Origin of the sequence: Chryseobacterium sp. HMWF035 (assembly GCF_003094695.1) — a bacterium.
Classification (GTDB): domain Bacteria; phylum Bacteroidota; class Bacteroidia; order Flavobacteriales; family Weeksellaceae; genus Chryseobacterium; species Chryseobacterium gambrini.
In genome coordinates this window covers 1-49,016 of the sequence record NZ_QEHP01000121.1, presented here as the reverse complement: position 1 = coordinate 49,016, position 49,016 = coordinate 1, and the positions used below count along the sequence as shown (strand labels likewise).

General features: G+C 35.6%; 41 protein-coding genes and 1 tRNA gene. 13 read left to right on the top strand and 29 right to left on the bottom strand.

The window, feature by feature from the left end; translation table 11 throughout:
• Positions 1 to 25: 25 nt before the first annotated feature.
• A tRNA-Met gene (locus tag DD829_RS18055) sits at positions 26 to 98 on the bottom strand.
• Between the two features lie 101 nt (positions 99 to 199).
• On the opposite strand from DD829_RS18055, the gene DD829_RS18050 reads away from it, so the two are divergent.
• From DD829_RS18050 to DD829_RS18020, 6 genes are all read left to right on the top strand, one after another.
• Complete coding sequence (locus DD829_RS18050; protein WP_076389901.1) at positions 200 to 811, top strand: L-threonylcarbamoyladenylate synthase; 612 nt, start codon at positions 200 to 202, stop codon at positions 809 to 811.
• A 52-nt stretch (positions 812 to 863) separates the two neighbouring features.
• Positions 864 to 1,565: a CPBP family intramembrane glutamic endopeptidase gene (locus DD829_RS18045; RefSeq protein ID WP_116548011.1), complete on the top strand. Its 702-nt coding sequence runs from the start codon at positions 864 to 866 to the stop codon at positions 1,563 to 1,565.
• A gap of 4 nt (positions 1,566 to 1,569) precedes the next feature.
• The gene (yaaA, locus tag DD829_RS18040) at positions 1,570 to 2,328 is read left to right on the top strand and encodes a peroxide stress protein YaaA (protein ID WP_108411344.1); all 759 of its coding nucleotides are present in this window, start codon (positions 1,570 to 1,572) and stop codon (positions 2,326 to 2,328) included.
• Between the two features lie 8 nt (positions 2,329 to 2,336).
• Positions 2,337 to 3,482 carry a retropepsin-like aspartic protease gene (locus DD829_RS18035; RefSeq protein ID WP_108411343.1) on the top strand — a complete coding sequence of 382 codons (1,146 nt, stop codon included), beginning with the start codon at positions 2,337 to 2,339 and terminating at the stop codon, positions 3,480 to 3,482.
• A gap of 10 nt (positions 3,483 to 3,492) precedes the next feature.
• The gene (gene prmC, locus DD829_RS18030; protein WP_108411342.1) at positions 3,493 to 4,344 is read left to right on the top strand and encodes a peptide chain release factor N(5)-glutamine methyltransferase; all 852 of its coding nucleotides are present in this window, start codon (positions 3,493 to 3,495) and stop codon (positions 4,342 to 4,344) included.
• An 829-nt stretch (positions 4,345 to 5,173) separates the two neighbouring features.
• Positions 5,174 to 7,672 carry a T9SS type A sorting domain-containing protein gene (locus DD829_RS18020; protein ID WP_116548009.1) on the top strand — a complete coding sequence of 833 codons (2,499 nt, stop codon included), beginning with the start codon at positions 5,174 to 5,176 and terminating at the stop codon, positions 7,670 to 7,672.
• Positions 7,673 to 8,138: 466 nt separating this feature from the next.
• Here the strand turns inward: DD829_RS18020 and DD829_RS18015 are convergent, their stop codons facing one another.
• From DD829_RS18015 to DD829_RS18000, 4 genes are read right to left on the bottom strand one after another with little or no spacing between them, the layout of a single operon-like run.
• On the bottom strand, positions 8,139 to 8,792 hold the full coding sequence (locus tag DD829_RS18015) for a rhomboid family intramembrane serine protease (RefSeq protein WP_108409794.1): 654 nt from the start codon (positions 8,790 to 8,792) through the stop codon (positions 8,139 to 8,141).
• A gap of 11 nt (positions 8,793 to 8,803) precedes the next feature.
• Entirely contained in the window at positions 8,804 to 11,386 is a 2,583-nt protein-coding gene (locus DD829_RS18010) for a DNA gyrase/topoisomerase IV subunit A (protein ID WP_108409793.1), read from the bottom strand.
• An 11-nt stretch (positions 11,387 to 11,397) separates the two neighbouring features.
• The gene (locus tag DD829_RS18005; protein ID WP_076389887.1) at positions 11,398 to 11,874 is read right to left on the bottom strand and encodes a hypothetical protein; all 477 of its coding nucleotides are present in this window, start codon (positions 11,872 to 11,874) and stop codon (positions 11,398 to 11,400) included.
• Positions 11,875 to 11,923: 49 nt separating this feature from the next.
• Entirely contained in the window at positions 11,924 to 13,813 is a 1,890-nt protein-coding gene (locus DD829_RS18000) for a DNA topoisomerase IV subunit B (protein WP_076389885.1), read from the bottom strand.
• Positions 13,814 to 14,097: 284 nt separating this feature from the next.
• Here DD829_RS18000 and DD829_RS17990 point away from each other — a divergent pair, with 284 nt between their 5' ends.
• The 4 genes from DD829_RS17990 to DD829_RS17975 all read left to right on the top strand — a co-directional run bounded on the left by DD829_RS17990 (position 14,098) and on the right by DD829_RS17975 (position 19,238).
• The gene (locus DD829_RS17990; protein WP_108411372.1) at positions 14,098 to 14,814 is read left to right on the top strand and encodes a LytR/AlgR family response regulator transcription factor; all 717 of its coding nucleotides are present in this window, start codon (positions 14,098 to 14,100) and stop codon (positions 14,812 to 14,814) included.
• Positions 14,815 to 15,378: 564 nt separating this feature from the next.
• Positions 15,379 to 16,596, top strand: coding sequence for a T9SS type A sorting domain-containing protein (locus DD829_RS17985; RefSeq protein ID WP_108408699.1), 1,218 nt, complete (start codon positions 15,379 to 15,381; stop codon positions 16,594 to 16,596).
• A 29-nt stretch (positions 16,597 to 16,625) separates the two neighbouring features.
• Positions 16,626 to 17,894, top strand: coding sequence for a T9SS type A sorting domain-containing protein (locus DD829_RS17980; RefSeq protein ID WP_108408700.1), 1,269 nt, complete (start codon positions 16,626 to 16,628; stop codon positions 17,892 to 17,894).
• 195 nt (positions 17,895 to 18,089) lie between these two features.
• Positions 18,090 to 19,238: a methionine aminotransferase gene (locus DD829_RS17975; RefSeq protein ID WP_108408701.1), complete on the top strand. Its 1,149-nt coding sequence runs from the start codon at positions 18,090 to 18,092 to the stop codon at positions 19,236 to 19,238.
• 355 nt (positions 19,239 to 19,593) lie between these two features.
• Here the strand turns inward: DD829_RS17975 and DD829_RS17970 are convergent, their stop codons facing one another.
• Together DD829_RS17970 and DD829_RS17965 are read right to left on the bottom strand one after the other, a co-directional pair.
• Complete coding sequence (locus DD829_RS17970) at positions 19,594 to 20,358, bottom strand: SDR family NAD(P)-dependent oxidoreductase (RefSeq protein WP_108410509.1); 765 nt, start codon at positions 20,356 to 20,358, stop codon at positions 19,594 to 19,596.
• Between the two features lie 90 nt (positions 20,359 to 20,448).
• Entirely contained in the window at positions 20,449 to 21,387 is a 939-nt protein-coding gene (locus DD829_RS17965; protein WP_410493823.1) for a helix-turn-helix domain-containing protein, read from the bottom strand.
• A gap of 325 nt (positions 21,388 to 21,712) precedes the next feature.
• On the opposite strand from DD829_RS17965, the gene DD829_RS17960 reads away from it, so the two are divergent.
• On the top strand, positions 21,713 to 21,865 hold the full coding sequence (locus DD829_RS17960) for a bacteriocin (RefSeq protein WP_108409124.1): 153 nt from the start codon (positions 21,713 to 21,715) through the stop codon (positions 21,863 to 21,865).
• Positions 21,866 to 21,956: 91 nt separating this feature from the next.
• Here DD829_RS17960 and ychF read toward each other — a convergent pair whose 3' ends face one another.
• The 13 genes from ychF to DD829_RS17895 form a co-directional block, all read right to left on the bottom strand.
• Positions 21,957 to 23,048: a redox-regulated ATPase YchF gene (gene ychF, locus DD829_RS17955; RefSeq protein WP_087711593.1), complete on the bottom strand. Its 1,092-nt coding sequence runs from the start codon at positions 23,046 to 23,048 to the stop codon at positions 21,957 to 21,959.
• Positions 23,049 to 23,209: 161 nt separating this feature from the next.
• Complete coding sequence (locus DD829_RS17950; RefSeq protein WP_116548008.1) at positions 23,210 to 23,761, bottom strand: ferritin; 552 nt, start codon at positions 23,759 to 23,761, stop codon at positions 23,210 to 23,212.
• A gap of 220 nt (positions 23,762 to 23,981) precedes the next feature.
• Positions 23,982 to 25,835: an alkaline phosphatase family protein gene (locus DD829_RS17945; RefSeq protein WP_108410817.1), complete on the bottom strand. Its 1,854-nt coding sequence runs from the start codon at positions 25,833 to 25,835 to the stop codon at positions 23,982 to 23,984.
• A 188-nt stretch (positions 25,836 to 26,023) separates the two neighbouring features.
• On the bottom strand, positions 26,024 to 26,695 hold the full coding sequence (locus tag DD829_RS17940; RefSeq protein WP_116548007.1) for an HAD-IA family hydrolase: 672 nt from the start codon (positions 26,693 to 26,695) through the stop codon (positions 26,024 to 26,026).
• 6 nt (positions 26,696 to 26,701) lie between these two features.
• A complete protein-coding gene (locus DD829_RS17935) occupies positions 26,702 to 27,856 on the bottom strand; it encodes a TIGR03364 family FAD-dependent oxidoreductase (protein ID WP_108408558.1) in 1,155 nt (384 codons plus the stop codon).
• A gap of 12 nt (positions 27,857 to 27,868) precedes the next feature.
• The gene (locus tag DD829_RS17930) at positions 27,869 to 29,170 is read right to left on the bottom strand and encodes a DUF5690 family protein (protein ID WP_108408559.1); all 1,302 of its coding nucleotides are present in this window, start codon (positions 29,168 to 29,170) and stop codon (positions 27,869 to 27,871) included.
• Positions 29,171 to 29,180: 10 nt separating this feature from the next.
• Positions 29,181 to 32,006, bottom strand: coding sequence for a TonB-dependent receptor (locus DD829_RS17925; RefSeq protein ID WP_108408560.1), 2,826 nt, complete (start codon positions 32,004 to 32,006; stop codon positions 29,181 to 29,183).
• Between the two features lie 363 nt (positions 32,007 to 32,369).
• On the bottom strand, positions 32,370 to 32,939 hold the full coding sequence (locus tag DD829_RS17920; protein ID WP_108409801.1) for a helix-turn-helix domain-containing protein: 570 nt from the start codon (positions 32,937 to 32,939) through the stop codon (positions 32,370 to 32,372).
• A gap of 618 nt (positions 32,940 to 33,557) precedes the next feature.
• Complete coding sequence (locus tag DD829_RS17915) at positions 33,558 to 35,156, bottom strand: glycoside hydrolase family 10 protein (protein ID WP_317048572.1); 1,599 nt, start codon at positions 35,154 to 35,156, stop codon at positions 33,558 to 33,560.
• Positions 35,157 to 35,664: 508 nt separating this feature from the next.
• A complete protein-coding gene (locus DD829_RS17910) occupies positions 35,665 to 35,961 on the bottom strand; it encodes a type II toxin-antitoxin system RelE/ParE family toxin (RefSeq protein ID WP_076389851.1) in 297 nt (98 codons plus the stop codon).
• Entirely contained in the window at positions 35,949 to 36,134 is a 186-nt protein-coding gene (locus DD829_RS17905) for a hypothetical protein (RefSeq protein WP_076389849.1), read from the bottom strand. The genes DD829_RS17910 and DD829_RS17905 overlap by 13 nt, the downstream gene beginning before the upstream one ends.
• Positions 36,135 to 36,222: 88 nt before the next feature.
• Positions 36,223 to 38,028, bottom strand: coding sequence for a translational GTPase TypA (gene typA / locus DD829_RS17900; RefSeq protein WP_076389847.1), 1,806 nt, complete (start codon positions 38,026 to 38,028; stop codon positions 36,223 to 36,225).
• A gap of 204 nt (positions 38,029 to 38,232) precedes the next feature.
• On the bottom strand, positions 38,233 to 38,859 hold the full coding sequence (locus DD829_RS17895) for a hypothetical protein (RefSeq protein ID WP_228408239.1): 627 nt from the start codon (positions 38,857 to 38,859) through the stop codon (positions 38,233 to 38,235).
• Between the two features lie 161 nt (positions 38,860 to 39,020).
• On the opposite strand from DD829_RS17895, the gene DD829_RS17890 reads away from it, so the two are divergent.
• Positions 39,021 to 39,371, top strand: coding sequence for a winged helix-turn-helix transcriptional regulator (locus DD829_RS17890; RefSeq protein ID WP_076389845.1), 351 nt, complete (start codon positions 39,021 to 39,023; stop codon positions 39,369 to 39,371).
• Positions 39,372 to 39,578: 207 nt separating this feature from the next.
• Here the strand turns inward: DD829_RS17890 and DD829_RS17880 are convergent, their stop codons facing one another.
• The 3 genes from DD829_RS17880 to DD829_RS17870 form a co-directional block, all read right to left on the bottom strand.
• Positions 39,579 to 41,105, bottom strand: a complete 1,527-nt coding sequence (locus tag DD829_RS17880; RefSeq protein ID WP_108411138.1) for a subtype B tannase — start codon at positions 41,103 to 41,105, stop codon at positions 39,579 to 39,581.
• 363 nt (positions 41,106 to 41,468) lie between these two features.
• Positions 41,469 to 41,726, bottom strand: coding sequence for a DUF1294 domain-containing protein (locus DD829_RS17875; protein ID WP_116548005.1), 258 nt, complete (start codon positions 41,724 to 41,726; stop codon positions 41,469 to 41,471).
• 52 nt (positions 41,727 to 41,778) lie between these two features.
• Positions 41,779 to 41,985 (bottom strand): bacteriocin-like protein, encoded by a 207-nt coding sequence (locus DD829_RS17870; RefSeq protein WP_076389839.1) that lies wholly within the window; start codon positions 41,983 to 41,985, stop codon positions 41,779 to 41,781.
• A gap of 171 nt (positions 41,986 to 42,156) precedes the next feature.
• On the opposite strand from DD829_RS17870, the gene DD829_RS17865 reads away from it, so the two are divergent.
• The gene (locus DD829_RS17865; protein ID WP_108410564.1) at positions 42,157 to 42,513 is read left to right on the top strand and encodes a hypothetical protein; all 357 of its coding nucleotides are present in this window, start codon (positions 42,157 to 42,159) and stop codon (positions 42,511 to 42,513) included.
• An 85-nt stretch (positions 42,514 to 42,598) separates the two neighbouring features.
• Here the strand turns inward: DD829_RS17865 and DD829_RS17860 are convergent, their stop codons facing one another.
• The 6 genes from DD829_RS17860 to DD829_RS23805 all read right to left on the bottom strand — a co-directional run.
• Positions 42,599 to 43,117, bottom strand: coding sequence for a cytidylate kinase family protein (locus DD829_RS17860; protein WP_165796671.1), 519 nt, complete (start codon positions 43,115 to 43,117; stop codon positions 42,599 to 42,601).
• Positions 43,118 to 43,131: 14 nt separating this feature from the next.
• On the bottom strand, positions 43,132 to 44,007 hold the full coding sequence (locus DD829_RS17855; protein WP_108410562.1) for a viperin family antiviral radical SAM protein: 876 nt from the start codon (positions 44,005 to 44,007) through the stop codon (positions 43,132 to 43,134).
• 131 nt (positions 44,008 to 44,138) lie between these two features.
• The gene (locus DD829_RS17850; RefSeq protein WP_108410820.1) at positions 44,139 to 44,900 is read right to left on the bottom strand and encodes a LytR/AlgR family response regulator transcription factor; all 762 of its coding nucleotides are present in this window, start codon (positions 44,898 to 44,900) and stop codon (positions 44,139 to 44,141) included.
• Between the two features lie 43 nt (positions 44,901 to 44,943).
• On the bottom strand, positions 44,944 to 46,314 hold the full coding sequence (locus tag DD829_RS17845) for a 5-methylcytosine restriction system specificity protein McrC (RefSeq protein WP_165814886.1): 1,371 nt from the start codon (positions 46,312 to 46,314) through the stop codon (positions 44,944 to 44,946).
• Positions 46,295 to 48,598, bottom strand: coding sequence for an AAA family ATPase (locus DD829_RS17840; protein ID WP_116548003.1), 2,304 nt, complete (start codon positions 48,596 to 48,598; stop codon positions 46,295 to 46,297). Before DD829_RS17840 ends, DD829_RS17845 begins: the two co-directional genes overlap by 20 nt.
• A 59-nt stretch (positions 48,599 to 48,657) precedes the next feature.
• Positions 48,658 to 49,016: hypothetical protein (locus tag DD829_RS23805; RefSeq protein WP_165814885.1), on the bottom strand; the 359-nt coding region annotated here is incomplete at its 5' end.

Below are 49,016 nucleotides of genomic sequence, written 5' to 3'. Positions count from 1 at the left end.
ACGTTACCGACAAACGTTTACTTAGTAGCGGGAACCGGACTCGAACCGATGACCTTCGGGTTATGAGCCCGACGAGCTACCTACTGCTCCATCCCGCGATATTGGACTGCAAATATACGAATTATTTTTAAAACTCCTAATTTTTCTTTTAAATAAAGGACTTTCATGAAAACTATTTTAATATTCGTATCTTTGAGGTATGGCAAAAATATTGAAAATTTATCCGGACAACCCTCAGGAAAACCTTATCAATGAGGTAATTAAAACCTTAAACAATGGTGGATTAATTATCTATCCTTCCGATACCGTCTATGCTTTAGGCTGTAATATTTTTGATATTAAAGCGATGGAAAAGCTTGCCCAGATCAAAAAAATAAAGCTCGAAAAGTCAAAATTCTCCATTATCTGTAATGATTTAAGCCATCTTTCGGATTTTACAAGACCGATTGACACGTCTATCTTCAGATTTCTGAAAAGCCATCTTCCGGGACCTTTTACCTTCATTCTGGATGCCAATAAAAGTCTGCCGCTGGCTTACAAAGGTCATAAGACCATCGGAATCCGTGTTCCCGATCATCCGATTCCACAATTAATTGTTGAAAAATTAGGACATCCTATTGCTTCCACATCCATTAAAGATGATGATGAAATCATTGAATATTCTACCGATCCTGAACTGATCGCCGAAAAATACGATCATCTGGTTGATATCGTAATTGATTCCGGTTATGGAGATAATATGGCTTCCACAATTGTAGACCTTACTTCGGGAGAACCTGAAATTATCCGTCAGGGAAAAGGAAATATTTAATTATAAAAAAGCTTTGTCTTTTTATTTAAAATGATGGTTGAAGGTTTTTAGTATGAGTCTGAACGGAAAATATTCCTTAGGAATTCTTCTTACATTTGTTTTGCTCGCCGCAGTAATGCTGTATATTTTTCCTTTTATTACAATGATGACGGGAGAAAAAACCTTTACTGCAACTGCATTTTTATATTCCAGAATGGTGCTCTGGATAGTTTTGGCAATTACTTTTCTGTACAGTTTCTTTATCGAAAAACAATCTTTTCTGCTGTGGAAAGACAAAAACTATTCTTTCACATTTTATCTGAAAAAAATACTCCGTCTTTATTTAATTTGTGCCGTTGGTGGAGCTTTTTTAAATCTTTTCATCAAAATCATCACCCACGAAAATACGAGTGATAAAATCGCACAGCTTTCATTAATTTTTAAAAACAATTATCCATTGATTATTTTTACCTGCTTAACAGCGGGAGTGGTGGAAGAACTTCTGATGCGCGGTTATATGCAGCCGAGAATTGAAAAAATTTATAAAAATCAATACGCAGGCATTGCAGTTTCCGCTCTTCTATTCGGCATTCTTCACATGACGTATGGAACGATAAGTCAGGTGATCATTCCTTTATTCATTGGAGTTGTTTTTGCTTTGTTTTATAAAAAATATTCTAACATTAAGATTGTAATCATGTGTCATTTTATGTACGATTTTGTCTCACTGATGATCATGAATCTTATCAATTTCAAACATTTATCTGTCTTTTAACATTATGAAAATAGTAACATCCCCTGCCAAATTAATGAATGTGGAAAATTCAAGCGACCTGTTGAAAACCACCACCCCTAAATTCATTGAACAGTCAGAATTTATACACTCTTATTTAAAACAAAAATCGCCGAAATATCTTTCTGAGCTGATGGAAATTTCCGCCAAATTAGCAGACGAAAACTGGGAAAGAAACCAAAAATGGAAAGCAAAACCTTCCGCAAAAGAATCGGCTCCTGCTCTATTTGCCTTTACAGGAGAAGTTTACAGAGGTTTGGATGCCAAAACATTAGACAAAGATGCGGTAGATTATCTTCAGAAAAACCAGAGAATCCTTTCCGGATTATACGGATTGCTGAAACCTTCGGACAAAGTGATGCTTTACAGGCTGGAAATGGGAAGACCTTTTGAATTTGATGAATATAAAAATCTTTACGAATTCTGGAGAGAAAAGATAACGGAACAGCTAAATTCTGAAATGAAAAAGAATGAAATCCTCCTAAATCTTGCAAGTAATGAATATTTTAAAGCGGTTGACCGTAAAAAACTCAACCATCAAATTATCGATTTCGATTTTTACGAATTAAAAGAAGGAAAACTGAAAACCATTGTAGTTTACACGAAACATGCACGAGGTCTGGTTGCAAGATTTTGCGGACAGACCAATGCACAGACTTTGGATGATGTGAAGGCTTTCAACTACGAAGGTTATCTCATTAATGAAGAAAAATCCACTGAAAATAAACTGGTTTTTGTACGATAAACACTGAAATGATGAAAAAAAATTATTTACTTTTAACGCTTTTCTTTACCATTACCTTTTGCTATTCTCAAAAAAAAGAGATCGATTCTATCTCTTTTTCTCTGGAAAAGCAACTGCTTACATTTTCGGGAAAAGTGAATGGAAAAACGATAGAATTTGCGCTCGATACGGGAGCCGCTGTTTCCGTAAGCAATTCTATCAATAATAAAACTGCCGGAGTAGAAATTCTGGATTCCAATAAAACCATCAACGATTCCAGCAACAAAAAGATAAAGATTAAAAGCACAAAAATAGAATCGCTTTCCATAGGAAATTTTGAGGTAAAAAATCTTAAAGGAGTTACGTTTGATATGCCTTTTTTGTATTGCACCAATCTGCTGCTTCTGGGACAGGATTTCATTAAAAAATTCAACTGGAAAATAGATTTTACGAAAAAGCTTATTTATATTTCAGAAAAACCATTTCCAACGGATCGCTCTTATCATAAATGGACGGTTTACTATAACAGCAACAGACCTTTAATTGATTTTACCATTCAGAACAAAACCTTTAAAAACTGTTTGTTAGATACCGGATTTTCAGGTGTAATGGAAATTAATTCTAAAGATACGGACATCATGAATACTATTTTTGATGAAAAAAAGTCTAAAAATCAAGCCGATGAATTCGTTTCTACGAATATGGGACTGAGCGGTTTGGGAAATCCCGAATCTTACAGCACCTTTTTTGTTGATGAAATAAAACTGGATCAGACTGTAATCCGTCAATTGCCGGTAACCATTAATAAAACAAAGGAATCCAAAATTGGTATTAATTTTTTCAGCCAGTATTCAGATGTTTTAATCATGAATTTTAACGAAAATGCTTTCTACTTAAAACAGTCCGGAAAACCATTGCTTCCTAAAAAACAAATGGATGCCAAAGCTTTTTTCATCGACGGTAAGCTCACCGTAATTTCAAAAAATATGAACGAAAATTCTACGGCAAAAAACGTACAGATCGGAGATCACATCAAATCGATCAATGGTAAAAATGCATCAGAATTTACGGAATGCGAGCTGTTGCAATGGGCATATTTCAGCAAAGAAGATTATATCCTGGAAAAAGAAAACGGCGAAAAAATTGAGATTAAAAGCAGCAGCCATTTAAAATAATTGTCTAAAAATGACCATTTCAGAACTAAAAAATTACTTCAAAACAGAACTTTCCACTTTATATACAGACTCGGAATCTGCATTTCTGAGTTCAATATTCATCGAAAAAATTGTTGGGTTTGATACATTTCAGCAGCGAAGATTTGCAGAACACGAATTGCTTTCGGAAGATGAAAAAAGGCTTCTTGAAGTTATTTCGGAGCTAAAAACGTCAAAACCCTATCAACATATTTTAGGCGAAACAGATTTCTACGGAATGACATTTTTTGTGAATGAAAATGTGCTGATTCCCCGTCCTGAAACGGAAGAGCTTCTGGAATTGGCAATAAAAAAGATTAAAAGTTCAGCGTCTGATATTCAAAGTTTAAAAATTCTGGATATCGGAACAGGAAGCGGAATCATTCCGTTGGTTTTAAAAAAACATTTCCCGCAGGCGGAAGTTAGTTCTATCGATTTTTCTGAAAAAGCACTGGAAGTTGCCAGAAAAAATGCAGCATTTCATCAGCTTACTATCAATTTCATTCATGCAGATTATCTGAATTTTGATTTAAAAGAAAACTTTGATGTCATTATTTCAAATCCGCCTTATATCGGAAAAGATGAAGAACAGGAAATAGAACATTCCGTAAAAGGTTTTGAACCGACCATGGCACTCTTCTCTCCTACTTCCGATGCATTGATTTTTTACCGAAAAATTGCCGAAGATTCTAAAAAATACCTGAACAAAAACGGACTGTTATTTTTGGAAATCAATCAGAAATTAGGACCAGAAACACTGGATTTATATCGTAATGATTTTGAAGAGGCAGCATTAATCAAAGATTTATCGGAAAATGACCGATTTGTTTTTGGGAGGAAGTAAATATGAATGGTTGATGACTGTTTAAATAAAACTCTATGGAGTTTTATATGTGTAGCAATCATATTCTGGAGATGCTTAGCGTTCCTGAGCTTTAGCTAATTTAATAATGAAGAAAACAATTGGCTTTAACCAAAGCTTATCCTAAATTTCAGTTAAAGTTAATATTGATTTAAAAACTTAACAACGAGCTGAAGGTTAGCACAGAGTCTGTTTAAAGTTTTTATTTAACCACAAAAGTCACAAAAGATAACTAAACTTTTATTTAGGCTGATAATTATAAATGAAAAATTTCACCATAGTTTTTAAAAATCTTTGATTTTTATTCTTTTGAGGGCTTTGATTATTAATGAAATTCGCTTTAACATTGTCTTTTGTGCCTTTTGTGGTTAATTCTGAAATTAGTTTAAACAACTTCACAATTAAAAAACACAACATTTTGATAAATTTTAAGCGCATTTTTTGATCTTTTCATTTTAAATAAAAATTCATACAGATTCATCTTTTATTTTAGGTTTCAATCAAACTTGCGTATAAACTTTAAAAAACTTAACTGGATTTTAACCAATCTTCATTTAATTTTTCATGACAAAATAGCTTTTCAGTATTTATACTGATTTTTTGGTAATCCAAAATCATTAGCTTTAATTCAGGTTATACGATTAAACAATTTTCAACAAATCACACCAATCATTGAACAATAAAGGGTTTTAAAACTTTTTTCAAACAAATTTCACAACAAAAATATTTAATTTAAATATTTATATATATTTGTGTGTAATCGATTACACATTATTGAATTAATTTTAAATCTCTTAAAAAATTATTAATCATGAAAAAACTCTTTTCATTTTTTATTCTGGTCTTCGGCTCTTTTCTGCTGAATGCACAGGTAACGATTACACAGGCAACCGGATGGCTGGAAACAGCCTATGTAAAATGGAATCCCGTAAGCGGAGCCGACAGTTACAGAGTCTATTACACAGGCGGCGGTTTCACCAACAAAATAATTGATAATCAGTTAATCAGAAATTATGGTTCTTATTTTCGTGCGGATATTTTAGGATTAAGCCCCGGAAATTACACCATAAAAGTAGCTCCTGTTACAAATAATGTGGAAGGAAGTGCCACAGTTTCAGGTTCGGTTACCGTTCTTCCTCATGACAGAAACGGTTTTGCGCACAGCAACGGAAGAGTTCCCGGTGCTTACAATCTGGACGGAACGCTAAAAGCTAATGCCGTGGTTCTTTATATAACTCAAAATAATAAAAATACGGTTTCGCTTAATGTAACGGGAGCGACAGCGAATCCATGTGTTGGTTTGCAGACGATTCTGGATGGGTTTAAAAAGGGATATGACACCCGTCCTCTGGCTATCAGATTTATAGGAAACATTACCGATCCAAGCTATCTGTTGAACGGAGATGCGGTTGTAGAGAACAAGAATATCGCCGCAAGCTCCATCACACTGGAAGGAGTCGGTTCGGATGCCCTGATCAACGGATGGGGAATCAGAATTAAAAATGCCACCAATATTGAAGTCCGAAATCTTGGATTTATGCTGACTGATGCTGCGGAAGGAGACAATCTGAGTTTACAGCAGGACAACAGTTATATCTGGGCGCATAACTGCGATCTTTTCTACGGGAAACCGGGAAGTGATGCGGATCAGGTAAAAGGAGACGGCGCTCTGGATGCGAAAAAATCTACGTACATTACTTTTTCTTACAATCATTTCTGGGATAACGGAAAGAGCTGTCTTCTGGGTTTAAGCGAAGGAACAACTTCAGGATTGTACATTACTTATCACCACAATTGGTTTGATCATTCAGATTCCAGACATCCGAGAGTAAGGTATTATTCTGCCCATGTTTACAACAATTATTACGACGGAAATTCTAAATACGGAGTGGGCTCTACATTAGGCTCTTCTGTTTTTGTAGAAGGAAATTATTTCAGAAATGCTAAATATCCGATCCTGATCTCCAAGCAGGGAACTGATGTTGCCAATGGTGCAACCGGAACTTTTTCAGGAGAAAACGGAGGCGTTGTAAAAGCTTTTAATAATTTTATGATGGGACAGACTGCTTTCATTCCTTACAATTCTTCCACAGCAGCAAGCCATTTTGATGCTTATGTGGCTTCCTCGAGAACTGAAGTTTTAGGAACCAACATTAAAGCATTACAGGGAAACGGAACGTACAATAATTTTGATACGGATAATACTTTGTATGTTAACGCTCTGGTTCCGGATGCTCCAGCAACTGCAAAAGATAAAACGACACAATACTCCGGAAGAGTTTCCGGGGGAGATATTAACTGGACTTTCAATAACGCTGTTGATGATACTTCTGATGCCGTAAATACAGGATTGATGGGTTTGCTGCAAAATTATACGTCTTCGCTTGTATCGGTGCAGGGAGAAACTGCCGCTCCGGTAAGCTCACAGACTTTAACGATTGCCTCCAATAATGATCAGACCGTAGCTTCGGGAAGCGCAATAGCTCCGATGGTATTTACATGGGGAGGAACAGCAACGGATGCTACCGTAACGGGACTTCCGGCTTCGGGAATCAGCTTTGTTAAAAATACTACGGCAAAAACAATTACTGTTTCCGGAACACCGACTGCGGATCTGGATTTTACGATAACAACAGTAGGTTCTGCGGGAACTCCGGTTTCAGGAACAGGCAGCATTTCGATTACGCCAACAGGAACCAATCCGCAGGGAAATGAAATTCACAATTTCACAACATCCAATTTAACGAGTTCTTTCTATACGTTTACATCTGCAAATATGAATTCTACGGATGGTTCTGCAACTTATAACGGATTAACTTTAACGAAGAGATTAAAGATAGAATCTGCAACAGGAATCACTTATACAACTTCTGCTCCGTCTTCGCTTACACTTGTGTTTGATCCTAGTTTCGGCGGAACAATTAAGGTGGATAATGTTTCTTATACAGCTTCTTCAGGGATCGTGAACGTTTCAAATATTCCCGCAGGTTCGCATTCCATCACCAAAGGAAGTGTGGCAAATTTATTCTACATTAAAACAGAATATGCTTCTGCCACTATTTTAGCAACCCAAGAGAATAAAGTATCACAGAGATTAACCATTTATCCGAATCCTGTTGAAAATTCTTTCAGCATATCATCCACAGATACCGTGGAATGGATAACTATCATTAACAACGGAGGCGAAATCTTAAAGACCATCAGAGGAAATGTAAAAAATGTAGATATCCGCGAACTTAACAGCGGTATTTACTTTGTTCAGATCAAAACCAATAAGGAAATAATTAATCAGAAGATCATTAAAAAATAAATAAAATCAGATCATTAACATTTTGTTGAGCCGTCTCATTTCTGGGGCGGTTTTTTAATTTTGAATGTAAAGGTTTATTCCGGAATAACTTCTGAAATGATGCAAGACTTAATCTGCATTGAAACAAACGATTTATTATTGAAGTAGTTTAAACAATTTTATTGATAAAAATGTAAAGAAATTCAAGTCTAAAACATTCGCCATTCCCAAAAAAGACTGAATATCCAGTCTTTTGATTTCAAAATTCAGTCTTTTATATTCTTTGTTTAGCCTTTTTGCCTCACTGAAGAGTCTTTTAAGGTGGATTTTGATTCTTTTATTATTAAAATCCAGTTTTTTACACTCAATTTTCAGTATAAAAGACTGGTTTTACACTCAATTAAAAGATTTTTATCTGTCTTGAGCTTCAATAAAAAAGCAATGAACCATATAATTCATTGCTTTTAAATTTATCTGTAAGAAATCCTTATCCTATTCTTTTCTTCACAAAAATCTCATACCCCAGGTAAATCAAAGGAAGTGACATAATTCCGAGATACATTGAATTTTCAATCGCCGCCTGTGGCTGATTGGCAACTGCATAAATAAGACCGAAAAATGCACCTCCTAAATGCGCGGCGTGACCAATATTATCGTTGTGATTCGGATTCAGCATCATATAAACAGAATAGCTGAAATAAACAAGACCAAATATATATCCCGGAATTCCGATGGGAATGAAAAACATATAGATTTCTAAATGCGGAATCAGGGCAATGGATGCGAACAAAATTCCCGAAACTCCTCCACTAGCTCCAATGGCGGAATACCAAGGCTGTCTTTGATAAACAAATAGCGAAAACATATTTCCCAGCAAGATTGATCCGAAATAAATGATCAGAAAACCTAAATTTCCAAATCCCTGAATAACAACCGGACCGAAAAAATACAGGGTAAGCATATTAAACACCAGATGCATAATATCTGCATGCAGAAATCCTGAAGAAAGCAAACGTATGTATTCTTTCCTGTTTAATATGGCGCCTACACTGAATTTATATTTCTCAAAGTTGGCACTTCCCATGGGAGCTGCAAAACTGATAACAGCGGTTATGATGATGATTGCTATTAAAATATTCATTTTTTCAACATTTAATGTTCTGTATTATCGTCATTCTGAAACAGGTTTCCAATGGTTCCGTCTTCATCAAATCCCGCCATAGGTTCCGGATCTTCATAGACTTCCGGCTCTTCTTCCACAGGTTCAGGAATGTTGATGTTGATGGATTTTACCTTGAATTTTGTAAACTGGTTTCCAATGGCTTTGATTCCTTTTACGGCAATAAATTCATCGATATTCACTTCTTCCGGCTCTCGCTCTTTGCCTTTGTCTTTTGCGAAAATAATTTCGGCAGTAGCTCCGTTGGCAACAATTACATTTTCAATAAACGATTTCGAATGTTCCGAAGGCATAAAAGTCTGTACATTCGGCGTGTTTTCAAATAAAAAGCGTTTGATGAAATAAATATCTTTTTCACCATCGTAATAGATGCAGGTTACCGGCTGATTCGGACGCCATTTTTCCAGCACCAGATATTCGTCATCGAAGCGGTTTCCGAGATCAAAGGAAACTAATTTTGCTTCTCCGTTGGTGTTGATGGTTAAAATTTTATCATCCCCTTTGAAGCTTCCCAGTAAAGTTCCTCTTCCGTCTGCATTCAGTCTTCTCACCGTATCATCAAACCAGATTCTTCGCGGTGCTAATGTAGAAACGCCTTCTTCCTTCAGATCCACTTTCTTAACGGAGTATTTTGTCACCAGATTTCCTTTGGAATCACGACCTTTAATCGCCAGTTCTGAGAAATCGATGTCCATTTTATTTTTTCTGATTCTTGGATTGGGTTTCAGAAGAACTGTCACTGTTTCAGCTTCTCCGTTTGGATTTGCCGAAAAATAAAGCACTTCCGATCCTTTTTTATCCGAAGCTAAAGGATAATCTGTATTTCGTGTAACACCAGTTACGGAAAAACGCTTCATATAGTAAGGTCCTTCCCTTCCTTCGCGGTAGATCATATTGTAGACCGTCCTTTTATCGTTTTTCTTCCAGATCGCAACATGAAGAATATCTTTTCCGATAAATGTTTTTGCCTCTACTTTTACCACTTTCATGCTTCCGTCTTTTCGGAAGGTAATGATGTCGTCGATATCCGAACAGTCGAACAGATACTGGTCTTTTTTCAGAGACGTTCCGATAAAGCCTTCCTCGAAATTGGCATAGAACTTTTCATTGGCAACCGCAACTTTTGTTGCATCAATGGTATCAAAAATTCTAAGTTCAGTTTTTCTCTGTCTGTATTTACCGTATTTTTTCTGAATGTTCAGATAATAATCTATCGCGTACTGAATAAGATTCGCAAGATGATGTTTCACCTGCTCGATCTTACCTTCCAGCGCAGCAATATTTTCTTTGAATTTATCTAAATCGAATCTTGAGATTCTCTTGATTCTGATTTCTGTCAGTTTTAAAATATCTTCTTCCGTTACGGCTCTTAAAAGATGTCCGGTATGAGGTTTCAGTCCTGCATCAATGGTTTTCAGAACATCTTCCCATGTTTTTACCTCTTCAATATCGTGGTAAATCCTGTTTTCGATAAAAATTCTTTCCAGTGAAGAAAAATGCCAGCTTTCCTGAAGCTCATGAAGCTCGATCTCCAGTTCTTTTTTAAGCAAAGAAACAGTATGATCGGTGTTCATTTTCAGAATATCAGAAACATTCATGAACATCGGCTTATCGCCGACAATTACACAGGCATTCGGAGAAATGGTGACCTGACAATCGGTGAAAGCGTATAAAGCGTCAATGGTTTTATCCGGCGAAACATCATTATGAAGATGGATCAGGATTTCAACTTTATCGGAAGTATTGTCTTCAATTTTTTTGATCTTGATCTTTCCTTTTTCATTGGCTTTAATAATGGAATCAATCAGATCACTTGTTGTTTTAGAGTACGGAAGCTCCGTAATAATAAGGGTATGCTTATCGTAAGGGGAAATTTTGGCTCTGGCTCTTACCTTTCCGCCACGGTGTCCGTCGTTGTATTCGGAAACATCGAGATAACCCGCCGTCATAAAATCAGGGAAAAGCTCAAACTTTTTACCTTTCAGATACGCTACGGAAGCATTGATAAGTTCGTTAAAATTATGCGGAAGAATTTTGGTTGAAAGCCCGACTCCGATCCCTTCAACGCCCTGCGCTAAAAGCAGTGGAAATTTTACAGGAAGATCAATCGGCTCATTATTTCTGCCGTCATACGATTTTGCCCATTCCGTTGTTTTCGGATTGAAAACCACTTCGAGTGCAAAAGGCGTTAATCGGGCTTCGATGTATCTTGCTGCCGCTGCAGAGTCTCCGGTGTAGATGTTTCCCCAGTTTCCCTGTGTATCAATCAAAAGTTCTTTCTGGCCGATTCCCACCATCGCATCCGTAATGGAAGCATCACCATGAGGGTGATATTTCATGGTGTTTCCAACGATATTGGCAACTTTATTGTAACGTCCGTCTTCCAGCTCCCGCATGGAATGCATGATCCTTCGCTGAACAGGCTTAAATCCGTCATAAACCGATGGAATTGCCCTGTCTAAAATTACATAAGAAGCATAATCCAAGAACCAGTCTTTATACAGTCCTGAAACTTTTTTTAAGCTTTCGCCTTCATGCGAGTATTCTTCTGTCATTCTTTAATTTATTAACTCTTTTTCTCTTTATTGGCCTTAACGACCTTATTTAAGGAAACTTTTAAATCACTAATTTCTCTTTTGGTAAGATATGAAATTTCATATCTTAAAGTAGTGGAACCGCTGTTTTTGCTTGAGATGGTAACATAAAGCCTTTTCATAAAGAAAAGATCAATAATCTCAAATTTCTGCAGTTTATACTTCGGGAATTCATCACTTAGCGGCTTATGCAGAAAAGGAATGATATTCCGGTTTCTGAAATGAAGCGCTTCTCCGTCACTGTCATATTCAAAAATCTGCCTTCCGTTAAGATAGAAAAATACAATTAAAAATACGGGAACAATAATCAGCAGTACGCCTTCCCATCCAAGGATTTTAAATTTGTATTCCTCCAGAATATAAGCTCCGACACCTCCGACTAACAGCATAGCCAGCAAGGTAGTTATGAAGCTGTAGACCGAAGTTTTGTTACGGTTACTAAGTCTCATATTAAATGTGTTTGTGAATTTTTGTGTTTTTCTAAAATAAGAATTTTAATTAATTTTCATCTATGATCTCACTCAATATTTCTTTTTTGTCTATATCCGGATCTTCTACCACTAAATTTTCAAGAATAAAAACCTGTCTGTCTGGTGTATTTTTTCCCATATAAAATTCCAAAAGCTGATCGATGGTCTGATCTTTTCCTACCACAACAGGTTCCAGACGGATGTCTTTCCCGATAAAGTGCTTGAATTCATCAGGAGAAATCTCTCCCAATCCCTTAAATCGTGTGATCTCAGGATTTTTTCCCAATTCATTCAGCGCTTTTACTCTTTCCTGCTCTGTATAGCAATATCTTGTCTCTTTTTTGTTTCTCACCCTGAATAGCGGTGTCTGAAGAATGTAAAGATGTCCGTTTTTAATCAGATCCGGGAAGAACTGAAGGAAAAACGTGATCATCAGCAGACGAATGTGCATTCCGTCGACATCGGCATCGGTGGCAATAATTACCTGATTGTATCGAAGATCCTCAAGACTTTCCTCAATGTTCAAAGCTGCCTGAAGGAGGTTGAACTCTTCGTTTTCATACACTACTTTCTTGGTTAAACCATAGCAATTTAACGGCTTTCCTTTCAGAGAAAATACCGCCTGAGTTTCCACATCTCTGGATTTTGTAATGGATCCGGATGCAGAATCTCCTTCCGTAATAAAGATCTGGGTTTCCCCTTTTCTTTCGTTTTTCTGATCGTTGTAGTGCTGTCTGCAGTCGCGAAGCTTTTTGTTGTGCAGAGAAACTTTTTTGGCTCTTTCTCTCGCTAATTTCTGAATTCCGGAAAGCTCTTTTCTTTCTCTTTCCGAGATTAAAATCTTTCGTTGGATCGCTTCGGCAACTTCAGGGTTTTTATGTAAAAAATTATCTAATTTACTTTTCAGGAAGTCAATGATGAAGGTTCTTACGGTTGGTCCGTTCGGTCCGATGTCATTGGATCCTAACTTTGTTTTGGTCTGAGATTCGAAAACCGGCTCTTCTACATTGATGGAAACCGCTGCCACAATAGATTTTCTCACATCGGATGCATCAAAGTTTTTATTGAAAAACTCACGGATGGTTTTCACGTAAGCCTCACGGAAAGCGTTTAAATGCGTTCCTCCCTGTGTTGTGTTCTGTCCGTTAACGAATGAAAAGTACGTTTCTGTCTGCGATTTATCGGTATGCGTAATCGCAACTTCAATATCATTATCTTTCAGATGAACAATCGGGTAAAGCGTTTCGTTTTCCAGCTCCTCGTCCAGCAAATCTTTCAAACCGTTTTCTGAGAAGAATGTTTCTCCGTTGAAAAGAATTTTTAATCCGGGATTAAGATAGGCATAATTTCGGAGCATTCTTTCGATATACTCTTTTCTGAATTTAAAATGAAGGAAAATATCGGCGTCCGGAATGAAGGAGATTTCCGTTCCGTTTCTGTCTGATGTATCTTTTTCCTCGAAGTTTTCGGTGATAAGTCCTCTTGAAAATTCTGCAACTTTCATCCTTCCGTCTCTGAAAGAACGGACACGGAAATAATCGGAAAGGGCGTTAACTGCCTTTGTACCCACCCCATTAAGACCTACGGATTTTTTAAAGGCTTTACTGTCGTATTTCCCTCCGGTATTCATTTTAGAAACCGCATCCACTACTTTTCCCAACGGAATTCCACGCCCAAAATCCCGGATCGTAACTTTACCGTCGTCTAATTTTATTTCAATTCTTTTACCGGCTTTCATCCTGAACTCATCGATGGAGTTGTCCAGAATTTCTTTCAGTAAAATGTAGATACCATCATCGGCGGAAGAACCGTCTCCCAGCTTCCCGATATACATTCCGGGACGCAGGCGGATATGCTCCTGCCAATCGAGGGTTCTGATATTATCTTCGGAATAGATCGGATTTATTTCTTGTGACATATATAATTTCAGCAAACATACAAAAGTACGAAATTGAAGAAAATTATCCGAATATTTTGATTCATTTTTTTGTAAATATTCTCATAGGTATTGCATTATTAATAATGAAATTCTATATTTACATTATTCAATATCAAGTGAAAAACCTGCTTTATTTTATTTTTTTCGTTAAAATTAAAGCTGATTATGTTTGAATTTAATAATCTTAACAACATCAATAAATATTATCTTATGGCTGTCTTTCTGTAATTACCACTAAAACTGAAACCAAAAACCAAACTCACATGAAAAATAAATTGAATGCCTGTATCATTGATGACATAGATGAAGGCAAATACATTTCCCGATTACTGAAAAAGGAATTTCCTGAATTCGAAATTGACCTTCAGACGAAGTGTATTCTTTTCGATTCAGATTACTTCAGCAAAAATTCTACGGATATTTTACTCGTTGATATTCATTATTTTGACGAAAATGATCTGGAAATGCTGGAAAAACTTCAAGAAAACGATTTCTCCATCATTCTTATCACAGAATCAGAAAAATCTGCTATTCAGGCAATAAAAAGAGGATTTATCCATTACATCTTCAAACCTTTAAAAAATCTGGATTTCGTGCTCACCGTTAATAAAGCACTCGAAAAATTCAGAAAAAACAGGATCTCCCCATTTTCCGGTTTTCAAAACAAGATCAATCTTCCTACCCTCCAAGGTTTTAAGCGGGTGAATATTGACGAAATCATTCGTTGTGAAGCCGATTCCAATTATACTTTTATTTACCTTTCCGACAAAAGCAAAGTAATGGTTTCCAAAACACTGTGCGATTTTGAGAAGAACCTTTCGGAGTATAATTTTTTTAGAATTCACCATAAGCATCTCATCAATCTCGAACATCTGAAAGAATATATTAAAGGAAAAGGCGGACAGGTGGTAATGGCGGATAATTCTGTTCTGGATGTCTCCATCCGGAAAAAAAACGAATTCCTTCATAAAATGGCTTAATGTAACGTGAGTTCGATGTAAAAACAATACAAAAATATCAGTAGGAATTTATACCACTTAAATGACTAAGAAAGCAATTGGCTTTAGCTAAAACTTATACAAATTTTGGTTAGAGTCAATTTTGATTTGGAATCTTTACATCGAACTTAAGCCTGACGCAATTAACAGAACACAAAATATTGATTATCAATTAATTTATATTCTCTTTATCGAAAACGCGTTAATGTAAGAATGAATATTTTTACATAAAACCGTGATTTTTACATAACAGGAAATTCTTCCTTTACTAAAATTAAAACAATAACATTCAGTTATTTAAGCATAAAATCATCGCAACTTTTTGCGCAGTAAATACATTTATTTGCGAAAAGACTACACTTACTCAAAATCCGTTCACATTTGCTTAGTCACTTTAGTGTGAGATTATTTTATGTGATACTTTTAAAGTCTTAACTACATGTAGAAAATTTAAACAGCTAAAAAGGTGAAAACCAAAATGTATTCAATGAGTATTAATTCTTAAAGTTTTTGTTGGTTTTTGATGTATAAAATCAATTTCGCATCATGGTAAGAATGTATTTTTTAATCTTCTGTTTTCTTTTGGGAAACTTAATGCTTTTGGCACAAAATCCTCCCTGTTCAGACTTTAATGATCCTGTAAATCCTTACGGAAACTGGGCTCCGGCTGCCGCGCCCAACGGAAATGTAAGCGTGGGTGTAAGTTCTCCGAATCCCCTGGACGGATCGCAGTTTCTTGTTATAAAAGACAAGTCGGGAGGATCATGGTATCAGAACTGGAAAGATTACCAAAAGCTGGGAAACTATTTTTTAGGACAGTGTCTTTATTTTGATTTTTATCTGGATAACGACAGTGGCTACGGATTGCCCTATCATCCTTACATCACGCTTTCCGACGGTACCAACAGCGCTACATTTGTTGCAAGTGTAACGGTAACTCCCGGAAGCGGATGGGTTCGTATAAAAGCGCCTATTCAGCTTTCCAGCGGCGGTGTTCTTCCGAGCAATTCCGATGGAGCATGGACGATGAGCCCTGTGAATGCGGCAATTTTCGACAATATCATCATGAATTCTCAGGTTCTTTCCATTACTCCGGATATTACGTCTACACAACAGGAAGTGATGTATTTCGACAATATCTGTGTAAAACCTTGTGAAGGATGCAATGAATGCAATTCCAACTTTAAAATCCAGACTACAACAAGCACATCAGGAAATTACACTACGGCTCAGGTATTTCTGGAGAGTACCAATTCTCCAAGCTTATATAAAGTAGACTGGGGCGACGGAACTTCTGGAAATGTTTTAACATCCCATACTTATAATCTGCCGGGAAGCTACACTGTTTGTGTGACTCAGTTTGAAGGAGACCTGCCTAAGTGTAAAACGTGTATTTCAATCTGCGTTCCGAAACCTGCGGAAGGAGGAAATGCCAAAAATTCAGCTAATCTGAAATCTCCGCTGAAAGATGTTGCAGAGGCAGCAAGAGCAGAGTCCGGAACAGCCAGTCAACCGGATTACAATCTGGTTCCCAATCCCGCAAAAAATTATGTTGATGTACAGACCAATCTTTCCAAAAGAGGAAATGTAACTGTTAAAATTATGGATACTTCCGGAAAGATTCTGATTAACACTTCCGAAACGGTAGAAAGCGGAAGGCAAAGCATCAAGATTAATACTGAAAAACTGATTCAGGGAACTTATATTGTTGAGATACAATCTGAAAACAGTAAATCTTCGCAAAAACTTCTGATTTCGAAATAAACCGATCAACAAACACAAAATAAAAAATCATGAAAACAATACTAAAAACTGAAGGACTGCTTCAAAAAAGCTTTCAAATCATAAAATCACAAAAATTAATTTTAGCCCTTTTCATTGGTTTAATCTCACATGCTGAAGTTTCTGCGCATGCTTCTACGATTACCAGAAAATGGTGCGGCGGATTTTTTCACAGAAAATTTGTCGCTCAGGCTCAGACTTCTGTCCTTTCTTACAAAAAATATGTAACAGGGTACAACTGTATCGGTCAATTTGTAGGATACGGAAATGTGGGTTTATGGTCTTCCACCTGTTCTAATGAAAGCAAAGGATGTTCCCGTCCTCAGACAGCCATCTGCAGCAAAAGCGGAACGGTTTACGATCAGGTTTACAATGTCTGTACCCTTTCTTTCACAGGTCCGTATGCGTACAACAGCTATGCAAAAGCCGAACACCTTACCAGCGGAATTTATCTTACACAGACTTCTTCCGGCAGAGGTTCTGCAGGACTTACAGGAAGCTATACCTTAGATGAAAAGAAGTTCTCTAAACTGGTAGATAACGGAACTTCTTTTGGAGAAATTACCGGTGATGTTACGGTGAACGATAATAATCAACTGGTTGTTACTAAAATGAACGGAAGAATCAACATCACTCCTTCTGCGGATTTTTATTCTAACGTAAAAATAGTTGTTATTAAAGAAAACGTTAATATTTCGGATGACGAAGCGCTTGCAAATGAGCAGGCTGTACAAAACGGAACTTATCCTGATGTGGTGTATACCGCAACCGTACATATTTCTAAAAACGGACTTACTTACGACGGAATTTTTAAAAACGGATTTATCAGCAACCAGATTAAAGAATATGCTACCGCACAGGAAAAAGGTGTTTCTTTCAGCAATTTTTCTTCATCCGTTCCTATTAATGTTAATTTAAATGATGATGAAAAGCTTACGCTGGTAACGGTAATGGATGGCGGATTTGATATCAGTACCGCAGTGGTGCAAAAAAATGCAAATACGGCAATTGATAATACTCTTTCTTCTGACACGCCAAAACTCACTCCAAATCCTGCAAAAGATTATGTAGACGTAAATATGAACCTTGAAAAAAGAGAATTGATTACTGTAAGAATCATCAGTTCTTTGGGTAAAATAGCTGCCGAAAAATCTGAAACGCTGAACAGCGGGAAACAATCCATGAGACTCCATACGGATCAGCTTCTTCCCGGAACTTATATTGTTGAGATAAAATCGACTTCTAAAACGGCTTCGCAGAAACTGCTCATAACGAGGTAGCGCAATTCATATCTTTAAAAAAGCCATCCGAAATCGGGTGGTTTTTCTTTGAATGATTTCTTTAAAGACATTTTAAGTATTTCATTCATCCTCCAATAAAATATCTTTTTGCGTTTTGTGGTTAATTTAAGCCAATAAATCTCTCCTGATTGTAAAAAATAAATTAAATTCGATACAAGAAAAAAACAATCCTTAATGATACAACTTCCTTTGTCCAAACTTTCCAATGTAGGAACTACGATTTTCAGTCAAATGACGCAGCTTGCCAATGAAAATGAAGCCATCAATCTATCGCAGGGGTTTCCCGATTTCATGCCGGATTCCGAATTGCTGTATCATGTGGATCATTTCATTAAAAAAGGCTTTAATCAGTATGCTCCGATGGGCGGAATGATTGGTTTGAAGGAAGAAATTGCCGGAAAAATAGAAAATTCTCATCAGGCAGTGTATCATCCCGATTCTGAAATTACTGTTACTGCAGGCGGAACTCAGGCTATTTTCACTGCAATTGCGACTTTTGTAAAGAAAGAAGATGAGGTCATTATTTTTGAACCGGCTTACGACTGTTATGAACCTACGGTAGAACTTTTCGGGGGAATTGTAAAGCGTTTCGAAATGAAAGCTCCCGATTATGAAATCGACTGGAATGTGGTAAAAAGTTTAGTTTCGGAAAAAACCAAAATGATCATCCTGAATAACCCGAACAATCCTTCCGGAAAGATTTTAAAGGAACATGACATTCAGGAATTAATTAAAATTGTGGAAGGAACTTCTATCCTGATTTTAAGTGATGAAGTGTATGAAAATATTGTTTTTGACGGAAAACAGCATTTAAGCATCTGCAAATATCCCGAACTGAAAAACAGAAGCCTTTTAGTGGCTTCATTCGGAAAACTGTTTCATGTGACCGGCTGGAAAATAGGCTATTGTGCGGCTCCGAAATATCTGACGGATGAATTCAGAAAAATACACCAGTTTAATGTTTTCTCCGTAAATACACCGATGCAGCTTGCTTTGGCGGAATATATGAAAAATCCGGATCATTATAATCTGCTGAATCAGTTCTTTCAGGAGAAAAGAGATTTTTTAAGACAGGGTTTAGCCAATACTTCTTTTGAATTACTGGATTGCGAAGGAACGTATTTTCAGGCTTTAAAATATGATAAGATTTCTGACAAAAATGATCTTGATTTTGCTCACGAACTCACGATTAATCATAAAGTGGCAAGTGTTCCTTTTTCTTCTTTTTATAAAAATAAGCTGAATGAAAATGTCATTCGTCTGTGTTTTGCGAAGAAGCAGGAAACTTTGGAAAGAGCTTTGGAGAATTTGTCTAAACTGTAATTTTATTTCCCGCAGATTTAGCAAACTATACAGTTTCAAAAAAATAAAAACTGGTGACATCAAGAATTTCTGTCACCAGTTTTTTTATTTAAACATTACAAAAAGATTGTACGTAATATATCATAAAGTTTGTTTAAACTAATTTTAAATTTAACCGCAAAAAATACAAAAGACTTTAGTGGGTTTATTTAAAGTATTTCAAAAGTTTTTTTAAACTTATGTGCTCTTTTTTTCCATTTAAGTAGTAAACTTAAAAAACTAAAGTGTTTAAATCTTTTTGCATCTTTTGCGGTAAAAAAGTTGAAATAAAAAACTGGTGACATTGATAATTTCTGTCACCAGTTTTTATTTAAGATTATAAAAACATTCCACCGGAAGCTTCAATTCTCTGTCCGTTGATCCATCTTGCCTCTTCGGTACAGAGGAAAGCCACTATTCCGCCGATATCGTCGGGAACTCCTGCTCTTCCTAAAGCGGTATTATTGGCAACCATAGTATTGATATTTTTATCATCTCTTGTTCTTCCTCCGCCGAAATCTGTTTCAATAGCACCGGGAGCCACAACATTGGATTTAATTTTTCTTGCGCCCAGTTCTTTTGCCTGATATTTCGTAAGCATATCAATCGCTGCCTTCATAGAGCCATAAACGGAAGATCCGGGTAATGCAAACCTTGCCAATCCTGAAGAAACGTTGATGATTCCACCACCTTCATTCATAAAAGGCAAAAATTTCTGAGTCAGGAAAAATACTCCCTTGAAATGAATATCCACCATATCGTCCAGCTGCTCTTCACTAACCTCCGGAATCGGGCAATATAAAGCTGTTCCTGCATTGTTGATGAGATAATCGATATTTCGGCTGCCTGTATTTTCTTCAAGATGATCTCCGACCGTTTTTACAAAAGCATCAAAACTTTTCACCTCTTTTGTATCCAACTGATAAGCAATTGCTTTTTGCCCCAAAGACTGAATTTCTTCTACTATTCTATCCGCTTCTTCCTTATTGGTTCTGTAAGTTAAAATCACATCAAGACCTTTCTGCGCAATTTTAATAGCAGAATTTCTTCCTAATCCTCTGCTTCCACCCGTAATTAGGGCAATTTTTGTTCTTGTTTCCATTATTTAATGATTTATTTTAATGAGACAAAGTTCAGATAATTTACGGTTCAGGCGTTTGCTTTATTCAAACTTAAATTTGCAAAATTCAAATCATGACCGGAATTCCAAAGGAGCGAGAGATGTTTTCTTTTTGAAAAAGTTAGAGAAGTGTGCAATCTCTTCAAATCCCAAAGCATATGAAATCTCAGAAACGTTCCATTTTGTCTGTTTCAGAAGAATTTTTGCTTCCTGAACAATTCTTTCTGCAATAATTTCGGTAGTTGTTTTTCCGGTACTTTCTTTCAGTTTTTTATTTAAATAATTTACATGAACCGCCAATCGGTCTGCATAATCTTTTGCCGTTTTCAATTGCAGTCTCTGATCCGACGATTCTATGGGAAACTGCCTTTCCAACAGTTCGATAAATAAAGAAACAACACGCAGTGAAGCGTCATTTGATGTTGATAATTTTGAAGCCGGCTGCAACTTTTGCCCATAATGAATAAGCTCCAGAACATAATTTCGGATAAGATCATACTTAAAAATATAATCGGAATTAATTTCTTTTTTCATCTTATCAAACAGGAGTTCTATTTCGTCTGCCAAAGCATCATCAATTTCAAAAAGAGGAACATTTCCCGGCTGAAAGATCGGTAAATCTTCAAGCGTATTGTGTGATTTATCCTTAATAAAAAAATCTTCTGTAAAAACGCAGAAACTCCCCGACTGGAAAGGATCTTCGGGAATCCAGTGATAAGGAACTTTAGGAGTCGCAAATAAAAGTGCATTCCCTTTTATCTGAATAATTTTATCTGCATATTCCGCTCTGTTTCTACCTCTTATTAAGCTTATCTTGTAATATTTTCTTCTGTTATAAGGCATTTCGGAGGTTGTTTTGATTTTTTCAATCGTTTTGGCAATATCAAAAACATTGAAATGACCAATTTCTTTATGAAGCCCTTTCGGAAAAATAGTTTCGAGATCCGTTCCGAGTTTCGCGGTCATTTCTCTGTAAAAATCATCCAGCGACGTGTAAGAAGTATGCTGCATTTTTTCCATACCTAAGAATTTGTAAAATTCAAATGTACGGAATATTCTTTCTGAAATCCACAACAATAATTTTATAAATTTATCAAACTAAGGTGATTTATATTGAAATATTTTATAAATTAGTAATTACCAAATTAAAATTATGTCTTATATGAAAAATCAAAATTTATCAAATGGAAAAAAGCTTAACAAAAAGCAGTTAAGATCCATCAAAGGCGGACTACAGCAATGTGTTGATCCGGAAACAGGACTCTGTAAAGCATATGGCAGACGTTGTGCAGAACCGAAATGTTTTGACCTCCCTTAACCTATTAAAATCACCATTATGAAAAATCAAAATGTATACAACGGAAAGAAACTGAATAAAAAGCAGTTAAAATCTATTACTGGCGGAAAAGAAATCTGTACAGATCCTTTTACCAAAGAATGCTTTAAGTACGGCATTGGCTGTGTAGAATTAAAATGCCAGTTTGTGTAAAACTTTAATCTTCAACTTATTGTTATAAAAAACGCTCCCAAAAAAATTATTGGAAGCGTTTTTCTTTATAACTAACTTTAATACTTTATTCTTATACGTTGAATCTGAAGTGCATGATATCACCGTCTTTTACGATGTATTCCTTCCCTTCTACAGAAAGTTTTCCGGCTTCTTTTACTTTTACCTCAGAACCGTAGTTTACATAATCATCATACTTGATTACTTCTGCACGGATGAACCCTTTTTCAAAGTCGGTATGAATTACACCTGCAGCCTGCGGAGCCGTCCAGCCTTTTCCGATTGTCCAAGCTCTAACTTCTTTTACTCCTGCTGTAAAATAAGTCTGTAATTTCAATAGATCATAAGCTTTTCTGATCAATCGGTTCACTCCCGGTTCAGTAAGACCAAGTTCTTCAAGGAAAATTTCTCTTTCTTCAAAAGTTTCCAGTTCATTAATGTCTGCTTCAATCTGAGCGGCTAAAACAACTACTTCTGCGCCTTCATTTTTAGCCATTTCTTCAATTTTACCAATCCATTCGTTACCATGCTTGATGGAATTTTCATCCACGTTACAAACGTAAAGAACCGGCTTATTGGTTAACAGTTGAACATCTCCTATAATTGATTTCGTAAGATCGTCTGTTGCAAATTCTCTTGCATTTTTACCATCTTCTAAAAATTTCTGAAGACTCTGAAGTGTTTCATAAGCCAAAACATCTTCTTTTTTACCGGATTTGATGAACTTTTTAGCTTTCTCAACTGCTTTTCCTACCGTTTCAAGATCTTTCAGCTGAAGTTCGATATCAATGATTTCTTTATCTCTTAACGGATCTACCGAACCTTCTACGTGAACAATATTTCCGTTATCAAAACATCTTAAAACGTGGATAATTGCCTCACACTCACGGATATTGGCAAGGAACTGGTTTCCTAGACCTTCTCCTTTACTTGCTCCTTTTACAAGTCCTGCAATATCTACGATCTCTACAACCGCAGGCAAAACTCTCTCAGGTTTTACCAATTTTTCTAGCTCAAACAATCTGTGATCCGGTACTGAAACAGTTCCCAAATTCGGTTCGATGGTACAGAAAGGATAGTTTGCCGACTGTGCTTTTGCGTTGCTCAGACAGTTAAAAAGAGTTGATTTACCTACATTCGGTAAGCCTACGATTCCACATTTCATATTGTAAAATTCTAAGTTTAAGGTTTATTGTTCAAAGTTTTATTTAATTTAGCTCTGAACTTTCAGCGTGCAAAGATAGTCATTTTAAAGGGAGTTTCATAATAAAAAAATCTGCCAATATCTGACAGATTTTTCAATAATTTAAATTTACCTATTACTTTTTATGGGTTGTCTCCTGTAGCTTCCTGAGCCAGCGGAACACCATTCGGTGCATTTTGTAATGTTTTATCCAACGTAAATAAAGATTCATCGGTAGCTCTGTCTCCTCCTGCAATTTTCAGTTTGTCGATTAGATTCTGTGCCAGTGTTTCCTCTTCAATCTGCTCCTGTACAAACCACTGCATAAAGTTCCACGTTGCCCAGTCTTTTTCTTCAAGAGCCATATCTACGATTTTATAAATGGCAGTCGTGTTATCTACTTCATGTTTGAAAACTCCTTCAAAACAATCGGTAAGCGATTCCGGATCTGCCGGAGGTGCAGGAATTGCATCTACTTTCGGCTTTCCGCCTCTGTTTAATACATATTCCATGAATTTGATGGAGTGGTTTCTTTCTTCCTGAGCGTGTCTGTACAGGAAATTGGCAATTCCCTGATATCCTTTATCGTCTGCCCAGATTCCATACGATAAAAAGGTGTGTGAAGCGTGAATTTCTTTGTTCATCTGGTCGCTTAATGCTTTTTCAATGGAATCGGAAAGTCTTTTGGTATTCATAATAGATATTTTTTGTGATTATAAATCTATGGTACAAAAATGGTTCCGAGAAGTTTTTATTTCTAGTCAAAACATTTAAATACATTTACAAGCTCCTGAATTACATTATTTTAAGTTAATAATTTATAGTTATTCTAAAATATGAAGATAAAATTTTCATATCAAAAGAAAGCTTCCGGTATAAAAACGGAAGCCTTCTGAAGTAAAAATTATCTCTGTTCTATTGCTTTATAAATGTTTTGGTAAGCGACTTTCCTTTTCCTGTTATTTTTATGAAATAAATCCCATCCGGAAAATGACCTACATTGAATTTTTCATGGTAAACATCGTCGGAAGAATTGACTTTTTTTGATAAAACCAACGATCCTTTTGCATCAATAATTTCCAGCTTCATTTCTTTTTCCTTTGATTTGAATTTTACGTTAACTTCCTGATTCGAAGGATTGGGATAAATAATAAAATCATTCGTTGTAATCTCCTTTTCTTCAGCAGATAAGCTTCCGTTGGCACATAGCGGAATTCTGTTTACCCCATCAATTCCCCAAGATGGCTGAACGGGAATACACAGCCAGTTCAATACAGTCGGCAAATGATCTGTTTCTCTGGTTGTTGACAAATAATTATAAATTTTAAAATTATTAACTGTGTTCAGATTTCTCGCAGGAGATCCGGTAACAGTAACAGTATTAGCATTCGGGCTGGAATCTGCCAATATATTTCCCGAAGCCTCATCACATTTCCAGTTGGCAACCAATTGAGAATAATAAGGATGCGAAGCCGTAATATCCTGATTTGCCCAATTCACGATGACCTCGTTCGGAAGCGCAGATTTCCACACTCTGATGTCTCTGTAGGAAGCTGCAAGCGTTGGACTGTAGGTGTTTGTCCCATCCTGATTGATCGTAAACGGAAGTCCCGAATCAATATTTCCAATGATGTTCATTTTTGCAAAAGTTACGGGAACACCATCTTCGTACATTGTTACAAGTCCGTCTCTGTCGAAACTTACGGCAATGTGTTTCCATGTATTGAGTTCCATTTTACCGCCAACAAGATCAATTCTGTTGGTTCCGTCGCCAATATTCATTTTAAAAGTCTGTCCGGAATATCCTGAAATTACAAAACCTTTGTTCTTTCCGTTTGCCCAGTTTTTATTACTGATCATCACTGGATCACTTGTGTAGGCTACATTGGGTTTTACCCAGAATTCAATTGTGAAATCCTGAGTCGCCCCAAAATTAAATGGAGTCTGATTGGCAGGTTTTGCATACGTTCCTGCCGGAAGATTTAGCTGATTGAACGTTTTAGAAGATTCTGAAAGGGTTCTGCTGATTTGCTGAGGAGTAAAATTAGGATTAGAATAAATGGTAAAAATATTTCTTTCTGAAAGATTTCCGCCTCCATGACCGTTATCTACCGCGCCGTGATCCGTAGTTAAAACAACGAGCCAGTCTTCATTACTGTACGTTGATCTGCTTTTCATGGCGTTTACAATTTCTCCGATGTACGTATCAATGGTTTGTATGGAAGAGACATACTGCGGCACAGAAGACGAAAAACCATAAGAATGCCCGGCGTGATCCACATCATCAAAATCAATAAATAAAATGTCCGGATTATCATTTTGCATTGCATTTACAGCCGCATTTTTTACCGCAAGATCTGTCGTAAAATTAGTCTTTACATCGGCGTTCTGAACAATGGTATTATTAACCGGAGCCCAATGAGCCAGAGATATGGTTCTTAAATTGGGATTATACGCTTCAGCTCTCGTTAAAAAGTCAGGGTAATTTGCATAATTTGGGCTGGTTAAATTATTGTCCTGCACGTTGTGTTTCGTATGCCAGACTCCTGTAAGCATGGTGCTCCAGCCGTTTCCGCTCAAAGTAATTGCAGCGCAGAGTCCGTCTAAAGAATAAACTGACTGATTTGCCAGTGCATGAATGTTCGGCGTACCGGAAGACATCATAACATCCGCCCGACAACCGTCGATCCCGATGAAAAGAACTTTCTTCGTCTGAGCTCCGAGAAAACAGCTCATTACGATTGCCATTGAAAATAGTTTTGCTTTCATAATAATAAGTGGGTTTTGAATTTTAAGATTTTACAAACTTTAGGTTGATTGAGTAATTTAAAAAAGGAATGTAACTTTGAGAACTTTGTCAAAGTTTAAAACTTTGACAAAGTTGATTTCCGGATTTCCCAGAACTGATGTTCAGAAATTAAAAGAGGCTGAATTGGGGTAAGTGTAACTTGAAAGAATTAGTAAAAAAATCGTTCAGCCTCAGAAATCGTATTAAAAATATAGTCGGGATTGGATTTTTCCAGTTCAAATTTGCTTTGAGCTCCTGAAAGTACGGCAATTGTGAGTCCGCAGCCTGCATTTTTACCTTCTTCAATATCGATTACAGAATCGCCTGCTTTTAAAACTTTTTCAGGTTCATTGATATTGAATTTTTTCATCGCAAGAATGATCATTTCAGGGCTTGGACGACTTTCCGAAACGTCATCTGCTGTAATTAAAGCATCATAGTGAGCATTTTCTTTCCAGCCTAATTTGTCTAAAAGCTGTCGGGCAATTTCGGAAGTGTAGCCTGTATTTAAAACAATTTTTTTGTTTTGAGATCTCATTTTTAACAAGAAATTTTCAACGCCATGAATTGGTTTTACCTCTAAATTCTGATAGGCTTCTTTTAACTGATCCGAAAAGTTTTCAAAAATAGCAAGTGCATCCGCTTCATTTCCGCCTATTTCTTTTAAAAGACTGCTTATTGCTTCCAGTTTTTCCATTCCGGCACAGCTTAATAAAACTTTTTCCAAAGAAACTTCGTACCCGTAATCATTCACGGCAGTCATTAAAGTTTTATATACTACATTATCTTCATCAATGGTGGTTCCTGCCATATCCAGAACCAATAATTCTATATTCTTCATTTAATTTTATGCGTAAATTTTATCTATATTAAATTTTGAAAAGCCTCCGCTTCCGGTCATTCCTTTCCCTCCGATTCCTGTTATAATATGAATATTGGGTGAAGGACTGTACTCGAAAATATCCTTTGTTTTGCATTGAGAATACACTCCAAACCACCTTCTCTGGATCTCATAAGTCGGAAGATCTATAATTTTTTTGGCTTCATTAATCATGAATTCGTCAATTTCCATATTTAAATCAAATCCTAAATTATCAGAATCCTTTGCATCTGCATATTCGTGAGAATCTCCTAAAATAACAGAACCGTCAAGAGCCTGTTTGAATAAAATATGGACTCCAAATTTCTTTTCAAAAGAGTTCGGATCTTCCAAAGACTTGATTTTTTCGAAAGAAGGACATTCTTCAAAAGACTCATATCTTCTGATGGAAAGTCCCGTCAAAATATTTCCCTGCAACGAATAAATTCCCTGTGGTTTTGTCTGAAGCATTTGTAATTTGCTGACTTCAAGATCACTTTCGTTAAATACAGTTGGATATAAGGTTTTAAACTCATGTCCACCACAAATAATGATTTTTGAAGCATTCAATTCTGTTCCGTCTGCGGTGATTGCGATACATTTACCGTCATTTTCATGGGTTTCAACAACAGTTGTATTGTAGAAAATTTTTAAGTATAATTTTTCCTGTAAAAGTGTGTGAAGTTTCACGATCATTTCAGCAGAATCCACCGATAATTCCTGTGGGAAAAATAATCCGCCTTTGCAGTAATCTGAACGAAGACCGTCAAATCTACTGATACATTCGCTTTTCGATAAAAGAACAGATTCATAATCATTATTCTTATTAATCTCATGCAACTCATTGATTAACTGAAGTTCTTCATCGTTTGAGGCGATATAAACAGAACCGTTTTTTCTTATTGTTAAATTGGTCTGAGCTTGAAGTTCGTTATAAATTGCTAAACTTTCTCTTCCGAAGTTCTGCCATTTGAGATCCATTCCGGAAGGGACGACCTGCCCGAAATTTCGTACCGTTGCACCTTGAGGAATAGAATTTTTTTCCAATAAAGCTACTTTAAGACCCTTTTTCAGTGCATGATATGCATGAAAAGTTCCTAAAATGCCGCCTCCTACAACGATTAAATCGAATTTTGTTGTCATTTTTACTATAATTTATATACTTTTCGACGGATCGAAATTGATGTATGGTTGGTTATTGATTTTATTTTTTCCTGCTTTTCTTCTGAATGCGATAAAAGCAATGAGAGAAGAAATCAGCACGACAACTACAATGATGTAGTTTAATTTAATGTAAAAATTCAGCCAGGAAGTCTGCGGTGAACCGAAGTTTTTATAAAGCAGAATCAAAACGCTTCCCAAATACCCGAAAGAATCTACCAGATAGATCAGAAAACCTACATTTCCTTTGATATTAAATGCTGCGATCATCCTGTCGAAGTAAATTCCGTTGAACGGAATGTAGCATAAATACATCCCAAAACCTGAAAGAACCATCCAGAAAAAAGGTGACATTACATTGTTTTCAAATAAATAAGTCGAAAAACCGACCGTTAAAATTCCACCAAAAAGAATGTAATGATAATAGGCAAAAGCTCTCTTATTGTTCTTCACTTTAACCATAAAACTTAAAATCAAAAGCACCATAATTGCAATCGGAATTTCCGTTAAGGTGAAGATTGAACTGTCGAATCTGATGTGTAAATTATCCCAGATCTCACGGTTAAAATTGTCTCTAAAGTCCCTTAAAACCGTAAGACTCACATACAAAAATGTAATGCAGATCATTGGTACAAAAAACTGCTGAATAATTTTTTTTCTTTCCGTTTTATTGAGCGGCTGTCTTTTATTTTTTAATAAAATATCTTCTTCGGTCGGTTTTGGAAGTTTTTCCAACATAAACCCGAATACCAACAACGGAATGATGAAAATTAATCCTGCTGAAAACGGCATCCAGAATTCTGAAATATTGAAAGTATCCATTAAAAATTTCCCGACAGATTTTGTAAATCCCGAAGAAACTACAAAACTTGAACATAAAAATAATCCAATGATTTCCGTAGTTTTTCGTCCTTCAATGTAAGAAAAGACAATTCCCCAAATCATTCCTAACGGAATTCCGTTAATGAACATGAAAAGAATATTGTAAGGCGCAGGAACGACCGCAAAACCAAGCAAAGCAAGTTCTGCAACCACGATAAAGGTGAATAAATAAAAGATTCTTTTTTCCGGTTTTAATTCTGAAATAAATTTAATTCCAATAAATTTTGAGATAAAATATCCCATGACCTGCGCAATAATGATCAAAACTTTATAATCAACCCCGAAATAAACTATACCTTCGAAAGAGGCAACTGTAAAGGGTTTTCGAAAACCGTACATGCAAAAGTACACTCCAAATGCCGCGAAAGCCGCTTTCAGGGTTACTGCTGTTTTTTTATTGACCGCTTTTATCATGGTTATCCGGTTAGAAATTAAACTTTACTCCTAAATTGCATCTTACTCCGTAATATTCAACCTGTTCCGGGCGGGTTTCTTCTTTTCCGAAATGGTAGATCAAAGGTTTGTTCAGAATGTTATTTACGTCAACATACAACATAAGATGTTTGGTAAATTGATAAGAACCTCCGAAGTCTAAACTGCTGTATTTTCCGTAGTATGAATCATTTAAGTCTTCTTCTGCATATTCCACAGCATATTTTCCTTTGTAGTTGTAAGCCAGTCTTGCGTTGAATCCTTTTTTCTCGAAAAATAACTGAATGTTGCATAATTCTTTTGCCTGATAAGGAAGTTTTACCTCTCTTCCGCTTGGTTTTTCCATTTGAGAATCCATGAAAGTGGCGTTCAATTGAGTTCCGAAATATTGTAGGAAACCAGGCAGGAAATCGAATCTTCTGTTGATTCCTAACTCAATTCCGCCTAACCAGGCTGCTTTTCCGTTGTTTGGCGCGGTGAATTGTACTCCGTTATTTCCATTATAATTTCCGATAAAAGAATCCTGAAAAATCGGATCTGTGATTGATTTATAGAAAACACCACCACTCAAAATCCCTACATTTGAAAAATAGTACTCTCCCATCAGATCAAAATTTAAAGAATAGGTCGGGTTCAGATTTGGATTTCCACCTTTGAATTCGTTGTCGGCTTCGCTGTATGTTCCTCCCGGCGTTAAATCTCCGAAATTCGGTCTTGAGAACGTTCTTGTTGCCGCAAAACGTAGATTTGTTTTATCGTTTAAAGAATATTTAATGTGCAGCATCGGCAAAACGGCAAGGTATTTTTTAGTGTTTTCAACAGGAATCAGGGTATTGTTGATTACATTATATCCTTTTACTTGCGTATTGGTATTTGATAATCTGATCCCTCCTAAAATCGTGATCTGATCATTTACTTTATACGTTCCCATTCCATATGCATCGGTATGTTTTTCGAAAACGTCGAAGTTTCTTCCAAGTGCTTTGTTGTATTCTAATGCTTCTGAATCTGTAGTGTTTATCTTTAAATTTCCATTGTTTTGAAACCAGAACTGATCCATTCCCGATGTCGACAGAACAGGACCGAACGTATTCCCGATGTGGGTGTTCATTTCGCTTAAATATTGAGTTCCATTCGCCTGACTCGTAATATATTGTCCAAAATCTGATAAAAGCGGTGCCGTTCCGTTGTTCCAGTTGTAGAAAATATCCGAGAATCTGGCATTCCGTTCTTTATCCCTGTATTTGAAACCGTATTTTAAGGTTAAACGATCTGAAGCATTGATCTCATGGTTAAAAGCAGCCACCATTTTATCCTTTTCCTCAACAAAGACTTTGTAAAATTCCAGATCGGTAAATCTCATTCTGGAAGCATCCATTTTAAAATTGGTGTCGCTGTAGAATCCAAATAATGCATCCGGATCTTTATAGTCCAATTTTCCGCCATCGGCTTTCCAGTAAGCTCTCGGACCTATTCCGTGATTAGCAATATAAGTCGGATCGATTCCCACTCCGGATTGAGTGTACTTAATGACATAATAGGAATTGTTTTGTTTATCAGGAATATTTCCGTATTTGAATTTATTGTCATAATATGATAGATCCCAGTCGATCTTTCCTTTTTTTAACTGATGAACTGCACCTAAAGAAACCGAGGTTAATTCTGTAATCAGACGGTTATGGATGTTCTGCAATTCCACTCTTGCGGTGTTGTTGGCGGAACTGAATTTATCAAAACGGATTCTGTGTTTGTAGTGCGTTTCATCATCAGACAGCGTTCCGTACATTCCTTTGAGATAAAATGTGGTTTTTGGAGACAGCACATATTCAAAAGCCGTGTTGATTCCTGTCGTTTTTCTCACCCCGTTGTAATCCCGAAGTTCTAACCTGAAAACACCTTCGTCCCCGCTTCTTCTGGCTTCAAAATTATCGGTAGACCAGTTTCGGATGAAGTGTGCAAAATTGAATAAATACCCGAATTTTTTATCCTTTGTTCTTCCGCCGTAAAGCAGTCCGATGTTGTAGACTCCTTTATCAGATTTAGCATTGTAACCGCTTCCCAGTGTTGCTTTGAACTCGGTTTTCATGGGCGGTGTTTTCGTAATGAAATTCACGCCGCCTCCGATTCCGTCGGCTTCCATATCGGGAGTGAAAGATTTATTTACATGAACATAAGAGATAAGTTCCGTCGGAAAAAAATCGAAAGCGGTTGCTCTGGATGTAGTTTCCTCTTCCGCTGTGGGAAGCCTGTTTCCGTTGATGGTTGTTGAAGCCCAGAATGGCGGCAATCCTCTCAGAGAAACAAATCTTCCTTCTCCCTGATCTCTCTCTATGGAAACTCCCTGTACACGCTGAACGGTTTCCGCAGCATTTCGGTCCGGTAATTTCCCGATTCCGTCGGAAGCAATAACGTTGGAAATATTGATTGCGTTTTTCTGAAGATTTAAGGCTCTTGCCTCACTGTTTTTCAGAGATCCCGTAACGATGACTTCATCAATGTTTTTCTGTTTCTGAAGCATGGAGATCATTCCCAGATCCATAGTCTGCTGAGACTTTAGATCTATTGTGATATTTTGATTTTCAAAACCAATATAAGAGATCTGTAGGTCATAATGTCCCGGTTTCAGATCATTGACGGAAAACTTTCCTTCCAAATCGGTCATGATGATTCTGGAGGTTCCGGCAACCTTTACGGTAGCTCCTGGAAGCGGCTGATTATGGTCTGAAACAATTCCTGTAACGATCTGTTGCTGGGCAGAGATAAAGATACTGCAACAGGCAAAAAGAGGGAATAGAGATTTTTTTATTATCGGCTCCATTGTTTACATATATTAAATTTATACCGCAAAACAAGTCAATAATTTTAATATATGTAATTATTTTATATTAAGTAATGTTTAATAAATGAAGCAGAATTGTTACCTCAGTTTTACCTGCAGAAAGTACCGTATTCTTCTTTCATAATGGAAAAACATGAGTGTTAATCAGTGTTTCAGAAGACGGAACACCATATGCAATGCGTATTTGTTTAATAAAATTTTCAAAAAAACAAACGCCCAAAGATTAATTTAAAGTTAAATCAGAAGGTTTGATAAAAAACAGAAAGTTGCGTATTTGTAAACTTTTATGAAAAATAATAATTGAATATTTGTAAATAAACTATTAAAAAAGAGATGTAAAATTTATCCTGAGTAAAAATACAAAACCAACATAATGCAGCTTTCATTACTGATGCTCACCGGAACGTGCGGGAATTTTCCGTTAAAATAAAGGGAATCTCCTTCTTTTAGTATCACATCTTCATTATCGATCAGATATTTTACCTCTCCCTTCAGAATATACTTGAATTCCCATGCATCAGTGATTACTTTTTCTCTTTTGGCATTGGGTTCAAGGGTGAGTAAAACGGCTTCAAAACCTAAAGAATGAAGACTTTTGCTGAAGATATGCATGTATTTAAACCCTTCGGCTTCCACTTCTTTTTCAATAAGCTGCTGGTTTTCTTTGGGCAGGTAAATGAATTTTGCGTTTGATTTTTTCTCAACCCCTTCAAAAAAGTAACTCGCATCAATTTCCAGAGACTGGATTAAATCCAACAGCACGGGAAGCGAAGGAATGGTTCTTCCGTTTTCTATTCTGGAAACAAGTCCGTTGCTTACATTGGCTCTGAAAGCTAATTCATTAATGGTTAAATTATTTTTTTTCCTGATATCTTTTAGTCTCTTTCCAATGCCTATTAAAAAATCATTCATATCATTACAGTTAGCCAAGATCCGGTTATTATATGCAGAAGCAAATTTACTATATTAAATGATATTTCTTTTATACTATTTCGAATTTGGAGATCTTTAATTTTATATTGATGATCTTTTATTCATCATAATGCTGAATTTTAACCCAAAATTGATGAATGACTTTTCAATTATTCATTGTTCTTAGGCTCACAAAGCTGTTGCTAAGTAGAGATTTATAATCACATAAGTTTTTTACATTAACTTCTTTAAAAATAAGATCAAAATCTTTGCTTTTCAAAAAACTAATGTGTTATTGCAGACAATGCGGCGATGATTTAAAATCTTATGTGACCTATGTGGTTAAAAAAGTACGTACCATTCAATCTGCAACATTGTCATTTTGAGCGAAACAAAGTGGAACCGAAAAATTAAAATATGACACATTAGTCACATAAGTTTAGTTTAATTAGATATTTAAAAGATCACATAAGAAGAAAATCAAAGATTTTCATAAGCTAATGTGTTCTTGCATACAATACGCCGATTATTTAAAATCTTATGTGACTGATGTGGTAAAATAAAGAACTCAGCAACTTGTTTAAGACTGCTGAGTTTATTCATCTGTATTTATTAAAATTACTTTATTTTCTTGGCGATATAATCGCTTTCATTTCCCAATCGGTCAATTGCTTTGATGGCAACTGCATTCAGTACTTTTCCTTCTTTATTTTTAGGAATTTCTCTGGAAAGCTGATCCAGTGTAAGGATTTCAGTTTCCCAGATTCCGTTGTACTGGGTAAAAAGCACCCATTGGAAGACTTCTTTTATATTTTTTACGCTCCAGCTTATCTGCGCAGAATTTCCGTTGTTATTGATGAACAAAGTCGGGGTCTGCAAAGGAATAGCTTTTATCCATGATGTTTTCGGAACCAACGCTTTTTCTTTATAGGGTCCGTTTTTCAGTGTAGGAAGCATGTTGGCATTTTTGGTTAAACCGGCAATGCTCCAGTGAATTTCCCCTGCATCTTTCCCTAAAACCTGCCGTGATATTTCAATCTGATTTTTAATTTCTGTCGGACGGTCAGAAGTTTTAATTTCCACCGAATTCAAGCCCGGCCACAAATGGCGGTTCATGGTGTTTTCAGATTTCCACCAATTTAGTAGTCCTTCAAAAGGCTGTCCTTTAGATTCTATCGGCCAGTACAACTGTGGCGAGAAATAATCTACCCAGCCTTTGTTTAACCATAATTTGGCATCCGCGTAAAGCTCATCGTACTGAGAAGAACCTGTGACTCCTTCCGGATAACCGGGTTTCCAGATCCCGAACGGACTGATCCCGAATCGCACGTAGTTCTTTTCTGCGTGGATTTCTTTATAGATTCTTTCTACAAATTTATTCACGTTATCCCGTCTCCAGTCGGCTCTTGTTAAGGTTCCTCCGCTGTTTACGTACGCATTCCAGGTTTTATTGTCCGGAAAATCGGCTCCTTTATTATAGGTTGCGTAAGGATAAAAATAGTCATCAAAATGTACGGCATCAATATCATATCTTGTTACGATATCTTTTACCACATTCGAAACGTGTCCCTGAGTTTTGGGATCAGCAGGATCAAACCAGTACATTCCGTTTTTCAGGCGGATGACGATGTCGGAAAGCTTATTCACCATAGATAAACTGTTGGGTGAGCCTCCGTTCGAATGATGGGCGCGGTACGGATTCAGCCACACATGGAGTTCCAGTCCTCTTTTGTGGGATTCCTCGATCCAGAACTGTAAAGGATCATAATTCGGATAAGGAGCGGCTCCGGTCTGTCCGGTCAGGAAATACGACCACGGTTCCAGATTACTGGTGTACAAAGCATCTGCGGAAGGTCTTACCTGAAAAATAACGGCGTTGAAGTTATTGTCTTTCAGCATATCCAGCATGGAAATGGCTTCGGCTTTCTGCTGATCGACCGACAGGTTGTTTCTTGAAGGCCAGTTGATATTGGCAACGCTTGCAATCCATGCTCCGCGGAACTCTCTTTTGATTTCCGGGAGGTTGGTTCGGAAGGTGTCGTCATTCGGCGGTACTGCCGAAGAATCTGTACTGGTAATAGGAAGCGGCGGTTTTGGTATGTTGGGTTTAACGGAATTTTTTACGGGAGTGGAAGCTTTCACTGCGTTGTTCTGTGTGGAACAGGCAACAAATGATGTAAAAAATCCCGATAAAACGATCATTTTTAGGGTATTCATTCTCATAGTCTGCAAAACTACATTAATTTATTTTGTTGATTTTAAATTACGATAATAAAATGAATTATTTGTACTTTGATTTAAATTATAGGTGCTTTAACACAAAGTTTTTTTGATTACTAATTGTTTTTAAGTCCGCTAAGGCGTTTCACTCAAGTAAGCTTTAAAAGGCTTCCTTACTTATAAGTTTGTTTAAACTCATTTTAAATTTTACCGCAAAAGAGACAAAAGACTTTATTGGATTTATTTAAGGTATTTCAAAAGTCCGCAAAGAGAAAAATCTTTGATTTTTTTAACTTATGTGCTCTTTTTCCCATTTAATTATTAAACTTAAACAACTACAGTGTTACAATCTTTTGCATCTTTTGCGATAAAAAAGTTTAGGCAAGTTTTATATTAATTTTGACCAAAGCCAGTCTAGAGGAATAATGCTGAAAGCGGACTAAAGTCCGCCCCTATTGAATGTTATTGTAAAATAGAAAATGTAAGATATACTTATTCTTTTAAATCACTTTGCTCTATTGTGTAAATTTCTTGCACCGTGATGAATCAGGATAATGTGAATTTCCTCCGGAGAAACTATACGATAAATGATTCTGTAGTTTCCTTCGAAGATTTCTCTGATGTTTTCATCATCCAACTCGGAAACTTTTTTCCCGACAATATTTCCTGTCTTTAAAATTTCTGTTTTATTCTGAATTTTTTCAATTTGAAACTTCGCATATCTTTTAGAATCTAAACTAACAAAGTCATAAATTTCTTTCAAATCATTTTTTGCAGATTTCAGCCATTTTATCTGAACCATTTGTCTATTTCATTTTTAAGCTCATCCTCACTAATGGTTTCATTATCTTCAGATTCTTTTTTTCTGATCTCCAGTTTTTCGATCATAATTAATCTTTCTATTACTTCATCAATACTGATCTCATCCGGAAATTCATCAATCTGTCTATGGAGTTTTTCTTTAGTAATTGTCATGTTCTTACTATTTTGCTTATGCTAAATTAGTAAATTTAAAACAAAAAAAGCCCCGAAAAATCGGAGCTTTGTTATTATAAAAACTGAATTAAGCTTTAGCTGCTCTTTCCACTTTTTTTCTGTCTTCTTCAGAAAGTAATTTCTTTCTCATACGGATGAAGTTTGGCGTTACTTCAATGGCTTCATCACCCTGAATATATTCCATACATTCTTCAAGAGAGAATAAGATCTTCGGAGCAACTCCTGTATCTTTATCTTTACCTGCTGCTCTCATGTTGTTCAACTGCTTTGCTTCCACGATGTTTACCACAAGGTCACCCGGTTTGTTCTGTTCACCGATGATCATTCCTGCGTAGATTTCCTCTCCCGGATCTACGAAGAACTTGCCTCTGTCCTGTAGTTTGTTGATGGAATATTCTGTTGCCGGACCTTGCGTTTTGCTGATCAACACCCCGTTGTTTCTTCCCGGAATAGCACCTTTGAAAGGCTTGTATTCTGTGAAACGGTGTGCCATGATCGCTTCTCCCGCCGTCGCTGTTAACATCTGAGAACGCAATCCGATCAAACCTCTTGAAGGAATTTCGAATTCCATGTGCTGCATCTCCCCTTTGGTTTCCATGATGTGAAGGTCTCCTTTTCTCTGGGTAGCAAGATCGATTACTCTTGAAGCATATTCTTCAGGAACGTCTACTACCAAAGATTCGTAAGGCTCACAGTTTACACCGTCTACTTCTTTAAGGATTACCTGTGGCTGACCAATCGTCATTTCATATCCTTCTCTTCTCATGGTTTCAATAAGAACTGACAAGTGAAGAATACCTCTACCAAAAACAAGGAACGTATTGGCATCATCGGTCTGCTGAACTCTTAATGCTAAGTTTTTCTCTAGTTCTTTCGTTAATCTTTCTTTCAAGTGGTTAGACGTTACATATTTACCGTCTTTCCCGAAGAAAGGTGAATTGTTGATGGAGAACGTCATGTTCAGTGTAGGCTCGTCAATTGCCGTTCTTTCCAATGGTTCAGGGTTTTCAAGATCTACGAAAGAATCTCCGATCTGGAAAGCGTCGAAACCTACCACAGCACAGATATCTCCTGCCTGAACTTCAGTTACTTTTTTCTTTCCTAATCCTTCGAAAACGTATAGTTCTTTTACTTTTCCTTTTGCCACTTTTCCGTCTGCCTGTGCAAGACCGATCCACTGAGATTCTTTAATTTCTCCTCTCGTTACTTTTCCGATTGCGATTCTTCCTAAGAAAGAAGAATAATCCAGAGAAGTGATCTGCATCTGAAGGTTACCTTCTGTAACTTTCGGTGCAGGAACGTACTGTAAAATACCATCCAGTAATGGTAAAATATCTTCAGTCTGCTCTAATGAAGTGTTGAACCATCCCTGTTTAGAAGAACCATAGAACGTTGGGAAATCCAATTGCTCTTCAGTAGCATCCAGATTGAAGAAAAGATCGAATACCTGATCGTGAACCTCATCCGGACGGCAGTTTGGCTTATCTACTTTATTGATTACCACCAAAGGTCTTAAACCAAGTTCCAAAGCTTTCTGAAGTACGAATCTTGTCTGTGGCATCGGTCCTTCGAACGCATCCACCAACAAAATTACCCCGTCTGCCATTTTCAGTACTCTTTCTACCTCTCCTCCGAAATCGGCGTGACCAGGTGTATCAATTACGTTAATTTTCGTGTCTTTATAAGTAACAGAAATATTCTTGGATAAGATGGTGATCCCTCTTTCTCTTTCAAGATCGTTGTTATCCATAATTAACTCCCCACTCTCCTGATTTTCTCTGAAAATGTTGGTAGCGTGGATGATCTTGTCGACCAAAGTAGTCTTACCGTGGTCAACGTGTGCGATAATCGCAATATTTCTAATGTTTTGCATATAAGATTTTTACGGGTGCAAAAATAGTGATTTTTAATGAAATATTCACCAATAACTTTTGATAATTAACAAATTCATAATGAGGAATTTAAATAATTAGCATCTAAAAAAATCCTCATAATTAGAAATATTATGTCAAGTTTTGTGGTTGTGCACAAATATATTTGCTCAAAGAAATTCTGTAAGTATAGAGGATTTAAATATTTACACTAATCGTGTATCGTTTGATTTAATGATAGCGTCTATCAAGCCTTCAAGCCATTCCTGATGACCATTTATCATTGGGTTAGGTTTTTGTTTAGCCAATTGCTGCGCAGGTTTGCCAATTTGACTCTCTTGGGTGAGAATACGTACTCTGTTACCCGGTAGATCTTCGATAAGCCATGCGTGGATTACGTCCAACCGAGCCTCTTCATCACCTTCTGCCCAACCATGCCAAGCAAGTCTTGCAGGTTCATTTTCTGAAGGAGGCACAAACTCGGTAACTTGAGCCTGTATCGGAAAACCAAAAGTCTTGAATCGGAATCGTACATCATGATACAATTCATTATCGCCAGCTTTTAAAAATTCAATATCTGAAGAATTGGAGTAATAGGTTGGCCAAGTAAACGGATTAGTAAGGTAAGGCCAAACCTCAGAGGCGGTTATATCTTTTACGATCACCTCATTTGAACAGTAATTGTCTGTTGTGCCCGGAGTATATTTTTCCGGCCATATTATAGCATTTTGTTTCATTGAATATGATTTATATTGAGTAAGCATTCTTAGAGTTGTTTTTAATATAAATACGTTACAGGAAAAATTAATATTGAAAAATATTCCTGCCTGCAAAAATTTAAAAATTTTACAATTATAAATATCTTTTAATATAAAAAGAATCTCTTTAAATTGATATTACATCTGTTTAATAAATAACTAAAGTAATTATAGTTGCAAAATTATTAATAGTTATTTATTTTTGCAAGAACTATCAAAATTGATATGTAAAAACAATGGGAAAAAACATAGAAGTTGAAGGAAAATATTATCCTTGTACAATAAGTCTCGCAATGGATTTAGTCGGTGGAAAATGGAAAGCTGTTATCTTATATCATCTTAAAGACGGAGATAAACGTTTTAATGAACTGCGAAAAGAAATTGAAGTAATTACAGAGATGACACTCAGTTTACAGTTAAAAAATTTAGAATCAGACGGTTTAATATCCAGAACTGTAGATGGAGATAAAGCTCCAGTAAAAGTATTCTACAGTCTGACTCAATTTGGCAGAACGTTTATTCCTGCTTTGGATGTTATTAATAAATGGGGACATTATGTAGCCGAAAAGAAAACAAATCATAGATGATTCGTTATCGCTAAATACTTGGAAAAAAAATGAAGAAATAATTTGCGGGTTTTCGTTTCGCAGTATTTGAAAGTTAGTGAAATAAATGAGTACTTTTTAGAATTTAATAAAAAAATCTTCGGAAAATAGATATCTTTAATAATACTTTCCGAAGAAATAAACGAATTGCTACTCATAATAAAAAGAGCTTAAAATTCTACCTATTTTTTATTTGGAAATCTGATCTATCCAATGGAAAAGCTCGTCCAAATCGTAATCTCCACTATGATGTTTGTCCCAAGGCAATGCATAATCTACATGATAGCATTGGTTTGCAAGTCTCACAGCTAAAATAGCAGAAATCGCCAAACCAGTATCTTTATCCTTTGAACCGTGACGAATTCTCCAATATTTTGCTGTTTTTGTATGAGCATCTCCGATATAATTCATAGGATTCATCATTTTTACAATTTGTTTATCCGCTATCACTGCATTACTTACTGTAGTATTTTTTAAGCTATATTCAGTAAAATGTTTTGCATCAAAACTTTCTGTTCCAAACTCTGTATTTTCTGCTGCTGATAAATCCAGCGCATCAAAAGCAGGTGGTGTTTTTTGTCTTTGCATATATCGTATATACTCATCCCAATTAATGTCTGTTACTATTCCGTTTTTTATGATAAGAAAGGGTCTTTCGGAAAGATCAGTTCCTGCCTTTAATGCGACATTGGCTGATACAATTACTTTTGCCTTCAAAAACTCTTTGAAAGAACCATTTCCACTATTATCTAATGTGAGGAGGTTTCCCTTTTCATCTTTAAGTTTTAGAGAATTGATATAGGCAGGAAATGTGTTTTTTAACTCCAATGAGACTTTCTGTTGCCTTTCATTTAAAGTTTCTGTAGCTGTATCGGCTTGAGGTCCATAGAGCCCTCCTTTTTTGTAATCATTTACCCCGAAAAACTGCCATTCATAAGCAGCGTCTGCGTGATCCAAATTGGTAATTGGGCAGTAATCAGAGGAGGCATAAATAGCATCGCTGGTCTCTGCTGCTCCTATTTCTTTCAGGTAAGGCAAATAATCAGGGTTATCTCCGGTAGCTCCCAATAAAGCTGACATGGCACCACCAGCACTGGTTCCATTGGAAATAATTTTGTCGGCATTGCCCGGCATTTCGCGGTCGTTTAGTTTAAGATAACGAATGGCAGCCTTTAAATCGACCAGCCCGGCAGGTGCTTTCCCATAGTATTTGCCATCTTTATTTTTATTCGTGCGCCCTCTTGCTCCCGCAGAAGCTACTACATAACCATGAGACAAGGCCTTTAAGATGGTATTTTCTTTTTTGTCTTCCAACCCGCCCTGTGGTCTTTGTTGGTTATTATCTTTTACCACACCGCCATTAATCGGAGGTCTAAAATTGTTTAACTTTGTAGATCCGGGTTCAGCAGGCATATAACCACCTACTTGGTTAGGGAAAAATATAGGGGCATTTTGGGCATTGTATCCATTAATACTTTTATTTCTGTAATATTCTTCAGGAACATAAAAATTAAGAACCTGATAGGTTGTGTCTACAGGTTTTTCCACATAAACAATTTTCTCAAAAGCTCTTACGCGGATTTCTTTACCATTGTAAGTAAGAATTTGAATCTCGTATTTGTCGGGATTAAAATTTAAGCCCGAACCGGCTTTCCTTTCTTGTGCGCAAGAGAATAGCGATATAAAACAGAAAAGACCAACTATCGTATTTTTCATATGATATGATATTATCTTAAGCTAATGTTATTTCTTTATTAGTAATTTTATTGCAAAAGTTCTTCTGAAATGGAATGAACATCGAAATCTAAATATTGTAACAGAAATCAATCTGCTCCTAAAATAAATATTATTCTTTTTTTCCATATCTATTGAGCAAAAATATTGTTTCTGTAATTTAAATAAGAAAAATGTTGTGAAATGATTTATTTGTGGGGTGAATATATGAACTTTTAAAATTTACTTATCAAAAAAAGGATTCGGACTAAAAAGTGAACTGTCTACTTTATACGTATAATATGATCACAAAATATTTCTTAGGGATTAATATATTAGTCATAAAATCTGTATAACTTTTCCATTTTAGAAAGTATTTTCAAAAAGGTAAATGAAAACAGCCTGTACTAAAACAATGAGTCCAAATTTTAATAAAAAGGAAGTCTTGGAAATTTTATGTCTGAAGAAGATCATTGCCAGTAAAGCTCCGATAGTTCCACCCAAAAAAGAAACTGCCAGAAGCGTATTTTCGGAAATTCTTCGCTGGTGCTTTTCTGCTTTTCTCTTGTCGGCTCCATAAATAATAAAGGTAAAAAGATTGATGGCTGTTAAAAAATAAAACATTGGCAAATCTAAAATAAAAAAGAGTGTTAATAAACACTCCTTTAAATATTTTTTATACACATAAAGTATATTCGCAAGGATCCTGCGGAGGAGCTTCTCCACAAATAATATCAAAGGTACCGCAGTTACTTGATGATCCTCCACCCCATCCCCATTGAACAACGCATGTATTTGGATCTTTACATCTTACCATACCTTTAATGATACCTCCCTGAATAGATTTCATCGCATTTCTAGAAACCTTTTTTAGATTTTTCATGATATATTTTTTATAGTTTGAGAGATAAAAATATAAAAAAACATTAGATCTGCAAAATATTTCAACACTTATTGAATAAAAAATATCCTTAGCAGATTTATTCTAAATAATTGTAAAGAATCCTCTGTAAAATCTCATATTAATTTACATTTGTATGATTAATTAAATTAAATGACAGTACAGGATTTAGCAGGAAGTTATTCTATTCAGGGAAGCAATCAGGAAGAGTCTACGGAAGTTTCTTATTATGGGATTCTCACCTTATCCCTCGACGAAAACCAACGCATCATTGCTGAGTGGATGATTGGGGATCATATGCAGCAAGGCACCGGTTTTTATAAAGACGGAATTCTGGTCATCAACTTCCGTTATGAAGGGGAAGATCTCAAAATTTACAAGGGTGTGGCAGTTTACCGCTGTATCAGTAAAGATGTTCTGGATGGTTTCTGGTCTGAGAAATATGGTGATCCGAGATTTCTGGGGAGTGAGTACTGTGTGAGGATTTTTGGATCGGAGGTGTTGAATTGAGAATCATTTTTACAATGAAAGTATAAAAGCTGCTGTCCCAAAAGTCAGATTGACTTTTGGGACAGCGTTATTAATTACTCAGCAATTAACTTTTGATCTCAGACAAAATAATATCTACAATTTCCTGAGGCGTTATTTGGTTGTTGATGGTCACGACCAGATCATAGTGTGATTCTAAAGTATAATCTATATCATACGCATTTTTAAATTGTTTCTTAAAGGCATTGTTTCTTTCAGGAATCGTTTTTGAAGATTCATCACCTCTTTCAGATTTTCTGAGTCTTTCTGACGCATCTTCCTCAGAGATTTTAAGAAAAACATGAAAGGCATTGTTAATAAACTTAAATCCTAAACGATAATCAATAATTAAATGTTCTTTTTTATTGCATTCATCAGCAAATTCCCTGTCAATTTCTTTATCAGTTTCCGGATTTTCAGTACATCTTCGCTGAAATTCAACAATACTTATTCCTTCATTTTCTGCTCTCTTCCGGATTAAATTTCCTAAAGAAATAAACTGATACCCTAATTGTTCTGCCAGTAATTTTCCTACTGTACTTTTTCCGGAAGCCACTTCACCGGATAATGTAATTTTTGTTTTCATATAATTTTTAAATATTAATCCCATTGATATAAACCCCCTCTGTCTAAAAAGTTTTTATAGCTGTAATCCATTTCATCATAAGCTTTTTTAGCCCCTGCTTCCAATATTGGTCTGCTGTATTCCTGAAAGCCTTCTTTATTGGTAAAAAACCTTCCGGCAGGATCTATCATCACATAGCTGTCTTTCATTTCAGAATTATCTTCAGAAACCAATATTTCATGATCTTTCAAAAACTGATGGTTCGCTATAAAATGATCGAACTGCTGTTGACTGATAATAAATTCTTCAATGTGTTCATCATTCTCCCCTTTCATCGGCAGAACCTGAAATACCTTCCAGCGTTTTGGCTGAGCATAAAGAATCAGATCCATTAAAGATTCATTGTAATTCAGGTGATGGACAACTGTGTTGATTTTTAATTGAAAACCATACCTCTTAATTTCATCTATAAGCGATTTATAGGCTTCCGCAGTTAACGGCTCTTTTCCTTTAAAAGCTCTTCCCGATTTAATATTGGTTTCATCATTCAGACTATCAATACTCAAGATGATCCAGTCCAGATTCTTCTTGTTTTTCTTAAAAAACGTTTCATTCAGCTTAGTTCCGTTGGTCACCAGCATTGTAGTCATCCCTGCTTCTTTTGCAGCGGCAATAAGATCTGAAATCCATGGACATATTGTAGGCTCCCCTCCTGCAAAGGTTATTTTTTTAAAGCCCATTCCGGCAATCTGCTTTATCAGTTCCAGAGACTGTTCTTTAGGCAAATGTCCTTTAGGAAGTATTTTTTTAGCCTCCTGAAATGTTGCAAAGCAGAACCTGCATTTCATATTACAAGGTTCCCAGAGATGATAATTAACGGAAGGAATTATTCCTTCAAAAGATGTTTCCATTGTTTGTTTTAATAATTATTTATTGTATAGGAGTATCAACAAAAAAACATCCGGAAAACAAAAAAATGCGTTTCCGGAAAACATAACCGGAAACGCAGGAACAAAAGCTTTTTTTTGAGGAATAAGAGCCGTTAGCCCAAAAGTTTTTTTATGTCATTCTGATAATTTTCTGACACAGGCAGGTAATGACATTTTGTCTTGTTTTTTTCATCAAATACAATGATTTCTACGTGTTCATCATTTTTATGATAACACTGAATGTATTTTTTATTGACTCTGAAAGATTTATGAATCGTTATAAACTGACTTTTCATCAGTCCTTTATCTTCCATTTTCGAAAAGGAAAAATCAATAAGATTCTCCGTTTTCCGGTTAATAAAATGAATCTGCTTGTTGTTGGATTCGGAGCCGGAAGACTTATCTGCGCTTAAATAGACAATATCATCAATCAGAATCCTGTTTCTTTTTGTTTTATTAAAATCCAGATAAACGTACTGAAGACTAGAAAACAAGTAAACTTCCTGTAAGAACCTTTTAAAACTTTTAACAAATTTTTCTTCCGTAAAAGGCTTGGTAATATGATCTACACAAATCCCGGAATCGCGCTTGAGATTCTCAATATCTTTGATGTATTCTCTGGTATTGACACTTGCAAAGAAAACGGGAATCCCGATTTCCTGCGCCACTTCCATTCCCGTCATGCTGTCGCTGCCCAGATCCAGATCCGCCAGCAAAATATCCGGCTTTACCGTTTTCAGTTCCTCAAAAAAATGATCTGAACTGCTGCTTTTTGAAACAATCTGAACATTGGGAATATGCTGAAGATACAGTTCCAGTTTTTCCATTTGTTTGGGGCTGTCTTCAAGGATGGCGATGTGGTAGGTTGGGAACATAGGTAGAACTGAATGTATTTATTGTATTCTTTATCAATTTTTTTTACTTAATCGGTAGACAAATTCCCATTTTATAGATATTCTGATATGCTTTTATTTCAGAAATTTGTAATTCAGTTTCTTTATTCAGAGTTGGATAGATAATTAAACAATCTATTATATCTGAATTTTTAACTTTATCCGAAAAGTGATGATAAACTTTTTTCAAGCGCGCATAACCTGCAACCTGTCTCATATCCTGATGTTCTTTGCTGTTTTCATAATGCAACTTATATTTAGCATCTATAATAATTGGTATTTCATTACCTTTTTCAGGATTATTATAAAAACCTATAAAATCCACTTCGTTTCCAAACGTCTTCCAATGGTATTTAATCTTTCTGTAAGCTTCGTTTTCCAACAATCTTTTATAGGCATATAACTCAAACAAACGGCTCATATCAATCCAATAAGGCGGTGTTTTTTTCCTGGCTGTAGTATTAGATTTTGTGATTGAGTAGGAAAAGTTTTTTAAAATGAGTTCTCCCAAATGGATTGCTTCTTTGTATTCTTTGTAAAATTTATTATGCTTTACGCTTTTTATTTCTTTGATATTTTCCAGCGGACTAATCAATTCGAATGCAGAAGAGATATAGTTTATACTGTTCCGGATTTCTGAATTAACGGATGATAACAGTTCTTTATTTGTTGATAAATAATTATTTACAAATTCTAACACCTTTTTTAAAAACCGGTTTTCAATACTATTAAAGCCAAACTCCTGATATTTGCAAAAAGTATTTGTCGCTCTATTTTTAAGATGGTTTAATTTAATCGTTTTAGGAATTAAAATTTTACCTTTTATTCTGCTGTTTAAATTTTCTTCTACTGTATAATACGATTTCTTCAGTCCCTTCTTAACGATTTTTTTCATTAAATGTATGAACTGCACGACCAAAAAAGGTGATAAATAATCATTGTCCAAATGCTCAACTTCTATTTCGGGAGCATCCCAATCAATATCCAGAAGCTCCGATATTTCTTTGGTTGCATCAGGAAGCTTTATTATTTCTGAAAGCATTTTTACCACATCGACTTCCGGTAATGAATTTACTTCTTCTTTACTTTCAATTTTTGCTTTTGCTGTATGATCAACATCTATATCATCTAAATTTTCCTGAATACTTTCCAAAAGTTTATTATTTACTTTTGGAGAAACAAAAATATGATGGTTATTTGAAACCGTTCCAACTCCAATATAGTAATTGGCTTTTATCTTGCATTTCTCAACATTGTTTTCTTTTATATTCTCATACTGAAATACAGAACATCTGTTATCTTTCCTGAAGTAGAGGCTCTTCTCAATTTCAAGGAATTCTTCAGTATGCTCCCAATGTTCGTAAAGCCTTATAAGTTTAGGCAAAGCGCTGTTCAATGTCTTTGATTTTTGCGGTTGCAGATTCATTAAAAACTCCATCCCTAAGATATTCATTAAGAATAGGAATAATCTCATACTTCATCTTCATTTTGAAATAATTGTCTTTTTCTTCTTCTGATATCTTTTTCCTGTCTGCAATGAAATAACTATGACCTAAAGCCACGTCTTTCGAAGAAAAATCATTAGAAAGGAAATCTGAATCTTCCGCATTTTCAAAATTGATTACCTCATCCTCTCCAGTTTTAATAAATAATTTTGCTACTTCTATGAAATTAGGAGTATTAAAAAATACATCTTCAGTATCTTCCAGCTTTTCAGGTAAAACATCTACAAATGCAAACCTTCTTCTGATGGCGTAATCGATATGTCCTACACTTCGGTCTGCGGTGTTCATGGTTCCGATAATGTAGAGATTCGGTGGAAGAACTAATTTTTGAGAGCCATCTACTTCATACATACTTTCTACTTCTTCTCCACGGTATTCTAAAGCGTAAATCAATTCTCCTAAAACAGAAGAGAGATTAGCTCTGTTAATTTCATCTATAATCAGAACATAATTATTATCAGAGTCGTTTGATGCATTCTCTGCGAAATTAGCTAACGTTTTGTTTTCTGCACCATAAACAATACCTTCTCCCTCTTCATTAGGTAGAGCAACAATACCTCTAACAAAATCTTCATAAGTATAACTTGGATGAAACTGAATGATCTTTTGAAAATCCTTTATATTACTTAGATTTTGTTCCTCTTCATTTATCGAATTAAGATGATTTTCATAAAAATACTTTGCAATTGCATCTTCATAAGATTTAAATCCGCCAGTTCTTCCTTTAATTTTCCACAATTTATTATTAAAGGAATCTATTATTTTATTGTAAGATGGTCTCCAAGGTTTACTTGTATCACTTTTTAATAAAACTACATTTTTTCCTAAATCCACAACTTCAAATATTGTCTCATTCTTTCCTTCTATTTTTTGTCCAACGTTCAAATTAGATTTAATATAATTCTTAGTTAGTGTTTTAACAGAAATTGTTGCATTACTGATTTTATTACTCTCAATTATTTTTTTTGATATTTCTTTAGCTAACCTTGTTTTACCTGTTCCTGGAGGTCCTTGTAAGATAATTTGTTTTTTATAACGCAGAAGATCTATTTGATTTTTCATTTTATTTTGTTTTTGTATCTCTAAATTAGTTTTATATGAAATTACAGGGGCTTGACTACCCACACTAGGATACTTTTTATTTGCATAGTATATAAAGTTAGATTCATTAATTGGCTCAACTTTATAAAATCTATTAACTAAATAAATTATATTAGCACTTTTAGATCCATCATTATAATCACTGAAGTTACCACCCTCAGAATTAATATTTTTATAATGCTTTTGCCAATCCGCTTTATCAAGTTCTGATTGGTTTGTAACAAAGTCAATAACCTCAGCTATATAATGAACTGTGTAATCGTATGAATAAAAAATTCTAAAAAAACCATTTTCTTCGATACAAGATTTTAGTAATTTGAGTGTTTTTTGAGGTATATTAGGCTTACGGTGATTCCAAACTGTAATGTAATTAATTGTATCTGGGGTATCAATCACATTTTCTTGCCACCCAGTACCATCCGGACATATAAGACCTATAATACTCTCCTTCCAGAAATCAGTTATATTATAAATGATCCTTGTAAGTAAATGAGTGTAATTTTGCGGGTTTTTTACTATAATAGAAAATCCTGAGAAAAAATTGATAACATCATCTTTAAAAGTATCTTTTTCATATCTTTTTCTAAAAAGATTTTCAGATAATTGACTTCGATGATTTTCACTCAACATCGTAAAATTCTCCTCAGGATTCAACAAATATTCAATAGCATTTTTAATAGAACCATTTGTAAAAGTTCTTTCAAACTTATATGTTATTAATTGTTTTACCCAAAAATTCATCCTCACGGATGCCATTGCTAAAGTTCTAGAGTCATCATATTGATTAAATTCACTCTTTCGATCTGCTCGTGAATCACAATAAGATATTACTGACAAAATGGCTCTACCAAAAACCGAAAATTCCTCGTCGTCTTCGAAGAGTTGTTTCAGGTTATCATAATTCTTCCGATTTTCGAGAAGGAACGTTTTAATCTCACCATTCACTTCTAACTGCAAGAAATGATTTAACGCATCTTTAGCTTTTTGAAAATAAAAGCCCTCATATTTTTTTAGAGAAGAAATACTTTCAGAATTTAAAATGTTATTTATTGTGTTTTTTATATAAGAATCCATTGATATTTTATGGTATTACTTTTAAATAATTTATTAATAATTGTATATAACGGTTATGACTAAAGCAGATGTTGCAATTGAATTCTATTCCAAAAATCAATATCATTGATATTCGATTTTATATATGCTTTTACAAAATCATCGTCCAAACTTTGAATATTAATATTCAATTTAGAAAAAATCGTATCATTGAGGATTAGTGCAACTTCTCTCGGAATATTTAAGCTAATTAACTGTAACGTCAAGGATTTATATCCTCCCATTTCTATACAACTTAAAATATTTGACTCTGAATTTTTAATGGAGTAAAAGGGCTTGAGCATTGATGTTAAATCAAAACATATTTTCTTTTGTATTGTATCAATTTTTGAATCTATATTATTAGAGTCATTAAAATAATCACCTGAAAGTATTTTAT

Excerpts from the sequence above, each read along its gene's own strand:
- DD829_RS17965 (WP_410493823.1), bottom strand. The coding sequence starts at position 21,387 with ATGCAGCATACTTCTTACACGTCGCTGGATGATTTTTACAGAGAAATG.
- DD829_RS17930 (WP_108408559.1), bottom strand. The coding sequence starts at position 29,170 with ATGATAAAAGCGGTCAATAAAAAAACAGCAGTAACCCTGAAAGCGGCT.
- DD829_RS17860 (WP_165796671.1), bottom strand. The coding sequence starts at position 43,117 with ATGAAAACAAAAATTACATTATCCGGTGAAGTGGCTTCCGGAAAAAGT.
- DD829_RS17875 (WP_116548005.1), bottom strand. The coding sequence starts at position 41,726 with ATGTTTTATTTTTTAACAGCCATCAATCTTTTTACCTTTATTATTTAT.
- DD829_RS17870 (WP_076389839.1), bottom strand. The coding sequence starts at position 41,985 with ATGAAAAATCTAAAAAAGGTTTCTAGAAATGCGATGAAATCTATTCAG.
- DD829_RS18050 (WP_076389901.1), top strand. The coding sequence starts at position 200 with ATGGCAAAAATATTGAAAATTTATCCGGACAACCCTCAGGAAAACCTT.
- DD829_RS17855 (WP_108410562.1), bottom strand. The coding sequence starts at position 44,007 with ATGGAAACATCTTTTGAAGGAATAATTCCTTCCGTTAATTATCATCTC.
- DD829_RS18010 (WP_108409793.1), bottom strand. The coding sequence starts at position 11,386 with ATGACAGAAGAATACTCGCATGAAGGCGAAAGCTTAAAAAAAGTTTCA.
- DD829_RS17950 (WP_116548008.1), bottom strand. The coding sequence starts at position 23,761 with ATGAATACCAAAAGACTTTCCGATTCCATTGAAAAAGCATTAAGCGAC.
- DD829_RS17985 (WP_108408699.1), top strand. The coding sequence starts at position 15,379 with ATGGTAAGAATGTATTTTTTAATCTTCTGTTTTCTTTTGGGAAACTTA.
- DD829_RS17935 (WP_108408558.1), bottom strand. The coding sequence starts at position 27,856 with ATGACAACAAAATTCGATTTAATCGTTGTAGGAGGCGGCATTTTAGGA.
- DD829_RS18015 (WP_108409794.1), bottom strand. The coding sequence starts at position 8,792 with ATGAATATTTTAATAGCAATCATCATCATAACCGCTGTTATCAGTTTT.
- DD829_RS17925 (WP_108408560.1), bottom strand. The coding sequence starts at position 32,006 with ATGGAGCCGATAATAAAAAAATCTCTATTCCCTCTTTTTGCCTGTTGC.
- DD829_RS17990 (WP_108411372.1), top strand. The coding sequence starts at position 14,098 with ATGAAAAATAAATTGAATGCCTGTATCATTGATGACATAGATGAAGGC.
- DD829_RS17880 (WP_108411138.1), bottom strand. The coding sequence starts at position 41,105 with ATGAAAAATACGATAGTTGGTCTTTTCTGTTTTATATCGCTATTCTCT.
- DD829_RS17980 (WP_108408700.1), top strand. The coding sequence starts at position 16,626 with ATGAAAACAATACTAAAAACTGAAGGACTGCTTCAAAAAAGCTTTCAA.
- DD829_RS17905 (WP_076389849.1), bottom strand. The coding sequence starts at position 36,134 with ATGACAATTACTAAAGAAAAACTCCATAGACAGATTGATGAATTTCCG.
- DD829_RS17890 (WP_076389845.1), top strand. The coding sequence starts at position 39,021 with ATGGGAAAAAACATAGAAGTTGAAGGAAAATATTATCCTTGTACAATA.
- DD829_RS17915 (WP_317048572.1), bottom strand. The coding sequence starts at position 35,156 with ATGAATACCCTAAAAATGATCGTTTTATCGGGATTTTTTACATCATTT.
- DD829_RS18000 (WP_076389885.1), bottom strand. The coding sequence starts at position 13,813 with ATGTCACAAGAAATAAATCCGATCTATTCCGAAGATAATATCAGAACC.
- DD829_RS18020 (WP_116548009.1), top strand. The coding sequence starts at position 5,174 with ATGAAAAAACTCTTTTCATTTTTTATTCTGGTCTTCGGCTCTTTTCTG.
- DD829_RS17910 (WP_076389851.1), bottom strand. The coding sequence starts at position 35,961 with ATGGTTCAGATAAAATGGCTGAAATCTGCAAAAAATGATTTGAAAGAA.
- DD829_RS17850 (WP_108410820.1), bottom strand. The coding sequence starts at position 44,900 with ATGTTCCCAACCTACCACATCGCCATCCTTGAAGACAGCCCCAAACAA.
- DD829_RS17840 (WP_116548003.1), bottom strand. The coding sequence starts at position 48,598 with ATGGATTCTTATATAAAAAACACAATAAATAACATTTTAAATTCTGAA.
- DD829_RS17945 (WP_108410817.1), bottom strand. The coding sequence starts at position 25,835 with ATGAAAGCAAAACTATTTTCAATGGCAATCGTAATGAGCTGTTTTCTC.
- DD829_RS18045 (WP_116548011.1), top strand. The coding sequence starts at position 864 with ATGAGTCTGAACGGAAAATATTCCTTAGGAATTCTTCTTACATTTGTT.
- DD829_RS17970 (WP_108410509.1), bottom strand. The coding sequence starts at position 20,358 with ATGGAAACAAGAACAAAAATTGCCCTAATTACGGGTGGAAGCAGAGGA.
- DD829_RS17920 (WP_108409801.1), bottom strand. The coding sequence starts at position 32,939 with ATGAATGATTTTTTAATAGGCATTGGAAAGAGACTAAAAGATATCAGG.
- typA (WP_076389847.1), bottom strand. The coding sequence starts at position 38,028 with ATGCAAAACATTAGAAATATTGCGATTATCGCACACGTTGACCACGGT.
- ychF (WP_087711593.1), bottom strand. The coding sequence starts at position 23,048 with ATGAAATGTGGAATCGTAGGCTTACCGAATGTAGGTAAATCAACTCTT.
- DD829_RS18035 (WP_108411343.1), top strand. The coding sequence starts at position 2,337 with ATGATGAAAAAAAATTATTTACTTTTAACGCTTTTCTTTACCATTACC.
- DD829_RS17940 (WP_116548007.1), bottom strand. The coding sequence starts at position 26,695 with ATGAAGAATATAGAATTATTGGTTCTGGATATGGCAGGAACCACCATT.
- DD829_RS17865 (WP_108410564.1), top strand. The coding sequence starts at position 42,157 with ATGACAGTACAGGATTTAGCAGGAAGTTATTCTATTCAGGGAAGCAAT.
- DD829_RS17975 (WP_108408701.1), top strand. The coding sequence starts at position 18,090 with ATGATACAACTTCCTTTGTCCAAACTTTCCAATGTAGGAACTACGATT.
- prmC (WP_108411342.1), top strand. The coding sequence starts at position 3,493 with ATGACCATTTCAGAACTAAAAAATTACTTCAAAACAGAACTTTCCACT.
- DD829_RS17960 (WP_108409124.1), top strand. The coding sequence starts at position 21,713 with ATGAAAAATCAAAATGTATACAACGGAAAGAAACTGAATAAAAAGCAG.
- yaaA (WP_108411344.1), top strand. The coding sequence starts at position 1,570 with ATGAAAATAGTAACATCCCCTGCCAAATTAATGAATGTGGAAAATTCA.
- DD829_RS18005 (WP_076389887.1), bottom strand. The coding sequence starts at position 11,874 with ATGAGACTTAGTAACCGTAACAAAACTTCGGTCTACAGCTTCATAACT.